The 57,671-nt window shown below is 65.5% G+C and carries 52 protein-coding genes and 1 tRNA gene (2 of these 53 running past the window's edge); 27 read left to right on the forward strand and 26 right to left on the reverse strand.

The genetic code is table 11. From position 1 onward, the window contains the following. Positions 1 to 1,125 carry the 5' portion of a threonine--tRNA ligase gene (gene thrS, locus IP68_RS14485; RefSeq protein WP_054135701.1) on the reverse strand. The gene continues 873 nt to the left of window position 1, outside the view, so 1,125 of the gene's 1,998 nt are visible here — the first part of the coding sequence; it begins with the start codon at positions 1,123 to 1,125; its stop codon lies off the left edge, out of view. 507 nt (positions 1,126 to 1,632) lie between these two features. On the opposite strand from thrS, the gene IP68_RS20280 reads away from it, so the two are divergent. The 4 genes from IP68_RS20280 (at position 1,633) to IP68_RS14500 (ending at position 3,320) form a co-directional block, all read left to right on the forward strand. After that, positions 1,633 to 1,809: a hypothetical protein gene (locus tag IP68_RS20280; RefSeq protein ID WP_156318163.1), complete on the forward strand. Its 177-nt coding sequence runs from the start codon at positions 1,633 to 1,635 to the stop codon at positions 1,807 to 1,809. Between the two features lie 3 nt (positions 1,810 to 1,812). Then, on the forward strand, positions 1,813 to 2,232 hold the full coding sequence (locus tag IP68_RS14490; RefSeq protein ID WP_054135702.1) for a hypothetical protein: 420 nt from the start codon (positions 1,813 to 1,815) through the stop codon (positions 2,230 to 2,232). Continuing rightward, positions 2,232 to 2,423, forward strand: a complete 192-nt coding sequence (locus tag IP68_RS14495) for a helix-turn-helix transcriptional regulator (RefSeq protein ID WP_054135703.1) — start codon at positions 2,232 to 2,234, stop codon at positions 2,421 to 2,423. The genes IP68_RS14490 and IP68_RS14495 overlap by 1 nt, the downstream gene beginning before the upstream one ends. A gap of 129 nt (positions 2,424 to 2,552) precedes the next feature. Next, on the forward strand, positions 2,553 to 3,320 hold the full coding sequence (locus IP68_RS14500; protein WP_054135704.1) for a carboxylesterase: 768 nt from the start codon (positions 2,553 to 2,555) through the stop codon (positions 3,318 to 3,320). A gap of 15 nt (positions 3,321 to 3,335) precedes the next feature. Here the strand turns inward: IP68_RS14500 and IP68_RS14505 are convergent, their stop codons facing one another. Beyond that, a complete protein-coding gene (locus IP68_RS14505) occupies positions 3,336 to 4,412 on the reverse strand; it encodes a class I SAM-dependent methyltransferase (protein WP_054135705.1) in 1,077 nt (358 codons plus the stop codon). Positions 4,413 to 4,416: 4 nt separating this feature from the next. Further along, the gene (gene lgt / locus IP68_RS14510; protein WP_082382381.1) at positions 4,417 to 5,295 is read right to left on the reverse strand and encodes a prolipoprotein diacylglyceryl transferase; all 879 of its coding nucleotides are present in this window, start codon (positions 5,293 to 5,295) and stop codon (positions 4,417 to 4,419) included. 93 nt (positions 5,296 to 5,388) lie between these two features. On the opposite strand from lgt, the gene IP68_RS14515 reads away from it, so the two are divergent. Both IP68_RS14515 and IP68_RS14520 read left to right on the forward strand, forming a co-directional pair. Next, a complete protein-coding gene (locus IP68_RS14515) occupies positions 5,389 to 7,101 on the forward strand; it encodes a class I adenylate-forming enzyme family protein (RefSeq protein WP_054135706.1) in 1,713 nt (570 codons plus the stop codon). A gap of 37 nt (positions 7,102 to 7,138) precedes the next feature. Continuing rightward, positions 7,139 to 9,886: a [protein-PII] uridylyltransferase gene (locus IP68_RS14520; RefSeq protein ID WP_054135707.1), complete on the forward strand. Its 2,748-nt coding sequence runs from the start codon at positions 7,139 to 7,141 to the stop codon at positions 9,884 to 9,886. 10 nt (positions 9,887 to 9,896) lie between these two features. Here the strand turns inward: IP68_RS14520 and IP68_RS14525 are convergent, their stop codons facing one another. Continuing rightward, a complete protein-coding gene (locus IP68_RS14525; protein ID WP_054135708.1) occupies positions 9,897 to 10,166 on the reverse strand; it encodes a hypothetical protein in 270 nt (89 codons plus the stop codon). 104 nt (positions 10,167 to 10,270) lie between these two features. Then, entirely contained in the window at positions 10,271 to 11,578 is a 1,308-nt protein-coding gene (locus tag IP68_RS14530) for an adenylate/guanylate cyclase domain-containing protein (protein WP_054135709.1), read from the reverse strand. 110 nt (positions 11,579 to 11,688) lie between these two features. On the opposite strand from IP68_RS14530, the gene IP68_RS14535 reads away from it, so the two are divergent. From IP68_RS14535 to IP68_RS14560, 6 genes are all read left to right on the forward strand, one after another. Then, positions 11,689 to 12,861 (forward strand): acyl-CoA dehydrogenase family protein, encoded by a 1,173-nt coding sequence (locus tag IP68_RS14535; protein WP_054135710.1) that lies wholly within the window; start codon positions 11,689 to 11,691, stop codon positions 12,859 to 12,861. 111 nt (positions 12,862 to 12,972) lie between these two features. Then, positions 12,973 to 14,265 carry a hypothetical protein gene (locus IP68_RS14540; protein WP_054135711.1) on the forward strand — a complete coding sequence of 431 codons (1,293 nt, stop codon included), beginning with the start codon at positions 12,973 to 12,975 and terminating at the stop codon, positions 14,263 to 14,265. Positions 14,266 to 14,358: 93 nt separating this feature from the next. Then, entirely contained in the window at positions 14,359 to 15,594 is a 1,236-nt protein-coding gene (locus IP68_RS14545; RefSeq protein WP_054135712.1) for a hypothetical protein, read from the forward strand. A gap of 68 nt (positions 15,595 to 15,662) precedes the next feature. Beyond that, the gene (locus IP68_RS14550) at positions 15,663 to 16,307 is read left to right on the forward strand and encodes a glutathione S-transferase family protein (RefSeq protein ID WP_054135713.1); all 645 of its coding nucleotides are present in this window, start codon (positions 15,663 to 15,665) and stop codon (positions 16,305 to 16,307) included. After that, positions 16,304 to 16,723 (forward strand): GFA family protein, encoded by a 420-nt coding sequence (locus IP68_RS14555; RefSeq protein ID WP_054135714.1) that lies wholly within the window; start codon positions 16,304 to 16,306, stop codon positions 16,721 to 16,723. Before IP68_RS14550 ends, IP68_RS14555 begins: the two co-directional genes overlap by 4 nt. A gap of 196 nt (positions 16,724 to 16,919) precedes the next feature. Further along, entirely contained in the window at positions 16,920 to 18,953 is a 2,034-nt protein-coding gene (locus IP68_RS14560) for a DUF3857 domain-containing protein (RefSeq protein WP_231684027.1), read from the forward strand. A gap of 31 nt (positions 18,954 to 18,984) precedes the next feature. On the opposite strand, the gene IP68_RS14565 is transcribed toward IP68_RS14560, so the two are convergent. Further along, complete coding sequence (locus tag IP68_RS14565) at positions 18,985 to 19,626, reverse strand: ankyrin repeat domain-containing protein (RefSeq protein ID WP_054135715.1); 642 nt, start codon at positions 19,624 to 19,626, stop codon at positions 18,985 to 18,987. Between the two features lie 98 nt (positions 19,627 to 19,724). Between IP68_RS14565 and IP68_RS14570 the strand changes: the two genes are divergently transcribed. From IP68_RS14570 to IP68_RS14580, 3 genes are read left to right on the forward strand one after another with little or no spacing between them, the layout of a single operon-like run. Next, positions 19,725 to 20,348, forward strand: a complete 624-nt coding sequence (locus IP68_RS14570; RefSeq protein ID WP_054135716.1) for an SCO family protein — start codon at positions 19,725 to 19,727, stop codon at positions 20,346 to 20,348. Then, complete coding sequence (locus tag IP68_RS14575) at positions 20,348 to 20,806, forward strand: YcgN family cysteine cluster protein (protein ID WP_054135815.1); 459 nt, start codon at positions 20,348 to 20,350, stop codon at positions 20,804 to 20,806. The genes IP68_RS14570 and IP68_RS14575 overlap by 1 nt, the downstream gene beginning before the upstream one ends. Then, entirely contained in the window at positions 20,803 to 21,579 is a 777-nt protein-coding gene (locus IP68_RS14580; protein ID WP_231684028.1) for a M48 family metallopeptidase, read from the forward strand. The genes IP68_RS14575 and IP68_RS14580 overlap by 4 nt, the downstream gene beginning before the upstream one ends. Before the next feature lie 33 nt (positions 21,580 to 21,612). On the opposite strand, the gene IP68_RS14585 is transcribed toward IP68_RS14580, so the two are convergent. The 12 genes from IP68_RS14585 to IP68_RS14640 all read right to left on the reverse strand — a co-directional run bounded on the left by IP68_RS14585 (position 21,613) and on the right by IP68_RS14640 (position 40,279). Then, on the reverse strand, positions 21,613 to 21,900 hold the full coding sequence (locus IP68_RS14585) for a type II toxin-antitoxin system RelE/ParE family toxin (RefSeq protein ID WP_054135717.1): 288 nt from the start codon (positions 21,898 to 21,900) through the stop codon (positions 21,613 to 21,615). Further along, positions 21,897 to 22,145, reverse strand: coding sequence for a type II toxin-antitoxin system ParD family antitoxin (locus tag IP68_RS14590; protein ID WP_054135718.1), 249 nt, complete (start codon positions 22,143 to 22,145; stop codon positions 21,897 to 21,899). The genes IP68_RS14585 and IP68_RS14590 overlap by 4 nt, the downstream gene beginning before the upstream one ends. Positions 22,146 to 22,205: 60 nt before the next feature. Next, a complete protein-coding gene (locus tag IP68_RS14595) occupies positions 22,206 to 25,880 on the reverse strand; it encodes an SDR family oxidoreductase (protein WP_054135719.1) in 3,675 nt (1,224 codons plus the stop codon). A gap of 43 nt (positions 25,881 to 25,923) precedes the next feature. After that, positions 25,924 to 31,380 carry an AMP-binding protein gene (locus IP68_RS14600; protein WP_304438731.1) on the reverse strand — a complete coding sequence of 1,819 codons (5,457 nt, stop codon included), beginning with the start codon at positions 31,378 to 31,380 and terminating at the stop codon, positions 25,924 to 25,926. A gap of 238 nt (positions 31,381 to 31,618) precedes the next feature. Further along, positions 31,619 to 32,698, reverse strand: a complete 1,080-nt coding sequence (locus IP68_RS14605; protein ID WP_054135721.1) for a class A beta-lactamase — start codon at positions 32,696 to 32,698, stop codon at positions 31,619 to 31,621. Between the two features lie 177 nt (positions 32,699 to 32,875). After that, entirely contained in the window at positions 32,876 to 34,468 is a 1,593-nt protein-coding gene (nadB, locus tag IP68_RS14610) for an L-aspartate oxidase (RefSeq protein WP_069050943.1), read from the reverse strand. Continuing rightward, positions 34,468 to 35,025, reverse strand: a complete 558-nt coding sequence (locus tag IP68_RS14615; protein ID WP_156318165.1) for a hypothetical protein — start codon at positions 35,023 to 35,025, stop codon at positions 34,468 to 34,470. The genes nadB and IP68_RS14615 overlap by 1 nt, the downstream gene beginning before the upstream one ends. Then, entirely contained in the window at positions 35,022 to 35,957 is a 936-nt protein-coding gene (locus IP68_RS14620; protein WP_054135724.1) for an ABC transporter ATP-binding protein, read from the reverse strand. The genes IP68_RS14615 and IP68_RS14620 overlap by 4 nt, the downstream gene beginning before the upstream one ends. A gap of 141 nt (positions 35,958 to 36,098) precedes the next feature. After that, a complete protein-coding gene (locus tag IP68_RS14625; protein ID WP_054135725.1) occupies positions 36,099 to 36,626 on the reverse strand; it encodes a CarD family transcriptional regulator in 528 nt (175 codons plus the stop codon). A 318-nt stretch (positions 36,627 to 36,944) separates the two neighbouring features. After that, positions 36,945 to 37,283 carry a ferredoxin FdxA gene (fdxA, locus tag IP68_RS14630; RefSeq protein WP_054135726.1) on the reverse strand — a complete coding sequence of 113 codons (339 nt, stop codon included), beginning with the start codon at positions 37,281 to 37,283 and terminating at the stop codon, positions 36,945 to 36,947. 133 nt (positions 37,284 to 37,416) lie between these two features. Further along, positions 37,417 to 37,725: an RNA-binding S4 domain-containing protein gene (locus tag IP68_RS14635; RefSeq protein ID WP_082382384.1), complete on the reverse strand. Its 309-nt coding sequence runs from the start codon at positions 37,723 to 37,725 to the stop codon at positions 37,417 to 37,419. Further along, positions 37,718 to 40,279 (reverse strand): helicase-related protein, encoded by a 2,562-nt coding sequence (locus IP68_RS14640; RefSeq protein ID WP_054135727.1) that lies wholly within the window; start codon positions 40,277 to 40,279, stop codon positions 37,718 to 37,720. The genes IP68_RS14635 and IP68_RS14640 overlap by 8 nt, the downstream gene beginning before the upstream one ends. 257 nt (positions 40,280 to 40,536) lie before the next feature. Here IP68_RS14640 and IP68_RS14645 point away from each other — a divergent pair, with 257 nt between their 5' ends. Continuing rightward, entirely contained in the window at positions 40,537 to 42,126 is a 1,590-nt protein-coding gene (locus IP68_RS14645) for a M23 family metallopeptidase (protein ID WP_054135728.1), read from the forward strand. A 19-nt stretch (positions 42,127 to 42,145) separates the two neighbouring features. Here IP68_RS14645 and IP68_RS14650 read toward each other — a convergent pair whose 3' ends face one another. Further along, a complete protein-coding gene (locus IP68_RS14650) occupies positions 42,146 to 42,583 on the reverse strand; it encodes an Rrf2 family transcriptional regulator (protein WP_054135818.1) in 438 nt (145 codons plus the stop codon). 86 nt (positions 42,584 to 42,669) lie between these two features. Here IP68_RS14650 and IP68_RS14655 point away from each other — a divergent pair, with 86 nt between their 5' ends. Beyond that, positions 42,670 to 43,449 (forward strand): class I SAM-dependent methyltransferase, encoded by a 780-nt coding sequence (locus tag IP68_RS14655; protein ID WP_054135729.1) that lies wholly within the window; start codon positions 42,670 to 42,672, stop codon positions 43,447 to 43,449. Positions 43,450 to 43,458: 9 nt separating this feature from the next. Here the strand turns inward: IP68_RS14655 and xth are convergent, their stop codons facing one another. Then, on the reverse strand, positions 43,459 to 44,232 hold the full coding sequence (gene xth / locus IP68_RS14660) for an exodeoxyribonuclease III (protein WP_054135819.1): 774 nt from the start codon (positions 44,230 to 44,232) through the stop codon (positions 43,459 to 43,461). Between the two features lie 107 nt (positions 44,233 to 44,339). Here xth and IP68_RS14665 point away from each other — a divergent pair, with 107 nt between their 5' ends. Further along, positions 44,340 to 45,749 carry a DUF4139 domain-containing protein gene (locus IP68_RS14665; protein ID WP_082382385.1) on the forward strand — a complete coding sequence of 470 codons (1,410 nt, stop codon included), beginning with the start codon at positions 44,340 to 44,342 and terminating at the stop codon, positions 45,747 to 45,749. Between the two features lie 237 nt (positions 45,750 to 45,986). Further along, positions 45,987 to 47,540: a DUF4139 domain-containing protein gene (locus IP68_RS14670; protein WP_197275812.1), complete on the forward strand. Its 1,554-nt coding sequence runs from the start codon at positions 45,987 to 45,989 to the stop codon at positions 47,538 to 47,540. 6 nt (positions 47,541 to 47,546) lie between these two features. On the opposite strand, the gene infC is transcribed toward IP68_RS14670, so the two are convergent. Further along, entirely contained in the window at positions 47,547 to 48,059 is a 513-nt protein-coding gene (infC, locus tag IP68_RS14675) for a translation initiation factor IF-3 (protein ID WP_054135732.1), read from the reverse strand. A 286-nt stretch (positions 48,060 to 48,345) separates the two neighbouring features. Between infC and IP68_RS14680 the strand changes: the two genes are divergently transcribed. Further along, complete coding sequence (locus tag IP68_RS14680) at positions 48,346 to 48,666, forward strand: GNAT family N-acetyltransferase (RefSeq protein WP_054135733.1); 321 nt, start codon at positions 48,346 to 48,348, stop codon at positions 48,664 to 48,666. Positions 48,667 to 48,701: 35 nt separating this feature from the next. Here IP68_RS14680 and IP68_RS14685 read toward each other — a convergent pair. Next, positions 48,702 to 48,776: transfer RNA gene (locus tag IP68_RS14685), tRNA-Thr, on the reverse strand. A gap of 140 nt (positions 48,777 to 48,916) precedes the next feature. On the opposite strand from IP68_RS14685, the gene IP68_RS20495 reads away from it, so the two are divergent. Continuing rightward, positions 48,917 to 49,072, forward strand: coding sequence for a hypothetical protein (locus IP68_RS20495; RefSeq protein ID WP_197275813.1), 156 nt, complete (start codon positions 48,917 to 48,919; stop codon positions 49,070 to 49,072). A 9-nt stretch (positions 49,073 to 49,081) separates the two neighbouring features. Here IP68_RS20495 and IP68_RS14690 read toward each other — a convergent pair whose 3' ends face one another. Then, entirely contained in the window at positions 49,082 to 49,687 is a 606-nt protein-coding gene (locus IP68_RS14690) for a DUF6445 family protein (RefSeq protein ID WP_054135734.1), read from the reverse strand. 103 nt (positions 49,688 to 49,790) lie between these two features. Between IP68_RS14690 and IP68_RS14695 the strand changes: the two genes are divergently transcribed. The 6 genes from IP68_RS14695 (at position 49,791) to IP68_RS14720 (ending at position 55,899) form a co-directional block, all read left to right on the forward strand. Further along, positions 49,791 to 50,981, forward strand: a complete 1,191-nt coding sequence (locus tag IP68_RS14695; protein ID WP_054135735.1) for an FAD-dependent oxidoreductase — start codon at positions 49,791 to 49,793, stop codon at positions 50,979 to 50,981. A gap of 81 nt (positions 50,982 to 51,062) precedes the next feature. Further along, positions 51,063 to 51,503, forward strand: a complete 441-nt coding sequence (gene aroQ, locus IP68_RS14700; RefSeq protein WP_054135820.1) for a type II 3-dehydroquinate dehydratase — start codon at positions 51,063 to 51,065, stop codon at positions 51,501 to 51,503. Between the two features lie 167 nt (positions 51,504 to 51,670). After that, the gene (accB, locus tag IP68_RS14705; RefSeq protein WP_231684029.1) at positions 51,671 to 52,135 is read left to right on the forward strand and encodes an acetyl-CoA carboxylase biotin carboxyl carrier protein; all 465 of its coding nucleotides are present in this window, start codon (positions 51,671 to 51,673) and stop codon (positions 52,133 to 52,135) included. Positions 52,136 to 52,142: 7 nt separating this feature from the next. Further along, a complete protein-coding gene (gene accC / locus IP68_RS14710) occupies positions 52,143 to 53,510 on the forward strand; it encodes an acetyl-CoA carboxylase biotin carboxylase subunit (protein ID WP_054135737.1) in 1,368 nt (455 codons plus the stop codon). A gap of 35 nt (positions 53,511 to 53,545) precedes the next feature. Further along, on the forward strand, positions 53,546 to 55,486 hold the full coding sequence (locus tag IP68_RS14715) for a S9 family peptidase (RefSeq protein WP_231684030.1): 1,941 nt from the start codon (positions 53,546 to 53,548) through the stop codon (positions 55,484 to 55,486). Between the two features lie 107 nt (positions 55,487 to 55,593). Beyond that, positions 55,594 to 55,899, forward strand: a complete 306-nt coding sequence (locus IP68_RS14720; RefSeq protein WP_054135738.1) for a hypothetical protein — start codon at positions 55,594 to 55,596, stop codon at positions 55,897 to 55,899. Between the two features lie 3 nt (positions 55,900 to 55,902). Here the strand turns inward: IP68_RS14720 and IP68_RS14725 are convergent, their stop codons facing one another. The 3 genes from IP68_RS14725 to IP68_RS14735 all read right to left on the reverse strand — a co-directional run. Next, complete coding sequence (locus IP68_RS14725) at positions 55,903 to 56,283, reverse strand: hypothetical protein (protein ID WP_117351627.1); 381 nt, start codon at positions 56,281 to 56,283, stop codon at positions 55,903 to 55,905. A gap of 71 nt (positions 56,284 to 56,354) precedes the next feature. Continuing rightward, entirely contained in the window at positions 56,355 to 57,545 is a 1,191-nt protein-coding gene (locus IP68_RS14730; protein ID WP_054135740.1) for a dipeptidase, read from the reverse strand. A gap of 8 nt (positions 57,546 to 57,553) precedes the next feature. Further along, positions 57,554 to 57,671: the 3' portion of an MOSC domain-containing protein gene (locus IP68_RS14735; protein WP_054135741.1), read on the reverse strand. Its footprint extends 548 nt past the window's final position; the window shows 118 of its 666 coding nt (coding positions 549-666); its start codon lies off the right edge, out of view; its stop codon occupies positions 57,554 to 57,556.

Genomic DNA, 57,671 nt, shown 5'->3' on the forward strand with positions numbered 1-57,671 from the left:
CCTGAGCGGCAGGTCGCGATAGCTCTTGATGCCCTGGCGAAAAATCAGCACGTGCGCAGGGCAGTTCATCGGCTTCAGCGCCATCCAGGCAGCATCATTCGACACCACCGGGCCTTCGTCCTCGGTGTTGGGCACCTCGTCGGGGATGACGAACATGTTCTCGCGATATTTGCCCCAGTGCCCGGACTGCTCCCACTGGCGCGCATCCATCACCTGCGGGGTCTTGACCTCGAGATAGCCCGCGGCATCGAGACGGCGGCGCATATACGCTTCGAGCGCCCGGTAGATCACGAAGCCGCGCGGGTGCCAGAACACCGATCCATGCGCCTCGGCCTGCAAATGGAACAGGTCCATCTCCGCGCCGATCTTGCGGTGGTCGCGCTTGGCGGCCTCCTCCAGCCGGACCAGATGCGCATCGAGCTGCTTCTTGTTGAGCCAGCCGGTGCCATAGATGCGCGAGAGTTGCGGGTTGCGCTGGTCGCCGCGCCAGTACGCCCCCGACACGCGCGTCAGCTTGAACGCAGCAGGATCGAGCCTGCCGGTCGAGGCGAGATGCGGCCCGCGACACATGTCCATCCACTCGCCGCCCGACCAGTAGACGGTGATCTCGTCGCCCTGCGGCAATTCGGCGGCCCATTCGGCCTTGAAGGTCTCGCCCTGCTCGGTCCAGCGCGCGATCAGCGCGTCGCGCTCCCATACTTCGCGGCGCAGCGGCTTGTTGGCGGCGATGATGCGGCGCATCTCCGCCTCGATCACCGGCAGGTCCTCGTCGGTGAACGGGCGTTCCTTTGGCGCAAAGTCGTAATAGAAGCCATCGTCGGTCGAAGGCCCGAAGGTGATCTGCGTTCCCGGGAACAGGCTCTGCACCGCTTCGGCCAGGATATGCGCGAAATCGTGCCGCGCCAGCTCCAGCGCATCGGCCTCGTCGCGTGCGGTAACCAGCGCCAGCTGCGCATCCCCCTCGAACGGCCGCATGATATCGCGCAGCTCGCCATCGACCCGCGCGGCGATTGCCGCCTTGGCAAGGCCGGGGCCGATCGCGGCCGCGACATCCGCCGGAGTCGACCCTTGCGGCATCTCGCGCACCGAACCATCGGGCAGGCTGATCTTCAGAAGCTCGGACATATTGCGTGTCTTTCCTGTCGCTTGTTCCTGCGCCATGGCACAATCCGGCGCAGCCCAAAAGGGGCCAAGTTTCAGCGCCTGGGATGAAAAGGAAGTGCGAGGAGCCGACGCCAGAGCCACCCGCACCGGGCGGCTGGAACGTCGCAGCAATCAGCCCGCGACGAACCGCCCCCGGTTGCCCGGAGTGGTGGTAGTCGCAAGGGTTGTGCGGATGCTCGCCATGGGCGGGGTATAGCGGGGATTGGCAGGCGAGTCACTAGGGCGGGTGCGATCCCTTTCCCCTCCCGCATGCGGGAGGGGTGGCTGAGCCGCAGGCGAAGCCGGGGTGGGCGTGACCCGCAGCGAATTCCAGGCCCACCCCGGCCCGGAAAGCCGGGCCTGCCCCTCCCGCTTGCGGGAGGGGAGAGCAGTTGCACGACAAGCTCCCCAAACCTTTTATCAAGGACACTTGACATTCGCCCTGAAAAAAGACAATGTTCCTTTACATCGAATCAAGGGAGCTTGACCATGAATGCTTATTTCCATGCGCTGTGCTGGGCGCTTGCCATGATGGGGCTGGCGGTGCTGAACACCTTTGACGTGATCACCGACGGCACGGCGCAGGCGCTGTTCACCACGCTGCCGATCCTCGCGGTGATCTCGATCAACGCCAAGGGCCGCTGCGTGCGGCGCAAGGCCGCCTGACCGATGCGCGCCAACGATCATCCGGCGATGCGCCGCTACATGAAGCGCATCATCCCGATCACGATTGCCTATATCGCCGCCATTGCGCTCGCCACCGCGCTGGTGCCCGACAACGCCCCGGCGAGCGCGCTGACCATCGGGCTGGCGCTGCTTCCCGGGATGGCTGCGCTGGGCTGGCTGTGGGCGATGGGGCGGCTGCTGATCGAGCTCGACGACGAATATCTGCGGATGCTCGAGGTGCGCAAGTTCCTCGTCGCCACCGGCGCCACGCTCGCCATCACCAGCGTGTGGGGTGTGCTCGAACTCTATTCGCCCGAGGTGCCCAAGCTGGGGGTGTTCTTCGTCTTCCCGATCTGGTGCATCGGGCTGGCACTGGGCCAGCTGGTCAATCGCTTCGGCTTTGGCGATCCGGGGCCCTGCTGATGAAGAACCGGCTGAAAGTGCTGCGCGCCGAGCGTGACTGGACCCAGGGCGACCTTGCCGACGCACTTGCGATCTCGCGTCAGAGCATCAACGCGATCGAGACCGGCAAATACGACCCCTCTCTGCCGCTGGCCTTCCGCATCGCCGACCTGTTCGAGCTGCCGATCGAGGCGATCTTCCTGCGCGATTGACGGGCGCCAGTTATAGCCCTCGCGCGAGATCTGTGTGCCCACGCCTCTCCCCTCCTGCCTGCGGGAAGGGAGAGGCAGGTGCCAGACACCCCTCTGGCCTCTCCCGGTCGGGTCGGTTAAGGCGGCGGCATGAACCATCCCAGCACCAGCTTCCTCGACCGCGGCGATCGCCCGCGGCTCGTTTATCACCACCGCCGCGCCGCGCCGGACAAAGCCGCGCTGCCCACTTTGGTGTTCCTGCCCGGCTATGCCAGCGACATGACCGGCACCAAGGCGCTCGCGCTCGATGGCTGGGCGCAGGCCGTGGGGCTGGCGATGCTGCGTTTCGATTATGCCGGATGCGGATCGAGCGGCGGGGACTTCGAGAGCCAGTCGCTGGCCGACTGGCGCGATGATGTGCTGGCGCTGATCGACACCGTGGTCAGCGGCCCGGTGGTGCTGATCGGCTCCTCGATGGGCGGCTGGCTGGCGCTGCTGGTTGCGCTGGCACGGCCGGCGCGGGTGGCAGGGATCGTCGGCATCGCTGCGGCGCCCGATTTCACCATGTGGGGCTTCAGCCAGGAAGAGAAGATGACCATCCTCACCGAGGGACGGCTTGAAAAACCCAGCGAATATGGCCCCGAGCCGATGGTGACCACGCGCACCTTCTGGCAGTCGGGCGAAGGCAACCGGGTGCTGATCGGCGAAATCGGCATCGACTGCCCGGTGCGGCTGATCCAGGGGCAGAACGACCCCGATGTGCCGTGGCAATATGCGCTGGAAACGCAGAAGCAGCTGCGCAGCCAAGACGTGCAGCTGTTGCTGATCAAGGACGGCGACCACCGGCTGTCGCGCGATGGCGACATTGCGCTGCTGATCCAGACCGTGGGCAATCTGCTGGGCAGCCTTGACGGCTGACCACCTGGCAGAACCTTATCCGGCAAACCCTTCGCCCTGCGGCCAGCCGGGGCCGCGATAGGCCAGCACCTTGAACAGCGCGCCCATCTGGTCGGGCGAGACCAGCCGGTCGAGCGCATCCATCAAAGCCTGCGCCTGCGATGGCTGGGTGCGGGCCAGCGTCGCCGCGCGCTCGCCGATGCCCAGCGCCATCAGCCAGTCGCCCTGCCCCACCGGCCCCAGGCAATCGACATCGCCGGCCAGCGCGATCTGCTTGAGTTGTGCGAAATCGACCAGAGCGGTGAGATCGGCGAGGCCCGGATCGGCAAACGGATCGACCTTCTGGTGCGCGCGCACCGCCTGCAGCGTGCTGCCGGTCTGCGGCGTGCTGTATCCGTAATCGATGAACAGCGCGGTGCCGCTCTGCGCCTTCAGCCGCACCGCGATCTCATAGGCCATGCCGCTGGCCGCCGGGCAGGTTTCCAGGATCGTCCCCACCGGGCTGTCGGCCAGCGCGGCAGGGACCGCGGTGTCCATCGGCCGCGCACCCGCCACGGGCAGGAACCGCTCGCCATTGTGCAGCACCACACGCTCGCGCCAGCCCTGCTCGGCGCGGACGATCTGGCGGACCGGAAGCGCATCGAGAAATTCGTTGGCGACGATCAGCAGCGGCCCTTCGCGCGGCACGCTGTCCAGCCCGTCGTGCCAAGTCGCCTGCGGGATCAAAGTCTGCTGCGCCTGGCGCAACCGGCTGCTGCCCTCGATCAGATGCACCGCCGGGCGCAAACCGAAGCGTTCGGCCACGCGCAGCGCATCGCTTGCCAGCGTGCCGCGACCGGGGCCGAATTCGACATAATGGCACAGCGCAGGCTTGCCCGCGCGCTGCCACTGGTCGGCGAGCCACAGCCCGATCATCTCGCCGAACATCTGGCTGATCTCGGGCGCGGTGATGAAATCGCCCGCGCTGCCCAGCGGATCGGCGCGGTTGTAGTAATGCGCGTTGGCCTCGGCCATGTAGTGCGCGACGCTGATCGGCCCGGTCGCGCCGATCAGCCGCCGGAAGATCGCCTCAAGACCGGTGTCTTCAGGGCCGATGTCCTCTCGCGCGTCCACGTCGTCACGCCGTAACGGGCAGCGGCTTGGCGACGCGGTTGCGCGAGCTGATCATCAGATACAGGCCGATAAGGATCATCGGCACGGTGAGCCACTGGCCCATGCTCATGCCCGTGCGCTCGGCAAATTCGATCAGATGCGCATCGGGATTGCGGAAATACTCGACGATGAAGCGGCTGGCGCCATAGCCTGCCAGGAACACGCCGCCCAGGAAGCCGGGGCGATGGCGCACATCGGTCTTCCAGAACAGCACCGCCAGGATGATCGCCAGCAGCGCGCCTTCGAGTCCGGCCTCGTAGAGCTGGCTGGGGTGGCGCGGCAGGCCTGACGGATCGGTGGGGAAGATCACCGCCCAGGGCACATCGGTGGGGCGGCCCCAGAGCTCTGCGTTGACGAAATTGGCGAGCCTGCCGAACAGCAGCCCGAACGGCACCACGCAAGCGACATAATCGCCGACGCGCAGATAGCTCAGGCCGTTGCGCCAGACGAGATAACCGATCGCGACCAGCACCCCGATCAGTCCGCCGTGGAACGACATGCCGCCCTCCCACACCTTGAACACCGCAAGCGGGGTTTCAAACAGATCGGGCCGGTAGAACAGGACATAGCCCAAGCGCCCGCCCAGGATGATACCCAGCGTCGAATAGAGCATCAGGTCATCGGCATGACGCTGCGCCATCGGCGCGCCGGGCGGCCGGAGCATGCGGCCCATGTACCAATAGCCCAGCAGGATGCCGAACAGATAGGCAAGGCTGTACCATTTGAGCTGGAACGATCCGATGCTCAGCGCGACCGGCGAGAGACCCAGCTCCTCGAAGCGGATCGGAGCGGACGTTACGGCAGCGGCAATGTTGGCGGCAAGCGCTGAAATTGGCAGGATCAAGGCTTTTCCCCACGGGTTTTACTGTCCATAAGGCCAGTAGGTTAGAAAACGCCATAAGGGCTGTGGGCCTGAAGCGAAAGAGGAGAGATTTTGATGGCAACCGAGCTGGACCAGATGATGGACGAGGCGATCCAGGCGCTGACCGGCGAAGGCGGCATGCTGCCTTTGACGCATTTCGAGAAATACGGCCAGCAGCTGCCCATGATCGCGTCGGCCCCGCCCGCGCTGTCGCATTTCTTCGCCTATTTCTGCATGCAGCATGCCGACACCGAATTTCTGGTCGACGGCGACACCCGCCTGACCTTCGGCCAGAGCTATGCCGCCGCGCGCCATGTCGCCGCCGCGCTGATCGCGGGCCATGGCATCGCCAAGGGTGACCGCGTCGGCATTGCCGCGCGCAATTCGGCCAACTGGATCATCGCCTATATGGGCATCTTGATGGCGGGCGGCGTCGCGACGCTGCTCAACGGCTGGTGGCAGGGGCCCGAGCTGTGTGCCGGGATCACCGATGTCGGCTGCAAGCTCGTGCTCGCCGATGACCGCTGCGCCAAGCGGATCACCGAATGCGGCAATATCGGCGATGCCCGCGTCGTCGTCTTCGGCCATGACGGCCCGCCCGAAGCCGGCCTTGCATCGGTGCTGGCGGCCGGCGGGGATGCATCGACCGAACTGCCTGAACTGACCGGCGATGACCTTGCCACCATCCTGTTCACCTCGGGTTCGACCGGCCAGTCCAAGGGCGCCTTTTCCGACCATCGCGGCGTGGTCCAGGGAACGTTCAGCTATGTCGCGCAGACGCTGATGGCGCTCAACATCGTCACCCGCCAGGGCAAGCCTCCCGAAGGCCAGCCCGCCACGCTGCTCAACGTGCCGCTGTTCCACGTCACTGCCGAGGTGCCCGTGCTGCTGCAGAGCTTCGTCATCGGACGCAAACTGGTCCTGATGCCCAAATGGGATGCCGAAGAGGCGATGCGGCTGATCGAGCGCGAGAAGATCAGCTATTTCGTCGGCGTGCCGCTGATGAGCTATGAGATCGCGCAGCACCCCAATCGCGACAAATACAACCTCAAGAGCTGCGTCACCTTTGCCGCAGGCGGCGCGCCGCGTCCGGTCGAGCACGTCAAGCGGATCAAGGAGACGATGGACTGGGCCTTCCCGATCCTGGGCTATGGCCTGACCGAAACCAACGGCATCGGCTGCGGCAACTTCAACGAGAACTACATGGCCAAGCCCGACAGCACCGGCCAGGCCTCGCGCCCGCTGGTCGACCTTGCGATCCTCGACGATACCGGCCATCCGCTGCCCACCGGCGAAGTCGGTGAGGTCTCGATCCGCTCGATCGCCAATTTCCTGGGCTATTGGGACAACCAGGCCGCGACCAATGCCGCGATCATGCCCGACGGCTATTTCCGCACCGGGGACCTGGGCTATCTGGATGCCGACGGCTATCTGTTCATCGTCGACCGCAAGAAGGACATCATCATCCGCGGCGGCGAGAACATCAGCTGTGTCGAGGTTGAGGCAGCAATCTATGCCCATCCCGACATCGCCGAGGCGAGCGTGTTCGGCATCCCCGACGAGCGGTTCGGCGAGATCGTCGGCGCGGTCTATGTCGTGCGCGATGGAGCGAGCCTGACCGATGCGCAGCTGACCGAGTTCCTCTCGAGCCAGCTGGCCGCGTTCAAGGTTCCCGCCAAGCTCTGGCAAACCGCCGATGCACTCCCCAGATTGGGAACGGCGAAGATCGACAAGGTCGGCCTGCGCAAGACGTACCAGGCCATGGCCAAGGCAGGAGCCAGCAGCTGACCCTATTTCCGCCCTTCCCCCGTTTACGCCAACGCCCATGCCTGTGACCACCGTCGCCAACCAGCGCGCGATCATCGATCGACGCGCGCTCGATGCAAGCATCTGCGCGCTTGCCGAAGAGCGTGGCGACAAGGCGCGGATGGATGTGGTGGGGCTGCTGCGCGATGCGCTGGCGGACGGGCGGGCGGAGATCGCCAGCCGGCTGGTGGCCAACCCTGCGGGCGGGCATGAATGCGCGGCGGCGCAGTCCTTCCTGATCGACCAGATCGTCCGGCTGATCCACGATTATGTCGTTCGCTATCAATATCCGGTCGCCAACCAGAGCATGGGTGAGCATTTCTGCATCGCGGCGGTGGGCGGCTATGGCCGCGGCGAAATGGCGCCGCACAGCGATGTCGACATCGCCTTCCTCACCCCGATGAAGAAGAACAGCTGGACCGAGCAGGCGATCGAGGCGGTGCTCTACATCCTGTGGGACCTGGGGCTCAAGGTCGGCCATTCGAGCCGCTCGATCGACGAGATGGTCCGCCAGGCCAAGGGCGACCTCACCATCCGCACCGCCTTGCTCGAAGGCCGCTATGTCTGGGGCGACCAGGATATCTATCGCGAGGCATCGGTGCGCTTCTGGAAGGAAGTCGTCACCGGCACCGCGCGCGATTTCGTCTCGCAGAAGCTGGAAGAGCGCGACGCCCGGCACAAGAAGATGGGCGACAGCCGCTATGTCGTCGAGCCCAATGTCAAGGACGGCAAGGGCGGCCTGCGCGATCTGCACACGCTCTACTGGATCGGCAAGTACATCCACCAGGTTCGCTCTGCTGCCGAGCTGGTCGATGCAGGGTTGCTCACCATGACCGAGTTCCGCGGCTTCCGCCGCTCGGCCAACTTCCTGTGGGCGGTGCGCTGCCATCTGCACGACATCACCGGGCGCGCCGAGGACCGGCTGACCTTCGACCTGCAGCGCGAGGTGGCCGCCCGCATGCGCTTTGCCGACCGGCCGGGCAAGTCGGCGGTCGAGCGGTTCATGCAGTATTTCTTCCTCAACGCCAAACGCGTCGGCGACCTCACCGGCGTGTTCCTTGCGCAGCTCGACGACCAGTTCGCCGCGCGTGACCGGCGCTTCATTCCTGCGATCCTGCGCCGCCGACCGCGCAAGCTTTCCGGCTTCATCCTCGATCGCGGGCGGCTGGCGCTGCCCCGCCCCGATTTCTACCGCGAGGACCCGGTGCGGCTGATCGAGATCTTCCAGCTGGCCGACAAGCACAAGGTCGAGATCCACCCCAGCGCGATGCGCCAGGCGAGCATGGACGCAGGCCTGATCGACAAGCACGTGCGTGCCGATCCGCGCGCCAATGCGCTGTTCATGGATGTGCTGTGCAGCCCGCGCGATCCCGAACTGGTGCTGCGCTGGATGAACGAGGCGATGGTGTTCGGTCGTTTCGTTCCCGATTTCGGCCGCGTCGTCGCGCAGATGCAGTTCGACATGTACCACCATTATACGGTGGACGAGCATTCGATCCGTGCGATCGGCCTGCTCGCGCGGATCGAATCGGGCGAGCTCAAGGACGATCATCCGCTCGCCTATGACGTGATGCAGAAACTGATCAGTCGGCGGGTGCTGTTCGTCGCCACGCTGCTGCACGATATCGCCAAGGGCCGCCGCGGCGACCACAGCGTGCTGGGTGCGGACGTGGCGATGAAGCTGTGCCCGCGGCTTGGCCTTACCGAGGCGGAGACCGAGCAGGTCGCCTGGCTGGTGCGCTATCACCTCTTGATGTCGGCCACCGCCTTCAAGCGCGACCTCACCGATTACAAGACCATCGCCGATTTCGCCGCGATGGTGCAGAGCCCCGAACGGTTGAAGCTGCTGCTGGTACTGACCGTGGTCGATATCCGCGCGGTGGGCCCGGGCATCTGGAACAGCTGGAAGCGCCAGCTGCTGGGCAATCTGTTCGAATCGACCGAAGAGCTGCTGCGGCTGGGCCACAAGCAGCATGGGCGGCGCGAGCGGGTGCTGGCCAAGCAGGACGCGGTGCGCAGCATGGCGGGGATCGACGAGGGCCGATTCACCCAGATCGCGCGCAAGCTGGACGACGCCTATTGGATCGCCGAGCCCGAGGACATCATCGTCCAGAACATGCGGCTGATCGATGAGCACGACACCGAGCCGCTGACGGTCACGGCCGAATTCTACCCCGCGCGTGGCGCGACCTTGGTGACGGTGAGCGCCGCCGACCATCCCGGATTGTTCTATCGCATCGCAGGCGGCATCCATCTGGCGGGCGGCAACATCATCGACGCGCGCATCCACACCCGGCGCGACGGCATGGCGCTGGACAATTTCCTGGTGCAGGACCCGCTGGGCCGGCCGTTCATGGAAGAAAGCCAGATCACCCGGCTCAAGAACGCGATCGCCGATGCGCTGGCCAACCGGGTCGCGCTGACGCCGCGGCTGATCGCCCGGCCCACCGCGCGCCCGCGCACCGAGGCGTTCAACATCGCACCCGTGGTGCTGGTCGACAACAAGGCCTCCAACCGGTTCACGGTGATTGAGGTCAACGCGCTCGATCGGCCCGCTCTGCTCAACCGGCTGGCGTTCGCGCTGTTCGACCTCAAGTGCATCGTCCACTCGGCGCATGTCGCCACCTATGGCGAGCGCGCGGTCGATACCTTCTACGTCACCGATCTGCTGGGCGACAAGATCGACAGCAAGTCACGGCTGAAGACGCTGGAAAAGCGGCTGCTGGCCGCGGCATCCGAACAGGTGCCACAGGCGGTCGCCGCATGACTTTTCGGGCCTAGATCTTGCCGGTGAGAATGGCCCAGCCGGCCAGCGCGTTCATTCCGGTATAGACCAGATACGAGGGCAGCGCGATCGTGTAGCCCAGCGCGGCAAAGCTCAGCGCCGAAAGCAGGATCAGGAATTCGAGCAGATAGCTGCCATAGCCGCCCATGAATCGGCCGAACGCCGCGCGCATCTGCAGTGCCATCGGATGGTCCGATTCCATCGTCGCCTTGTGCAGCGCGAAATTGGCGATGCCACACAGGAAGATGATGAAGGTTGGCATAACGCCTTGTTAGCCAGCTTTTGGGAGGCTGCCAATTGTCGTAATGGCCGCGCCACATCCTGTCGCCGCTGCCGTCTTTGCGGTAAGCACGCACAGCGAGGACATCATCCCACCAGCCGGATGATCTCCGCGCTGGGCTTTTCCGCCAGCCGATAAACCGGCATCTCGCCGACGCCCTTGAGGGTCAGCATCTGCGGCAGCTCGAAATGCCGGTCGCCGCGGCCGCGCATCCAGGTGGTTTCGGAAACCGCGATGCCGTCCGGGTTGGCGGCGCCTTCGATCCGGCTGGCGATGTTCATCGTCTCACCCCAGTAATCATAGGCCATGCGCGTCTCGCCGATCACCCCGCCGACCACGGGGCCTGTGTGGATGCCGACGCGGATGTGCAGATCGATACCGGTGGCCGCGCGCAACTCGGGCAGCCCCGCGATCACCGCCTCGCCGAAGCGGATCGCGGCATCGGCGCTGTTGTGCGACGGGTTGTTGCCGCCGCTGATCGCGAGATACGCATCGCCGATGGTCTTGACCTTCTCCACCCCGGTATCGGCGGCGCATTTGTCCGCGAGCAGGAAGAAGCCGTTGAGCAGATCGACCAGATGCCCCGGCGAGATGCGCCGCGACAGATCGGAAAAGCCGCAGATGTCGATGAACACCACCGAGACATCGGGATAGCTGTCGGCGACCACCTGCCCCGCCTTCAGCCGCGCCGCGACCGCAGGCGGCAGCACGTTGAACAGCAGTTCCTCGGTCTTGGCGCGCTCGGCCTCCAATGCGTCGGAGAGCAGGAAGGTCTGCCGGTGTGCCTGCCCCACCGACCAGTTGAGCAGCACCATCACCGCCGCGCTGGTGCCATAGGCGAGCGTTGCATAGATGAACGGGATCATGTCTGCCTCGGTCACCAGCATGATGCCGAAATAGACCACGGCATGGCAACCGAGCCAGGCGGCGAACCAGCGCACCTGCCCGGCAAAGGCAATGGCGGCAAAGGCCATCACGATCAGCCCGTTGATCGCGATCGACGCGTGCAACTGCACCTGCGCGCGCTGCATCTCCTCGAACAGCAGCGCGTTTTCCGCCATGATCAGGAAGGCAACGCCGAGCAGGCTGGCAAAATCGATCATCGGGCGGCTGGCATAGCCGCGCCATGCGGTCGCGGCGGCATAGCCTGCCAGGATCACCAGCGCGGGCAGCAGCATCAGCGTGAAGCGCAGCTCGTCCTGGCGGCTGAAATAAAGCGGATTGACCAGCGCGTAGCCGACCAGCATCGCAGCAAGAAAGCCCGCAAACAGCCGCATGTGCACCACGCGCGCAGTACGCTCGCCGGTGACGAAGCGGTGTTCGAGCGCGGTATCGAGGAAACGTCCGCTCAACGTGTGTGCCATATCGGGCGCGGTCTGGTCCTGCTGCATCATGCCCCCTCATAGGACGGTTCGGCCATCCGCATAGCGCAATAACACGGGAGAATTGACAAACCGGTAACGGCGTCCCAGCCCTTGGGGCAAAGACCACGAGAGGATGTCCGATGACCGACTTCGACGACTGGCGCGCGCGCTCGCCCTTTTACGACGACAGCCACGAGGCCCTGGCGCAATCGGTGCGCCGCTTTGTCGAGCGCGAGATCGCGCCGCATATCGACCAGTGGGAGGCCGACGGCGAGCTGCCGCGCGACCTGCATCGCAAGGCCGCCGAAGCCGGTATCCTGGGTCTGCGCTACCCGGAAGCCTATGGCGGCCACAGCGAGGGCTTCGACATCTTCCACGGGATGACCCAGACCGAGGAGCTGGCCGCGGTGGGTGCGGGCGGATTGACCGCATCTCTGATGACCCATGGCATCGGCCTGCCCCCGGTGCTGGCGCTGGGCAGCGAGGAGCTCAAGCAGCGGATCGCGCCGCCGGTGCTGGCGGGCGAGAAGATCATTGCGCTCGGCATCACCGAGCCTTCGGGAGGATCCGACGTCGCCAACCTCAAGACCCGCGCCGAACGGGTGGGCGACCATTACGTCGTCAACGGCTCGAAGATGTTCATCACCTCCGGCATGCGCGCCGACTGGCTGACCTGCGCGGTGCGCACCGGGGCCGCGGGCGCAGGCGGCATTTCGCTGCTGCTGATCGACATGACCGCGCCCGGCGTCACCCGTACCCGGCTCGACAAGATGGGCTGGCGCTGTTCGGACACCGCGGCGATCTATCTGCAGGACGTGCACGTGCCTGCCGAGAACCTGATCGGCCCAGAGAACGGCGGCTTCATCGGCATCATGCGCAATTTCAACAGCGAGCGACTGGGCATGGCGATGGGCTGCTGCGCCTATGCGCGGGTGTGCCTCAAGGAAGCGGTGGAATGGGCGCAGACCCGCGAAACCTTCGGCAAGGCGCTGGTCAAGCACCAGTCGATCCGCATCAAGCTTGCCGACATGGCACGACGCATCGCCGCCACCCAGGCGTGGGTCGATCAGTGCGCGTGGGCGGTGGAAAATGGTCGCGATCAACCGGCGGATTTCGCGATGCTGAAAGTGCAGGCGACGCAGATGCTCGAGATCGTCGCGCGCGAGGCGGCACAGGTGCTGGGCGGGGCGAGCTACATTACCGGTTCCAAGGTCGAGCGCATCTACCGCGAGGTCCGGGTCAACGCGATCGGCGGCGGATCGGAGGAGATCATGCTCGATCTGGCGGGAAGGCAGCTGTTCGGCGGCAAATGATCCGGAATGGATGGTGCTTCGCCTTCAGTCGCTCCGATTTGGTCCCGCTTGAACTGGCGCAGGGCATGAGAACCAAGGCCTAATACTTCCTGAAGCCCGGGGAGAGCCGCCATGCGTCTGTTGCAAGAAGAACAGTATATCTCGCGCATCTATTATGAATCGATGCGCGACAATTTCGAAGGCTATGCCTGGAAAGCCGAAGACGCCGAAATTGCAGACGGAGCAGACTTGAGCGAAAGCAACGCTATGAAGCGGGCGATGCTGGCGGACCTGAAAACCGAGTTTGCCGCGCTCGATCCACTGCAGGGAAACAACCCGACGCTCGGGCAGCTGTTCAAGATCGAGCTGGCGCTGGTCTGGCTGGTGCCCAAGACCGCGCTGCAAGCGCGGTTCTGGACGATCGAAGACCGGTTCCGGCGGGTCGTGCCGACCAGCGTCATCGCCTCCTACGAGGCAAGCTTTGCTCCCGGATGGATCGATGCGCTGCCGGACGAAGTGCTGCGCCAGCGCGCGCGCAATCTGCTCGATGTGATCCACGCCAATTACCTGATCAACTTGGCGCGCGAAAACTCGATCCGCCGCCTGATGGTCATTGTGGGGGCATCGGCGGTTCTGGTCATGCTGCTGGGCACCATTTTCATTTCGTTGGAAGCCGAGATGGCGCAGCACGGGCTGGTTGCGATCATCGCGGCCGGCATGCTCGGCGCGATGATCTCTATTCTCCAGCGGTTGCAAAAGGCGACATCGCGCGATGCGATGGTCGAGGATGGCATTTTCGAGCTTATCGGTCTCAGGATCGGTTGGGTCAGCGTGCTGAGCTCGATCGGCATCGGCGGAGTGTTCGCACTGTTTCTGTATATTCTGGCAGCCGCCAATCTGCTGGAGGCGCTTTTGCCCGATTTCAGCGCGCCCGATACGCCCACCGGCACCGGTGGCAGCGACGAGCTGGCAACGGAAGGAAAGTCAGCAAGCGACCCCATCGGAAGCGCGAGCGATCAGACAGCCAATGGCGCAGTAATTAGCGGCTCCGATGCCTCGTCGGCGGAGGGTGCCTCCGACTCCCAACCCGCAGCGTCCGGAGACCCTGCGCCCACTGGCGAAGCCAGCCTCGCTCCGCAAACCGAGAGGGAAGGAAACAACCCGACCGGAGCCGCCATATGCAAGGATTCGAAGGACGCCTGTCGCACCTGGGTTGAGCGGGTGACCCGATCGCTCGGGATGCATGACACGGCACAGTTCTACAAGATGGTGGCGCTTGCCTTTGTTTCAGGATTTGCCGAGCGTTTCGTTCCGGACATCATCAACAAGCTGGCCAAGCAGAATCCGGCCGCCGAGACAGGCCCGGCGAGCCTCGCAGCATCTCCCGGAAACGCAAAAAGCGACAACACCGCCGCCACTGGATGATCTGACTCACAGCAAGGAGGACTCCCTGAAATTACAGGACAATGCTATCAGGCGAGTCGCCTGCATGTCCCTCCATGTTTCGGGAGCCTGTCCATGCCCAGTTTCACGTTTCGCAAAGCCGCGCTGTGTCTTTCTGCAGCCACCATCGCCGCTCTGGTCGCGAGCCCGGTCAGCAGCCAGCAGGCGGCCAGTCCCATTGCCCGCTACGATATGGATGTCGGCACCGTCACCGGGCTCGCCGCGATGGGCAGCGGCATGGGGGCCGGCCTGTCGATGATGTTCGGCGGCGGCGGCAACAAGCAGATGCACGAGCTGATCCTGCGGCTCGGATCTTCCCGCGCCCCTGCTGCGGGCGCGCCCAAGGCGGATCACTTCATGCCGCCCGTCGCCAGGCTTGGTGCATCGGTGCCGCTGCTCAGCCCCAAGCCCGGCACCCGCACCGACGATGTTCCGCAAGATCTCCCCAAGGATTTCCAGCGTCCCAAGGGGCGGCTGCTGATCTATTGGGGCTGCGGCGCCAAGGCAGGACCGGGGCAGCCGGTGGTGATCGATTTCGCCAGGCTGTCCGCAGGCCAGGTGCCGCCCGACCTGTTCGCAGGCGCGATGCCGATCGATCGGTCGGTCAGCCCGGGCAATTCGAAGACCTTTGGCGAATGGCCCAATGCCGACACGCGCAAGCTGGTGAGCGCGGACAGCTCGCTGCTCGGCGAACACCGCATCGCGGGCAATTATGCGCCCGAGATCAAGTTCGCGCTGGCGCAGGACTTCATGCCCGCGATCACCGGCAAGGCCAGCCCGATCGCGGGCGGGGCAACCCAGATCAGCTGGAACCCGGTCACAAGCGCCACCGGCTATTACGCCTGGGTGATGAGCGCCAAGGCCAACAACAAGGGCGAGTTCCAGGACATGGTGTGGTGGTCGTCCTCGGCCTCGCGGCAGTTCGGCGGGGCCTTGTGGGACTGGATCGCCCCGGCGCAGGTGGCAAAGCTCATCCAGCAGCAGGTGGTGATGCCGCCATCGCAGACCAATTGCACCGTGCCGGCCGAGGTCACCGCAGCAGGCGGAGATTTCTCGCTGGGCAATCTCTATGCTTATGGCCCGGAAGCGAACTTTGCCTATCCGCCGCGTCCAGCCAATGCCAAAACGCCGTGGAAACCCGAATGGACCGCGCGGGTGCGCTATCGCTCCAACTCGACCTGGCTGCTCAACGGCCCGGACATGGATGCGATGATGCGCGGCGGCGAGGAAGCCGAGCAGCCGCGCAAGAAGAAGAAATGCAAGGGCGGGCTGGGCGGCCTGCTCGGCGCGGTCACCGGGGACGGCTGCTGACGGATTGGCGCGGCCCGTTGTTCGTGTTATGTTCCGCATACAGCCGATTCGGAACAAGGGGATGAACGATGAGCAGCCTGATTTTCTATACCAACCCATGGTCGCGCGGACAGATCGCGCGGTGGATGCTCGAGGAAGCAGGGGCGGCGTACGAGCAGCACATCGTCGAATACGGGCCTCAGATAAAGGGTGCGGCGTATCGCGCCATCAACCCGATGGGCAAGGTTCCCGCGATCGTCCATAATGGCAAGGTCGTCACCGAGTGCGCCGCGATCTGTGCGTATCTGGCAGAGGCCTTTCCCGAAGCAGGGCTCGCCCCGCTGCCGGACGAACGCGCCGATTATTATCGCTGGATGTTCTTTGGCGCCGGTCCGCTCGAACAGGCGATCATCAACCATTCGATGGGCTGGGAAAGTCCCGAGGACAAGCAGGCGATGCTGGGTTACGGCACCTATCAGCTGGCGGCGGACACGCTGGCAGACTGGCTGGAAGACCGCGATTACATCTGCGGCGAGCGCTTCACTGCGGCGGATGTCTATGTAGGAGCGCAGGTCGACTGGGGCCAGGCCTTTGGCACGCTGCCTGCTCTGCCTGCGTTTGCCGCTTATGCCGACCGGCTGCGGGCCCGCCCGGCCTATCAGCGCGCCAAGGCGGTCGACAATGCGCTGATCGAGGCGGCCAAGGCGGCCGTGAGCGAAGGCGCTTCGGCATGAGCCGCGCGGAAGGCGGATGCCATTGCGGCGCGGTGCGCTTTGCGGTCGATAGCGCTGGCGACACCGAGCCATCGCCCCGCACCGCCCTGTGCCATTGCGCGGATTGCCGCCGCTGCGCGGGCGCGCCTGCGGTCGGATGGACCGCGGTAGCCAGCGCGACCTTTACCGTGTTGCAGGGCACGCCTGCGGTCTACCGGTCGTCCGAGCTTGCCGAGCGTAGCTTCTGCCCACAGTGCGGCACCGGCCTGTTCTATATCAACGAAACCGTGCTGCCCGGGCTGGTCGACATCCAGACCGCGACATTCGATGACCCGGATGCTTTTCCGGCGATGGCGCACATCCAGATGGCGGACGCGATCGGCTGGATGAAGACTGCGCACGAGCTTCCGAAGTTCGATCGGTTCCCGGAATTTTAGCGACGGCTATTTACCTTCAATCCGGGGCAATGATCGAACTAAAACGCGCAGGCCGTGCACTATCGGCATGCGCAACCGCGCACGTCTGAGCCAACCGGATGTTGCCTTCGGGCGACACCGTCTGACAGAACGCTCTATCGACTTGTAATCGATCGCACCGTGGCTTCTTATACGGCCTGGCAACGATGGAGCAGCTGTGCGTAATTCGGTTTTTGTCGGTTGTGTTCTGCTGGCTGCGGCTCAGCCGGCGCTGGCGCAAAAGGATCAGGTCAAGCGTGGTCCCGAACCCGACTGGGTCCGTCAGTCCGAGCTCGCCGCGGTTCCCGAAGACGCTGCCGGTGCCGTTTTCGTTCGCCGGCAGGATGTGTGGGTGCACCTCGACACCAAGGGGCAGCAGCAATATCTGGGCTACCGGATCAAGCTGCTGCATTCCAACGCGCTGCAGCTTGGCAATCTGGCCATCTCGTGGAATCCGCAGGCCGGCGCGCCCGTCGTGCACACCATCAAGGTGCACCGCGACGGCGAAGTCATCGACGCGCTGAAGTCCGGAACCTTCGAGATCCTGCGCCGCGAAGATCAGCTCGAAGCCGCCAGCCTCGATGGCGTGCTGACCGCGGTCCTGCGGGTTGCAGATTTGCGGGTGGGCGACGAGCTCGAGTTCGCAACGACGATCCCGGTCGCCGATCCCACGCTGGGTTCGGCGACCTCAGGCCTGTTGACGCTGGCGCCCAGCCTGCCATCGGGTCGCTATCGCATGGGTCTGAGCTGGATCGACGGGCAGGAGCCCCGGATCAGCATGACCAAAGACTTCAAGGCGGTCGCGCGGATTTCCGAAAGCGGGGTCGAACTCGATTTCGACGATCCGCCGGTCATGACCGAGATCAAGGACGCGCCATGGCGCTACCAGTGGCAGCGGGTGCTCGAATTCAGCGATTATCCCGACTGGAACGCCATCTCGCAACATTTCGCGCCGCTGTACGCCGCCGCCGCCAAGCTGCCTGCGGACTCACCGATCCGCCAGGAGGCTGCGCGCATTGCCGCTGCTCATGCCAGCCCGGGCGACAGGGCGCAGGCAGCGCTGCGGCTGGTGCAGAAGGACGTGCGGTACATCTATGTCGGACTCGACGGCGGCAACCTGACCCCGGCGACCGCAGAGGATACCTGGAAGCGCCGCTATGGCGATTGCAAGGGCAAGACCGCGCTGCTGCTGGCGCTGCTGAACGAGCTGGGCATTCAGGCCGAACCGGTTCTCGCCAACAATACGGGCCTGGATGACGGCATCGACCAGCGGCTGCCCAGCCCGGGCCTGTTCGACCATGTGCTGGTGCGCGCAACGATCGGTGAAGAGCAGCTTTATCTCGATGGGACCCTGCCCGACGTGATCGCCGCCGACACGCAGCCGTTCCTGCCCTATCGCTGGGTGCTGCCGCTGACGACTGCGGGCGCCTCGATCGAGCCGCTGGCTTGGAAACCGGCAAACCGTCCGCAGGAAATCTCGCTGTACGAAATCGACGCAACCGAGGGGTTTGATGCACCCGCGCAGATACACAACACGATCATCACCCGCGGGCTGGATGGCCTCAAGCAGCATTTCCAGTATTCCGCGATTGCCCCGGCCCAGCTTCAGGCGGCGCTCAGCCAGCAGCTTGTCGGAGAGACGTGGCAGTCCATCGACAAGGTCGCGTGGCGCTATGATCGCAAGGCGCAGGCCAGCATCCTGACGATCAGCGGCAAGGGCATAGTCGACTGGAGAAACGACGGTGACGGCGCGCGTTCGACACCCCTGCCCGGCGGCGGTTTCAACCCGCCCGATCGCCGCATCCGACCCGCCGGACAGGACCAGGGCCTGCCCTACGCCAATTCTCCGGGGTACACCTGCCATGTCACGACGGTCCGTTTGCCCAGGACCGCGTCGGAAAAGCACTGGTCATTCAAATCAGGCTTCGACACCCGGATCTTCGGCAGGAACTACTATCGCGTGTTCGGTATCGGCGATGGCGCCATCCGGATGATCCGCAGTTCACGCACCGAACGGATCGAGATCGATGCCGAGACGGCGCGCACCGACAATGACCGCATCGCCAAGTTCGACAACTCGATGGGCTATGTCTTCTACGATCCGGCGGGCGTCGACATGCCGCCGTCGCGGGCAAAGCCGGTGCCTGCGACCTACCACATCGACTGGACGGCAGACAATGTTCCCTGCCTGCCTGCAGACACGGCGCCGTGACTGCCGAAGCAGTGGCAATGCAACCCCGCCATCACCCCGTCGGGCCGAACACCTTGGGGGTTTCGGCGCCTTGCTTGCGCTCCTTGTCGCTGGAGGTGATCGCCTCCAGAATTTGCGGGTTGCGGAAGTCGCCCTTGGCATAATCGCGCGCCGATTGGCCCGCGATCGTGTCCTGCTTGTCAGGGTTGGCGCCGTTCTTGAGCAGCAGCCGCACCATCGCCAGATCGCGCAACTGCACCGCGCGGATCAGCGCGGTCTCGCCCGAATTGTTGGGGTCATCCACCTTGGCCTTGCGGCTGAGCAGCGTTTCGGCGCCGTCGACAAAGCGCAGCGTGGTCGCCACCATCAGCGGGGTCACGCCGTTCTTGTCGCGCGCATTGGGGTTGGCGCCGCGTTGCAGTAGAAAGCCCATCCAGGTGAGGTCGCGCCGCGCGGTGACGATATGCAGCGCGGTCTCGCCGGTGCTGAGGTCCTTGGTGTTGACGACGGTGCTGCCCGGATCGTTGAGCGCCTTGGTGGCCTTGTCGCCATCACGGTCGCGCACTGCCTTGAGGAAATTGTAGCTGTCGGAAAACTGGGCGCTGGCCGCGGCCGGTACCAGCAGGGCCAGCGCCGCGAGGGCGGCGATCCACAGGCGGGAAAGGCTATTGAATCGGGCTGTCACAGGTTGCATCGTCCTTGAAAACTTGCGCCGGGGATGCGGCCAATGGACCCACGGACCGCCAAGCCCCCTTGAAAGCGGCTGCATAGCAGAGCACAGACAAACCTGTCATGAACAAAACCCCCAACTTCGCTCCCGCCCTCAGCCCCGCAATCGCCATCGCGCTTGCCCTGTCCGCCGCGCTTGGCGGCTGTTCGGGAGCGGCGCCCAAGCCCGAGGCGCCGCTGGAAGGCGCACGCATCGGCGGCGCCTTCACGCTGACCAATCAGAATGGCAAGACGGTCAAGGACACCGATTTTGCCGGCCAGCACCGCATCGTCTATTTCGGCTACAGCTATTGCCCCGATGTCTGCCCGGTCGACCTGCAGAAGATCGCGGCGGGCTTTGCGCTGTTCGAAAAGCAGCAGCCCGAGCGCGCGGCAAAGATTCAGCCGCTCTTCATCACCATCGACCCCGAGCGCGACACGCCCGCGGTGCTCAAGCAATATGTCGGCGCGTTTCACCCACGGCTGATCGGGCTCACGGGCACGCCCGCGCAGATCAAGAGCGTCGCCGATGCGTATCTGGTGATGTACAAGGCGCAAAAGCCAGTCGGCGCCGATGCCAAAGGCTATCTGGTCGATCACAGCCGCCAGGCCTATCTGATGGGGCCCAAGGGCGAGCCGATCGCGCTGCTGCCCTATGACGGCAGCCCCGAGCAGATCGCTGCCGAAATCGACAAATGGACGGCCTGATGGCGGCTGGCCGCCAGACCTCCCAAAACGACGCGCCCTTTTGGGAACAGCCGCTGGCGAGCCTCGACCGCGCCCAATGGGAAGCCTTGTGCGATGGCTGCGGCAAGTGCTGCCTGCACAAGGTGGAGGATGAGGACACGGGCCGCATCCACCCCACTAACGTCGCCTGCCGCCTGCTCGACACCCGCACCGCGCGCTGCTCCGATTACCGCCACCGCCGCGCGCTGGTGCCCGATTGCCTGAGGCTGACGCGCGGCAATGTCGGATCGATCAGCTGGCTGCCCTCGACCTGCGCCTACAATCTGCGCGCGCAGGGCCTGCCGCTGCCCGACTGGCACCATCTGCTGACCGGCAGCCAGGCCGCAATGCATGCTGGCGGGCATTCGGTGGTCGGCAAGGTCATCTCGGAAGTGCACGCCGGGCCGATCGAGAACCACATCATCGAGACGGAGCTGTGAGCGCGACCCGCAGGATGGCGGCCCCGATCGCGCGGTTGTTTGCCCGCAAGCCTGCGCCCGCATCGCCCGAGGCGCCCGGGCGGCTGACGATCGGCGAACGCGAGTATGCGCTGGTCATCCGCCGTCATGCGCGCGCGCACAACATCCGGCTGCGCACCGATCCTGCCAGGGGCGCGCTGCTGATCACGCTGCCCGGCCATGCCCGGCTGGGCGAGGCGATCGCCTTTGCCCGCGCGCAGGCCGACTGGATCGAGGCGAGCTTCGCCAAGGCCGGCGCGCATGTCGCGATCGAGCAGGGCGCGCTGATCCCCTATCGCGGCACCGAGCACCGAATCGACTGGGATGCACGCCATGGCCGCAGGGTAAGCATCGCCGATGGCACGATCCGGCTGGGCGGCGCAGCGGACCTGATCGACACCCGCCTCACCCGCTGGCTCAAGGCCGAGGCCAAGCGCCTGTGCGCTGCGGACCTCGCCGATTACTGCGCCCGCGCGGGCGTCCCTGCCCCGTCGCTTGCGATCAGCAACGCGGCGCGCCGCTGGGGGAGCTGCTCGGCTAACGGCACGATCCGTATCAACTGGCGGCTGGTGATGGCGCCCGACGAGGTTCGCCGCTCGGTCGTCGCGCACGAAGTCGCGCACTTGCGGCACATGAACCACAGCGCGGATTTCTACGCCTGGCTCGATGCGCTGTTCGAAGGCGACCGCAAGAGCGCCGACCACTGGCTGAAAGCACACGGCCGCGGGCTGTATCTGGTGGGCGGGAGCGGATAGCACGAACGGCTGCGGACGCGCCGCAGCGTGGCATTAGAGGTTTCGTTCAACGTCCTGCGCGCCATGCAGCACCCGGATGACGAGGATTCTGTCTGCGGTATTGCGAAAATAGATGACGTGGGAGGAGACTCGACATTTGAACAGACCGGGTCGCACATCCACTGGCCTGCTTGACTTGCTGCCGCTAGCAAGTGCCTCGCAAGCGTGAACGATTTCATCGGTGTAGAGGTCTGCCTGGCTCTCACCCCATTTGTCGGCGCTGTAGTCCCAGATGGCTTCGATATCGGCTTCTGCGGCAGGCAGGAAGACGAACGTTTTCACCTGGCCGCCCGCTCAGCCCGCTTGCGCGCCTTCAATGCTTCAAAATCTATGGCACGCGGTTCGCCGGATTGTTCCCCGGCGATCAACGCTTCCTGCAATGCGCGGACCTTCGCCTCGTGCTCTTCAAGCAGCCGCAAGCCGGCACGCACGACATCGCTGGCTGAACCGTAACGCCCCGCTTGAACCTGTTCAGCGATGAATCCGGAGAAGTGGTCTCCGATTGTAACCGATGTATTGCGTGCCATGGCCTGTGCCTGTCAGGTTTCGATGCATACCTTGTTATACCAAAAAGTATTACAGCACAATCACACCGTCATCGAAGTCCCCCGATAGATCCGCGCGCGATACCGTGAATCCTGCGCGTCGGGCAGCGGGGCGCCGACCAGCAGCACGGCGCGGGCGAAGCGCTTGAGCTCTTCCTGATGCTCCACCGCGTTGCGCGGTTCTTCGGAGCGGATGCGACGGGTGAGGTTGATCTGGTTGGTGGGCACATCGTGCACCAGCCGCTCGTTTTCGACCGCCAGCGTTGCGGTGAACGCGTGCAGCGTCGTCTTGACGAAGTTGGCGAGCGCGAATGCCGGCCCGCTCTGGCCGAAGGGCACATCGGGCGAGACCAGCACCAGCTGGCACCCATCATAGAGCGAGGCCTTGCGGGCGATGCGGAAATGGTGGGTCAGGTTCTCCTCGCACAGGTCCCTGAACTCTGCAGGGTCGAGCATCGCGCCGTCATCGAACAACCGGTCGGGCAGGCCCGCCATCGGGGTAGACACGACCGTGGTGGGCCGCCCGAAATCGGTCAGCGCCGTATCCATCGCGCCTTCGATGTCCGCGCCGCATACGCGCACCGTCACCTTGTCGGCGACCTCCGCGTCCAGCATGGCGAGCACGCCTGCGCCGCCGGCCTCGGTCCGGGTCAGCAGCACCATCCGCGCCACGCCCAGGCCGCCGATCAGATGGTTGGCCGTCTCGGCGATGTAATCGGCCAGATGCTCGCCGATGACCCACACCGTGGTGCCCTTCATCCGGTCGAGCCGCTCCTGCTTGGGGCTGCCGAACATCTCGCGCTCGGTATAGGAGCGTTCGACGCTGAGCCCGCCCGAGGGCATGAACGTCTCGCCGCTGACCGCGCGGTCCGCGAGATAGAACACGGTGGCCTGGGCCACTTCGCTTTCCTTGGGCATCGCGCCCAGATGCAGCTGCGAGAGCACGCCGCGCCCGACCTTGTCGGCTTCCTTGCCGATCCGGTCCTGCGGAAGGTACGGCATGTCATCGGGCGGCGTGACCATCAGCCAGCCGGTGAGGCCATCGGCGGTGCCGCTGCGCTCCTGCCAGTCGGCATTCTGCAACAGATATCCCGCCGAGCGCAGCCGCGCGAGCAGCCGTCCGGCAATCTCGGGGGTGAGCAGATAGCGGTCCCAGGTGCAGATGCCGTCGCCCTCGCGCGCGAGTTCGAGACACAGCAGCCGCAGCGGGTCGGGGGTCGAACGGTCGTGGCTGAGATAGCCGGTATCGTTGCGCGCCAGACGCCCGAGCACATGCGTCACCTCCGCGCCCTCGCGGATCGATTCGATGACGGCGGCATAGATCGCGTTCAGCCGCTTGTTCTCGAGGATCAGGCGCGCGCGGCGCAGGAAGAGGCCTGGCTTGCCGCCGGTGCCCGAGAGACGGTCGCCATCGACCGGGCCGGGCGCGATCGCGTTGACCTGGATTTCGGGACCGAGAAAGCGCGAGAAGCTTTCGACCATCGCGCGCTGACCCGCCTTGGACACCGCATAATCGGCGCGGTTGGGATAGGCGACCGCAAGGAACTTCTCGCCGCCGAAATAGCTCGAGACATTGAGGATATAACCCGATCCCTGGCGTTTCATGATCGGCACGACATAGTGCATCAGCAGATAGTTGCTGATGAGGTTCGCATCGAGCGTCCAGCGCCAGGTGTCGAGCGGCATGTCGATGACCATGTCCTCGGCGCCCGCGACACCGGCGTTGTTGATCAGATAATCGATCCGGCCGAACTCTTCCATCGTGGCATCGGCGGCGCGGCGCAGCGAATCGAAATCGCTGACATCGACATTGGCGATGAACTTGATCCGTCGTTCGACGCCCGAGAAACCGACATCCTGCAATTCGCCGACGATGCGCTCGCGCGCGGCCTCGAGCTCGCTCTCGCGCCGGGCGACCATCATCACCTTGGCGCCCGCCAGCGCGAGCAGCCGCGCGACCTGGCCGCCGATCCCGGCTGACCCGCCGGTGATAAGCGCGACCTTGCCCAGATGCAGCCCGGTGATGTTCTCGGCAAAGCCCAGCATCGCCTTGCGCGCGCCGGTTTCCTCACCGATGTTGGCGGGCAGGTACAGCGAGGTTTCGGTGATCTTCTGTTCCTTGAACACGATCCGCGTGGCGTGCCCGGCGGCAAAGCGGATATTGTCTTCCTCCGCGTTGGTATAGCGGATGATCTGGTTGCCCCAGACCGCGCGCTGCTGGCGGCCGTGCAGCGCCTCGACCCGCGATTCGTCGCGCCAGATGGTGATCAACTGCGCGATCGCAGCGGTCATGATCCGCCCGAAGCGGTCGCCGTTGCCATCGGTGGGCGACGACATGAAGACGTAGCGCGGATCCTGCAGCAAATCGGTGCGCTGCTTCCAGTAGCGCGCCAGTGTACGGGCAAGCGCGATCGCGCCCGACAGCTCGATATCGAGCAGCAGATCGACATCGGCGTCGGTCGCGCCCGCCAGCGTGGCGGAGAACAGGTTGGATGCCTTGACCGGCAGGATGATCGCGCTGTTGATCGGGCCGTGCGCATCGGAAAAGGCGCGCAGTACCGCCTCCATGCCATCGGGTTCGGCGCGGTTGAAGCGCATGATGTCGATGCCATCGCCCAGATTCTGCGCGCGCACCCTTGCCTCGGCCTGCGCGACATCGACCTGCCGCGTCAGCCCCAGCAGCACGCGCGCGCCCTGCAGCAACTGAATCCGCGCGATCTCGAGCGCGTCTTCCCATTGTTCGCCCGCCGCGATCAGCACGCTTAGCCCGGTGCCGTCGAGCGATCGCATCGACGGGCGGGTCATATAGGTCGATCGCGAATCCTTGCGCACTTCCATGCCATGGGTGACGTCGATCTCGTTGCCGTTGAGCGCGGAGGATTCGTCGCTGGCAAGGAACAGGCAGGCATCGGCGATATCGCCGGGCACCGGCAGCGTCTTGGCGGGCTTGGCGCCGCCCATTGCGCGCTTCAGCGACATGCGGCCCATGAAATAGTCCGCGGTGGCGCCATCGCCCTCGCCCTGCAATTTGTCCATCGAGGCGAAGACGGTGCGGATGCGCTCGCTCTCGATCGGGCCGGGGAACACGGTGTTGACGCGGATGCCCTCTGCTCCGAGCTCCTTGGCGAGCTCCTGGCTGAGCGCGTTCAGTGCCGCCTTGGGCACCACATAGGCCGTGCGGCCATGATAGCGGGTGTGCGCGAAGATGGTCGAAATGTTGATCACCGATCCGCCCGCCGGCATGATCGGGGCCGCGGCCCGGGTCAGGTTCCAGCTCACGCCGAGCAGATTGCGCATCGCGTCGGCGACGGTTTCGGTGTCGCCATTGGCCTCCATCTCGGCCTTGGTCAGCGGCACGTTCTCGAGCGTTTGGCGAGGCCCTGCAGAGCCCGCGTTGTTGACCAGCACGTCGATCCGGCCCAGCGCCGCCTTGACCTCGCCCATCGCCGCGCGGACCGAATCGGGATCGCCGCCATCAAGGATGACGGTGAACACGCGCGCCTCGTCGACCCCGGTCTCGGCGAGCAGTGCCGCCTTGGCCGCATCGAGCCGTTCAGCGGTGCGCCCGGTCATCACCAGGGTCGCGCCCTCGCCGATGAAGCGGCGGATGATCGCGCCGCCCAGATTGCCCGCAGCCCCGGTGACCAGGGCCACCTTGCTTGCCAGCCTGCCGTCAGTTGCGCCTGCTTTGGTCGCTTTGCTCTTGCTGCTTGTCATGTCGGTATTCCTCTGCCGCGCCGTGTCCGGCGGCTTATGTCTTTCAGATGTCGCCCAAAATGTCCTGAGACGCGGCCCAGTATTCGAGCAGCTCATCGCGGCTGCGCAGGCCCATCGCGGGCAGCGCGTGGTTGACCACATAGGTCGCGCCGGTGTGGCGGTTGTCCCACATCGCCTGATGCGCCTCCGGCAGCCCGTCCCAGTCGACCACCTGTGGCTCGGTGACACTGAGCAGCCCGCCTGCGATCATGTTGTTCATCATCGTCACCTCGTGCGCGTTGCACAGATGGGTGCCGAAGATGTTGGCTGTGGGCATGATGATCCGGCGCTGCCGGGTCCACACCTGCGGCGCGTAGAAGGTGTAGCGGCGGCCCGCCATCTCCTCGGCATAGACCACGCGCCCGCCGAACGGCTTGACCAAAGAGGTTGAGACACCGAGCGAATCCTGCCCTGCGCGCTCGATCACCAGATCGGGCACCCCGCGCGGGTTGCCGGGCGAACTCAGGATGCGCCCCACGGCGGTGCCGAACGGCTTCATCGTATGCTGCTGATAGCTGCGCACGCCCTCCTTGAACCGTTCGATATCCGTGCGGGCATCGGGCAGGCGTGGCAGGCTGTCGGGCCAGAGGAATTCGCTGTCGCGGCGCTTCAGCCCTTCAAGGCTGATGATGCCCTCGACCGATTCCTCGAGCCCCAAGGATTGCAGGAACTCGCGCTGGCCATCGGTGGTTGTGACGATGACGGTGCGCGCCTTGTACAACCGCGCCGCCTCGATCATCTCGAGCCCCAAGGGATCGGCAAGATCGCGGCTGCCCGGGCCGTAGTACAACAGCACCGATTCGCCGCCGCGCAATTGTGCACGGGCCAGCATCTCCGAGGGCGAGGCGCTGCCGGTCTTGCCCATGAAGGCGAAGTGATAGCCCGACGATGCGCCGTAGAACGCCAGTGTGCCGTTTTCCTCGAGCAGCTGGAAGCTGCGCGGGAAGGCGGTCTCGCCGGCATGGCTGACCACGAAATCGGCAAGCGCGCCGTCGTTGATCGCCCGGTATTCGTCGAGCAGCACCGACCCGTCGGCCTCCCACCGGCGCGCGGCATCGGGATCGTCGGGGACCGCGGTGAACAATGCGGCAAAACGCGGGTCCTTGCGGTTGAGCGCGCCGACCGCACCCTGTTCCTTGACGAAGTCCGCGCGGTCCTCGCTCGAGACAAGCCCGGTTGCCTTGAGCCCCGACTTGATGCTGCTCTTGAGCGCATCGAGCCCGGTGCCGGTGGCCGACCCTTCGACGAAGATCGTCTTGCCGGGCACGATCTGCAGTGTGGTGAACAGGCAGCGGGTGATCGTGCCGAGGTTGAGCACATAGGACCCCGCCTGTTCCAGCGTCAGATCGGGCGGTACGCGGTGAAGCTGCGGCCCCTGGACGTTGAGGAACTGCGCGTGGCTGCCGGTCTTGGTCTCGTAGCCCTGGATCGCGAAGCCTGCGAACATCGGATCGTCGCCCGCCTGCGGTGACAAGAGGTCCGAGGTGCCCGAATAGACGACGACCATGTCGCCGACCCGCAACCGACCCTCGCCCTTGACCTCGCTGCCCAATGCGGCGACCAGCGCCAGCCCGCCCGATCCGGTGATCTGGACGTCTTCGTCATGACTGTCGAAGGGCGAGACCGGGATGCCGGTGAGCGCCCAGATGTCGTTGAAGTTGACCTCGCTGGTCAGCATGTAGACCAGCGCCTCGTTGGGCTCGGGCGCCACGACCGCCACGATATGCTCGCGCTCATGGGACGCCGGAGGCCCGAAGCGTGGGCTCCCGGTATCGGGGTCGCGGCTGATGCCGAAGGCGAGCTGCTTGTGCGGGATCGCGGTGACGCCCGGATAGAAGGGCGCGCCGACGGGCAGCAATTGGCCAGATGCGATCATCTCGGCCTTGTTCGCCTCATGCTCGCTGTCGATCCACACCCCGTTGCGCCGCACCGGCAAAGGCGGACTCTGCTTGTCCATGAACTGGCGGATGCCGGTCTTGCCGCCATCGGGATCGATGATCGCTTCGGCGAAATGTTCGCCCTCGCGCTTGAGGCCCGCGGCCATGCCCTGCGTCCAGCCGGTGCGCACCGCGTCGAGCGCACGGCGCCCCGCTTCGCCGCGTCCGGCCCATTCGAGCTGCTTGAGGATGCGCTGGAGGAACGGGTCCTCGAGCACGGCATCGAGATCGATATGCGCGGGGTTGGCCCAGCGCTTGGTCATCGCCTTGCGGTCGGCAAACGCCTTGCCCAGCGGGCTTTCGGGCCCGTGCCGCGCAAATTCGCGCACCATGCCATGCGCGAGCGACAACACATCGTTCGAGGCATCCGCCACCTGTTCGATCGCGCCGATCTCGAGCGCCTCTTCGGCACTGATCGCCCGCCCGCCGAGGATCAGATCGAGCGCATCGCGCAGGCCCTCGCCCGCGCGGCGTTCGGCGAGCAGCCGCGGCAGACGCTGCGTGCCGCCATAGCCGGGGAGCAATCTGAGGTTGATCTCGGGCTGACCGAAGCGCGCGACGGGCTCGGCAATGCGGTAATGACAGGCGAGCGCGAACTCCATCCCGCCGCCCAAAGCCACGCCCTGGATCGCCGCGATGCACGGCTTGCCCATCATCTCGATCCTGGAAAACGCGAGCTGCGCATTATTGGGCAGCACGCCGGCTTCCTCGACGGTGTTCACCTCCTCGAGCATCTGGCGGATATCCGCGCCCGCGACGAACGAGGCGGTGCCCTGGCCTGTAAACACCACCGCGATGACATCGTCCTTGCGCGCAAGGTGCTCGACCACGATCACGAGTTCGTCGATCGCGCGTTCGTTGAGCGCGTTGACCGGGGCATTGGTGACGGTGACCGTCGCGACCCGCTTGCCGTCTCCCAGCTGGTTGTACTGGATCAGGAAATAGCGGTAGCGCTCAAACAGCGCCTGTTCCTCCGACAATTGCTGTTTACGCCGCCAGGTGGCGACCGCGGTTTGCAGCGCGTCGATGCTATCCGGGTTGCGCAGCGTCGAGGTGTCGCCGATCTCGCCTCCCTCGACGATCGCGCGCACCATCCGGCGCATGTACTTGCCCGAGCGGGTTTCGGGAAATTCCGAGACCTCCAGGAAATCCGACGGCACCGCGACCGCGCCCTTTTCGGTGCGGACCAGATCGGTGAGTCGGCGGCGGTCGTCCTGGGTCAGCCTGCGGCCCGCAACAGCGGTGACGAACGCGATCGGCGTCGCGCCCTTTTCGCGGTGCGGCGCGCCGACGACGAGCACATTGCCCACCGGCGAATTGGGATCGAGCGTCTTGTCGCGCAGGATCGCGCCCTCGATTTCCTCGGTGCCGATGCGGTGGCCCGAGACATTGATGACATCGTCCGAGCGGCCATGCAGCGAGAACGATCCGTCCTCGTGGCGGATGGCGAAATCGCCCTGGGTATAGGCCCAGGTGCCGCGCCAGCGCTCCCAATAGGTGCTCGAATAGCGGCCCGAATCACCCCGCCAATCGGGATTGACCCGGACACCGCCCGACGTCGATTCCAGCGTGAACCTGTCGGTATCGCCCCAGATGGTGCGGGTGAGATACGGGTACGGTAGCGCGATGACGATCTCGCCCTTCTCGCCGTTCTTGGCGCGACGCCATGGCACGCCGCCGCTGCCTTCGCGCACCAGCCCGAAATCGGCCTCGGGCGCGTCCGCGTCCTCGACCCACACATCGCCGACGATCCACGGCAGCGGATAGGTGTGCGCGTCAGCGCGCAGCGGGAAATCGGTATTGCCGTAGAAATGCGTCCAGGCGATGCCGCCATGCTCGGTCGCCCAATAGCTGTTGATGTACCATGGGGTGACATGCTCCATCGCGAACGCCTGCACCGATGGCGAGGTAGGTTCTGCGCAGAAGGTCGCGACCTTGAGCGACGACATGTCGTAATTCTGGATGTCCTTGAGGTTCTCGGGATCCTGCATCACGCTCTTGAGGAACGTGACGCCTGCCTTGAAGATCTGCACCTTGTGCCGCTCGATGATCGAGGCGAAGCGCCCCGCATGCGGGAACACCGGCGACCCTTCGGTGATGATCGTGGTCACGCGGCACAGCAGCGATCCTGCGATGAGATAGCTTTGGCCGGTGATCCAGCCCGGATCGGCCACGACGAACATGACATCGCCAGGCGACGCATCGAACGCCACCGGCATCGTCGCGGCAACGCCCGCGCAATAGCCGCCATGCACGTGCACCACGCCCTTGGGCTTTCCGGTCGATCCCGAGGTATAAATGATGAAATTGGGGTATTCCGAATCGACCGGCAGCGGCCGCGATGCAGCCCAGATCGCGCGAACGAAATCCGCATCATCCAGCTCCAGCAGCGCGGCCTCGTCGGCGACATCGATCCCAAGCGCGCGCGCGGCATCGAGGATTTGCCCGCTCGCCTGGGTGGTGAGATCATGGCTCCAGTGATCGCGGCCTGCGTTCCACACCAGATCGGGCTGCGCAGTGTGGCGCACCACCACCACCGCATCGACACGCGGCGGCGAATCCACCAGCGCCGAAGCAATCGCCATCCGCAGGTTCGCGGCCTGCGCAGCCGACATGCCCGAGCCCTGCGCCAGATCATCGAGCGCACGGCCCACGCCGCGCATGACATCGGAACGCTCGACGGTCACCTCGCCATCGAGCAGCTCGGTCACCGCATCGGTGATCCGCTCGCGCGCAGCCATATCGGCTCCTGAAGCGGGATCATCCAGCGCGGCTGCGAGCAGCTGCATCGCGGTGCCGACACCGATGAAATTGTCGAGTGCCGGGTCGGTATAGCTCGTCTTGAACGGCACCATCTGCGCGTTGCGATAGCTGCCATCGGCGGTGATCACTATGCGGGCACCGGCGTCGGCGATGCGGTCGGACAATGTCTTGTCGCTGAACCCGCCGAACACCGGCGTGTAGATGATCCCGGCGCGCTTGGCGCCCTCGGTCCAGTAGATCTGCGCGGGGATGCTCGGCATGTTGAGCGCGATGCGGTCACCCGCCTTGAGGCCCAGCGCGGCCAGCGCCAGCGAACACTTGGCGCTTTCCAGCATCAGCAGCTTGCGGCTGACCGGGTAGCAATCGACCGGGCCGCCGCGACCGTTGTCGCTCGACATGTTCCAGCGATCGCCCTCGAAGATCAGGGCAGTCTCGGCACCATGGCCTGCGAGCACATGCCGGTCGACCTCGTTGAACCCGCTGTTGGTGAACGCGCCTTCGAACCAGCGCCAGTTGGGCGCATCATCGGCGTTGAGGCCGCGCGCCCAGGGCATGTAATCCTGGCCGAGGTCGAGGCTGCGCGCCGCGCCGGTCGCGGCATCCCAGCCTGTCCACGCGTTGGCCTCGCGGTCGAAATACCCCCAGGCGCCAAGCTCGGGCAGGTACCAGCAGATCGCCGATCGCGCCTGATCGCCATGGAAGGCGCCCGGATCTGCGACACAGGCATTGCGCATGGCATTCCAGCTGGCCGAGTCGGTCAACGGGTTGCTGCGCGGAGGAATGGCGGGGGCGGCCACGGGAACCAGAGCCGTCAGCGGACGGGCCTGAACAGGCGGAAAACGGGAATAGAAGGCATGAGTTCGCAGCTCTCCTGCCGGTCCGGTCCCTAGCGATTCCCAAATCGCATGAGGTCGGCTTCGGCGAACGAAACAAATGTCTCCCGCCGTTTAGATAACATATTGTTTCAAGAAGCGGTAGGGGCCGTATGCCCCATCACGATCAGCGCTGGTGCCAGCGCCCCACTGCGCGGCTCACCGCCTGCATCAGCTGCATCCGCGCAGGGATGCCTGCAGTGGTTTCCCCCAGCATGACCGCTACGGCATAGCGGGTTCCGTCGGGCGCGGTCATGATGCCGACGTCGTTGTATCCGGTGGAAACCGGCGGCAGATCCTGCCCCGTCCCGGTCTTGTGCAGGAACTGCCAGCCCGCAGGAACGCCCGCTTTCAGCCGATTGGGCCCGCTGCGGGTGCGACCAAGCGTGTCGAGCATCAGACGGGTCGAGCTCTGCGAGAGCAATTCGCCACGCGCCAGCCGGGCCAGCGCATCGACGATGCCTTCCGGGCTCGCGCCATCGATCGGATCGGCGACATAGGCGGACAACAGGTTGCGGCGCCGGTCGAGCGGCACGCGTTCGCGCGCAGCCTGGAAGGCGCGTCCGGCCGAAAGGCTCTGCCGCCATTCGACGCCCGCGATCCCGCTCTGCAGCAGTCGCTCGCCGGGGCCGAAGCGGATGCTCGACAGGCCCTTGCGGCGCAGGAAATCGTTGACCACGCCGGGCCCGCCCGCGGTGCGCAGCAGCGCATCGTTCGCGCTGTTATCGCTCGCGGTCAGCGCTTCGTTGATCAGCGTGCGCACGCTCTCGCGCACGGTGCCTTCGCGCGCCACGCGGGCCGCCAGCGGCTGGTGGAACAGGGTGAGGTCTTCCGGGGTGATCGTCACCTCGGTATCGAGCGAAAGCTCGCCGCGATCGACCTTTTCGAGCACCGCCATGGTAACCCACAGCTTCGAGACGCTCTGCTGCGGAAACAGCTCGCCGCCGCGCTGGCCGACCACCCAGTCGCCATCGATCCGCCGCACCGCGATCCCCGTCTTGCCCGGAAAGCTGCGCCACAACTGCGCCAGCTCGTCGCGCAAGCCCTGCGGAACGACGTTGGTGGCGCGCGGCGCGAGCGGCGGCGGCACCGGCTGGACGCGCGCGGGCGCAGGCGCCGGACGCGGCTGCGCGACCTGCCGTGGCGTGGAGACGCAGGCAGCAAGCGCGGCTGTAGCGAGGAACAGGGACAGCGTGCGGGCGAACATGCGGCGGCTTTCTGATCGGAATTCGTGTTGGCATCAGGCTTGCACACCCCCGATGTACCGCCCGTGAAGCGATCTAGCCGCAGGTTCCCGCGCACAGGCACGTTTTGCGGTGAACGAGTCGCTGGGCGCGGTGAATGGCCTGGTTATCGCCCCTCCCGCGTGTGGGAGGGGAGGGTGTCAGGGCACCAGCACCGTGTCTACCGCCACCGGCAGCGTGTCAGGAAAATCGCTGTTGAAGTGGAGTCCCCGGCTTTCCTTGCGCTCGAGCGCGCAGCGGACGATCAGGTCGGCGACCTCGATCAGGTTGCGCAACTCGACCAGGTCGGGGGTGACACGGAAGTTGCCGTAATATTCCTCGACCTCGCTGCGCAGCAGCTCGATGCGGTGGCGCGCGCGTTCCAGCCTTTTGGTGGTGCGCACGATGCCGACATAGTCCCACATGAAGCGGCGGATCTCGCGCCAGTTGTGCTGGACGACGACCTCTTCGTCCGAATCGGTCACCCGGCTTTCATCCCAGGGCAGGATCGCAGGCGGCGGGCCCAGCTCGTCCCAGTGCTCGATGATGTCGGTGGCGGCAGCATCGCCGAAGACGAAGCATTCGAGCAGGCTGTTGGAAGCAAGCCGGTTGGCGCCGTGCAGCCCCGACTGGCTGACCTCGCCCGCCGCATACAGCCCGGGCAGATCGGTGCGGCCCTGAAGGTCGATCAGCACTCCGCCACAGGTGTAATGCTGCGCGGGCACCACCGGGATCGGATCGCGGGTGATGTCGATGCCAAGCCCCAGCAGCTTTTCGTAGATCGTCGGGAAATGCCCCTTCACGAAGTCGGCGGGCTGGTGGCTGATGTCGAGATGGACGTAGTCGAGCCCCAGCCGCTTGATCTCGTGGTCGATCGCGCGCGCGACGACATCGCGCGGGGCAAGCTCCAGCCTGGGGTCGAAATCGCCCATAAATCGATAGCCGGTCTCTGGGATCAGCAGATGCCCACCCTCTCCGCGCACCGCCTCGGTGATCAGGAAGTTCTTGACCTCCAGATTGTACAGGCAGGTCGGGTGGAACTGCATGAATTCCATGTTGGAGACGCGCGCGCCTGCGCGCCAGGCCATGGCGATGCCATCGCCGGTGGCGCCCCTGGGGGCGGTCGAAAACAGGTACGTCCGCCCTGCTCCGCCGCTCGCCAGCAAGGTGGCGCGCGCGGTCAGCGCCTCGACATGGCCGGTCGCGCGGTTGAGCGCATAACAGCCCCAGATGCGCTTGTCGCCGGTGGGGCTGGCGCAGTGCCGGTCGGCGATCAGGTCGATCGCGACCATGTCGGGCATCAGCGTGATGTTGGGGTTGGCCAGCGCCGCGCGTTCGAGCGCCTGCTGCACCGCCCAGCCGGTGGCGTCATCGACATGCACGATCCGCCGGTGGCTGTGCCCGCCCTCGCGGGTGAGATGCAGGTCATCGGCATGGTCGCCGCCGCCGCCGTTGCGGTTGAACGGCACGCCCAGGTCGACGAGGTGCTGGATAGCGGCAGGTGCATTCTCGACCACGAATTCGACCGTCTCGCGGCTGTTGAGCCCTGCGCCTGCCACCATCGTGTCGTCGATATGGTTGTCGAACGAATCGCCCTCTTCGAGCACCGCGGCGATGCCGCCCTGCGCCCAGGCGGTCGATCCACCCGAAATGTCGCCCTTGGCCAGCACCAGCACCCGGCAATGCCGCGCGAGGCTCAAGGCAGCGGTCAGTCCCGCCGCGCCCGAGCCGATGATCAGGACGTCATGTTGCATCAGCGATAACCACATGTGAGGAGGGAGCGATCCGGGGCGTCAGGGCTGGCCTGCAGATTGACGAACAATTCATACCCGTCCGGAGGACCAAGCGATACATCCTGGTTGATTTCGACCGGGAAGCCGCCCCTTCGCAGCGCGGACAATGCGGCGGGCGGCGGAACGGCAAATTCGAAACTGAGGTCGCCCGGATCGCCGCCTTCTGGAAATGTCTGATGAATGGCGTGGAGCGGCAGCCCGAGCATCGTGCCGGATACGCGAACGCTGAACGCCGTCCAGCCATCGTGCCGTGTCATTTCGATCTGTCCAAAATGAGCAGCCAGCGAGGATGGCGCATCTATTCTACCCGGCCGCAAATGCTTGTCGGGGTCGATAACGGCTTGAGGATCGACCACCACCATGGCTTGAAGAAATCGCGCCGTTTCAGGCCCGGGCCGGCACATTGCAGGGTCTTCAAAAGCAAGCAGGCCATCCAGAACCGCCGGACCCGCCATCTGCCGATCGGCGCAGCCGGAGAGAAGCGCAGCACCCATTGCGATCGCCGCAATCCGTTTCACGCCACCGCCTTGGTGAGGTTGAGGAACACGTCCTCGAGATCGGGCTCGCGGGTCGAGACGTCGACGATGCCATAGCCTGCCTCGCGCACCCGGCTCATCACCTGGCCTGCGTTGAGCCGGTCCTTGCTGTAGCCGATCTCGACCATCCGGTCGGTGAGCTTGCTGACCTTGTCGAACGCCGGGTCTGCGGGAAGCGCGGCGATATCCTGGTCAAGCGTCAGCACGATGAGCTTGTCGCGCGCCATGCCGACCATTTCGGCGGTGGGTTTGTTGGCGATCAGCCTGCCGTGGTTGATGATCGCGATCCGGTCGCACAGCTCCTCGGCCTCTTCGAGGTAATGCGTTGTGAGCACGATGGTGACGCCTGCGCGGTTCAATTCGCGCACATAGTCCCACAGTTGCTGGCGCAGATCGATGTCGACGCCCGCGGTGGGTTCGTCGAGCACCAGGATCGGCGGGGAATGCACCATCGCCTTGGCCACCAGCAGCCGCCGCTTCATGCCGCCGGACAGCGTGCGGGCATAGGCATCGGCCTTGTCCTCCAGCCGCACCGCGCGCAGCAGCTCTGCCGTACGCCGGTGCGCCTTGGGCACGCCGAACAGCCCGGCTTGAAGCTCGAGCGCTTCGGCAGGGGTGAAGAACGGATCGAACACGATTTCCTGCGGCACGATACCGATCGACGCCTTGGCGTTGCGCGGATTGGCGTCGATGTCGAAGCCCCAGATGCTGGCAGAGCCCGAGGTCTTGCGGACCATGCCCGACAGGATGTTGATGAGGGTGGACTTGCCCGCGCCGTTGGGCCCCAGCAGGCCGAAGATCTGGCCGCGCGGGACATCGAAGCTCACACCGTCCAGCGCCAGCTTGTCGGGGGCCTTGCCTGCGCCTTTGTAGATCTTGCGCAGATTGTCGATCGAGATGGCAGCCTGGGTCACGGCAAGCGGATTAGCCGCTCGGGTTACGTTGCGCAAAGGGAAAGGTGGAAGCGCGGCAGCCGAAACGAAATATGCAGGCCGCACGCAGCCTGCATATTTCGAAAACCGGTCACCAGCCGATCAGGCCGGTGCGAAACCGCCTTATTCGGCGACTTCGTAGTATTGCGGCGCTGCCTCGTTGAGGATCTCGAGGATCTTCTTCAGAGCGGCAGGCTCGTCGGTCTTTTCCATCGCGGCCAGTTCGCGTGCGAGGCGGCTGGAGGCCGCTTCGAAGATCTGGCGCTCGGAATAGCTCTGCTCGGGCTGGTCGTCCGGGCGGAACAGGTCGCGGGTCACTTCGGCAATCGACACGAGGTCGCCCGAATTGATCTTCGCTTCATATTCCTGGGCACGGCGCGACCACATGGTGCGCTTGACCTTGGGCTTGCTTTTCAGCGTTTCCATCGCCTCGCGCAGCGTCTTGTCAGACGACAGCTTGCGCATGCCGATGCTTTCAACCTTGTTGACCGGAACGCGAAGGGTCATGCGTTCCTTTTCGAAGCGCAGCACGTACAGCTCGAGCTGCATGCCGGCAATTTCTTCCTTCTGAAGCTCCACAACACGGCCGACACCGTGCTTGGGATACACCACATAATCGCCTACATCAAAAGACAGCGCTTTGGCGGCCATTCAAAAACCTTTCTCAATTCAGGGGAAGCGGGAGCCTTTTCGAACCTGCGATCCTGCCGTCCGAACGGAATCTCCTCGAATATGTGCCGAAAGCGGGACACCAACACAGTGCCGCACTGCAGCACTGATGGGCGCTGCTTAACAGATTCGTCACAAAATAGCCACCCTGTAATGGCCATTCCGGACCCAAATGGGGTCTCGCAGGCCCAAAAAGAAGCGGCGCCGGACGCGAGGACGCGCCCGACGCTACGGAATGTGAGAACGATTGCAGGGGATCAGGCCGCCCAAAGGCTCCCCACCGACCGAGTGTCTACGTGCTCAGTCGCCCTCGCCGGGTTCGGGTGAGAAGAAAGCCTCGTACTTGCCGTCCTTGCCCTTGTACTCATCGGCGTCAGCGGGCGATTCCCGCTTGACGGTGATGTTGGGCCATTCAGCGCTGAACTTGGTGTTGAGCTCGAGCCACTTTTCCAGGCCGTCCTCGGTATCGGGAAGGATCGCTTCGGCCGGGCATTCGGGTTCGCACACGCCGCAGTCGATGCACTCGCTGGGGTTGATCACCAGCATGTTCTCGCCTTCATAGAAGCAGTCCACGGGGCATACTTCCACGCAGTCCATGTATTTGCACTTGATGCAGGCGTCGGTGACTACATAGGTCATCGGCTGTGATCGCTCCCCTGAGTGGCTTGCCGGGCATCTCTCGCCCGTCTGGCATGGTGATTCTGCTGGCCTTGCTATTGCGATAGGCAGGTGGCGTCAATATCGCGCTGCCTCGGGAGGACAAAGCCTAGCTTTATCCGGCGGCGCACCGGTCCTCGGGCTCGCGATAGCAGGCGATCGCCTCTTCGGCAGGGCCACGACGCCAGGGCAGATGGTCTATCTGCAGCACGAGCACGCGCGAACCCTGGGGGACGGTAAGGATGTCGCCGCAGCGCACCGCGTGATGCGCCTTGACCACCCGGGTGCCATTGGCCCGGATCACGCCCTGTTCGGCGAGCGACTTGCCCTGGGACCTGCTGCGCACCAACCGCAGATACCACAACAGCACATCCATCCGCATATGCCCGCCCGCACCCGAGCCCGATCCACCCGTTTCAGCCAATCGCCACCTTCCATTGTGCCAGTGCCGCAAAATGTCCGTCGGGCCTTGGCGGGGGTGCCGCCTCGACCGCCTTTTTCCGCCCCAGCCCGCGCCAGCGCCACAGCGCCGCAGCATCATCCCCGCTCGCCGCCGCGCCATCGCGGCGAAAGCCTGCCGCGCGCATCAGCCGCTCGGTGTTGGCGGCGGTCAGCCCCATCGAGATCGCCAGCGCAGGATCGATGACAAAGCTCGCCGCCTGGCCGCGCCGGTCGTGCGCGGCGCGGATCAGCTTTTCGGCCATGTCGACGCGCAGCGCCTGATCGCCCACCAGCCGATAGGCCGGGTGACCGCCTGCCGGCAGCGAGCCCGCCGGGACCACCGTGCGCAGCGCGGCGACCTGCGCGTCTGCCGGCGGCGGCAGGGGGTCGCCCGCCTGCACCGCGCGCACCAGGCCGAGCTGCCGCTGGCAATCGGGTCGGATCATCGCGGCGCAGAACACGTCGAGGCTGCCCAGCCGCACCCCCAGCCGCTGCAGCACCTGCCGCGCGGCAGGATCCAGCGCGCTGATCAGCCCATCGGCCTGCACTCGCGGCATCGCGCCGCCTGCATCGATCAGCTGCACCAGCAGCGCGCGCAGCGGCCCGGAGCAGCGCTTGTCCTCTGCTGCGCGGGCCAGCGCGCGCACCGGCGCCAGCGGCGTTCCCAGTTGCGCCTCGAGCCAGGCCGCGACGTGTGCCAGCAGCGCCTCGTGATCGGCACGCGGCAGCGCCTCGAGCGCACGGTCGGGCTGGAACTTCGGCTGGGCGAGCGAGGCACCGCGCACGATCTGCCCGATCCGCTGCCCGCGCCACAGCAATGCGGGGCGCGCCTTGTCATCGGCTGCGATGACCAGGCTGCCGGGCACATCGCCGTTCAGCTCGCGCGCGCGCTTGGCCAGCAGCCCCGGCAGATGCCGGTCGGCCGCAGCGAGTAGCAGCTTGCGGTCCGCCAGCCGCGCCTGTGCGTCGACGACAAAGGCAAAGCCGTTCAACTTGCCGATCGGCTCGCCATCGACGCAGATCGCATCGCCCTCTTCCAGCGTCACCGGCAGCAGCGAGGCATCGCCGCCAAGGCCACGCAACAGCACGGCGGTGCGCCGGTCGACGAACCTTTGCGCCAGCGCCTTGTGCAGCGCATCGGACAGGCGCTCCTCTACCGCACGGGTGCGGCCTGCCATTTCCGCCGGATCGGCAAGCCAGTCGCGGCGCTGCGCGACATAGGCCCAGGTGCGGATCGCCGCGATGCGCGCGCCCAATTTTTCGACATCGCCCTGCACCTGATCGAGATCGGCGATACGCCGGGCGATGAAGTCCGCCGGGATATGCCCTTTTCCCTGCCCCAGATGCTGCCAGAGCTGGGCGACGAAATTGGCGTGATGCTCCGCCCCGCGATGCTGGAAATCGGGCAGGCTGCACACCGACCAGAAGCGCCGCACCGCGGCTGTCCCGCGCACGCTGGCGCCGACATTAGGATCATCGGCAAGCCGCCGCAGCACCGCAAGATCGATCGCCTCGGGCGCGGGTTTGAGCACCGGGCTGGAGGGCAAGCGTTCCAGATCGGCGATCAGGTGCCCCAGGCTGTCAAAGCGCGGCGCAGAATCGCGCCAGAACAAAGATTTGAGCGGCGGGAACTGGTGCTGCTCGATCCGCTCGATCTCTTCGTCGCTGAACTGCGCATCGGCGCGGCCCGCGACCGATCCGAAGGTGCCGTCGCGCTGATGTCGCCCGGCGCGCCCGGCGATCTGCGCCATTTCGGGCAGCGTCAGCCGCCGCCGCCGCGCGCCGTCATATTTGTACAGCGAGGCGAACGCGACATGCTCGACATCCATGTTGAGCCCCATGCCGATCGCATCAGTGGCGACGAGATAATCGACCTCGCCCGCCTGATACATCGCCACCTGCGCGTTGCGCGTCGCGGGGCTGAGCGCGCCCATCACCACCGCAGCGCCGCCGCGGAAACGGCGTAGCATCTCGGCAACCGCATAGACCTCCTCGGCGGAGAACGCGACGATCGCGCTGCGCGGTGGCAGCCGCGAGAGCTTCTTGATCCCGGCATAGCTCAACGTCGAAAAGCGCGGACGGGTGATGATCTCTGCATCGGGCACCAGCGTGCGCACCATGGGAGCCAGCGCTTCGGATCCCAGGATCATCGTCTCGTCGCGGCCACGCGCGTTGAGGATACGGTCGGTGAAGACGTGCCCGCGCTCGGGATGTGCGCCAAGCTGTGCCTCGTCGATCGCGACGAAGGCGAAATCGCGCCCGTCCTGCAGCGGCATGCTTTCGGCGGTGGAGAGGAACCAGCGCGCGCCCGGCGGGACGATGCGCTCTTCCCCGGTGACCAATGCGACCTCCTTGGGCCCCTTGATCGCGACCACCCGGTCATAGACCTCGCGCGCCAGCAGGCGGAGCGGAAAGCCGATCAGGCCGCTGGAGTGCGCGCTCATCCGCTCGATGGCAAGATGGGTCTTGCCGGTATTGGTCGGTCCCAGCACGGCAGTCACGGAGCCCTGCGCAGATCGGGACGAAAATCGGGTCATGGGAGCAGCCTCCACGCCTTACATCATGGCCGCCTCGCCAAGTTGCAAGTCCCATTCGGCAAGCCGTGCAATCGGCTGTGGACAGGTTCCGCCATTGGCCCGGCTTAATGCACCGCTCGTCCCGGCGAACGGGTTTTGTCGCGCGGGTTAATTTGACTTTAACCGGCATTCTCCACAAGATTTGCGGGCGAGGAAAAATCGCCATCGTGCCCGCCTGAAAGGTGCAGCACGGGAGGAATGGCGAAAAAGGGTCGGACTTGTTTCAGCAACGCGAACAGCTTTTGGGGGCAGGGGCCGCCACCGCCAGACTGTCGATGGCCGATGCGCTTCCGGCGCCGGCCATGGGCGTGCCCGGGCTTGGCCTCGGCTCGATCCGTGAGCGCTGGTCGCGGCTTGCAACCTTCATCCACGAGACCAACTGGACCCCGGATCTGGGCCAGAACATCGGCAGCCTTGAATGGTTTCGCGGACTGGCAACGCTCTGCCTGCTGTGCACCGGCGCCTATGCGGTGTGGCCGGGCATCCATCCGCTGGGCGCGGCGGCGATGGCCCCGGCCCCTGTTGCGCTCGAAGAATTGCGCAGCCAGATGATCATGCCGATGGCATTCGGCAGCGATACCGGACGCGCGATGGCGGCAACCGATGCGGTGGTCGCTTTGCGCCAGGCACCCGAGCGCCCGACGATCGAACTTGCCGCCGTCATCGGCCGCGGCGACAGCTTCATGCGCGTGATGCAGCGCGCAGGCGTGGGCAGCGGCGATGCGCAATCGGTCGCCAATCTCGTCTCCTCGGTGGTTCCGCTCGAGGACATTCGCGACGGCACCCGCATCGACATCACTTTGGGCCGCCGTTTTGCACGCAACCAGCCGCGCCCGGTCGAGACCATCGCGTTCCGTGCGCGCTTCGACATGAACGTCGAGATCGTGCGGGCAGGATCCGAGCTCGATCTGGTGCGCAAGCCCATTCTGGTCGACGCCACCCCCTTGCGAATTCGCGGCACGGTGGGCTCAAGCCTCTATCGTTCGGCGCGCGCGGCAGGCGCGCCGCCGGGTGCGATCCAGGCCTATCTGCGCACGCTGGGCACCCAGCTTTCGATCGGCAACGATATCCGCGCGACCGACGAGTTCGACATCATCGTCGATTACAAGCGCGCCGCGACCGGCGAGGTCGAGATGGGCGACCTGCTCTATGCGGGTCTCGAACGCAGCGGCAAGCCGCGCGCGCAGATGCTGCGCTGGAAGGCCGGCAACGGCATGCAGTGGTTCGAGGCTTCGGGCGTGGGCGAGGAACGCGGCGAATTCGCCCGTCCCGTCAACGGCGCGATCACATCGGGCTATGGCTATCGCCGCCACCCGATCCTGGGTTTCCGCCGGATGCACAGCGGCATCGATTTTCGCGCCCGCAGCGGCACGCCGATCTATGCCACCGCCGACGGCGTGGTGAACTATGCCGGACGCAAGGGCGGGTACGGCAACTTCGTGCGCATCGCCCATGGCGGCAACATCGCCAGCGGCTATGGCCATATGAGCCGGATCGCGGTGAGCAGCGGCACCCGCGTGCGCCGCGGCCAGGTGATCGGCTATGTCGGATCGACCGGCCTTTCGACCGGCCCGCACCTGCACTACGAACTCTATCGCGGCGGCCGCGCGGTCGATCCCGGATCGGTCCGCTTCACCACCCGCGCCCAGCTTTCGGGCAGCGAACTGGCGAACTTCCGCGCGAGGCTGAAGCAATTGCAGGCCGTGGCACCTGGCGCCGCGCTGCAATCGCTGGCCCCGCCGCCCACCGCCCAGACCGCCGAGCCCAAGCGCGAGATCGAACGGATCGCAGGCACGAAGATCGCGTAAATCTCGTTCCGGCTAGCTGCTAGCGCGGGACAAGATCGCCGCAACGCGCGTCGAACGTCCGGGCAAGCTCGGCCAGGCTGATGGAGCTGAGCCGCGCGATCAGCAGCTGTTCTGCCTCCTGCAGCGCACTGTCCAGCGCCTCGTTGACGACGCTCGCGACCTGACAGCCGGGATTGGCGTTCTCAACCCCGATGGCGAACAGCCGAGGTCCGCCGACCGCACGGTGGACGTCCAGCAGCGTCACCGCGTTCAGATCAGTGGCGATCGCCCAGCCGCCGCCATGTCCCTTTTCCGATCTGACATAGCCCGCTTCGCGCAGGCCCGACATCGTGCGCCGGATCAGCACCGGGTTGGTATCGAGCATCCGCGCGATCGTCTCCGACGTCATCGGACCATCGTGCCGCGCCAGATGGATCAGCACATGCAACATCCGGGAGAGGCGACCGTCATTCCGCATGAAAACCACCTTGGTCGCTCGCAACGACTTGGCAAGCACCGAATTTCACGATACCTATCAGGTTACATGATTCGGAGATATCAGCAATGCAGGCCTTCAACAGGATCGATCACTGGGACAGCGCGGCGGAACGCTATGAACGCACGGCGCATCCCTATACCGCCAGCTATGTCGAGGCCGGGTTGGCGCAGGTGCCGCTGACCCCGAGGTCGCGCGTTCTGGATGTCGCGGCCGGCACCGGCGCGCTGGCGTTCGCCGCCGCAAGAAGCGGTGCCCAGGTGCTCGCCACCGACTTTTCCCCCGGCATGGTCGCCCGGATTGCCGCCAAGGCAGTGCCGAACGTCGAGGCGCAGGTAATGGATGGCCAGGCACTCGATCTGCCCGACGCCAGTTTCGACGCGGTCTTCTCGTTCTTCGGCGTGTTCATGTTCCCGGACTGGCGCAAGGGATTGGCCGAGATGGCGCGGGTCACCCGGCCCGGCGGATACGGCGTCGTGGCGGTCTGGCAGGACCGTGGCGCCGGTGCCTTCATGCTGCTCGGCCAGCTTATCCGGCGCCTGTTTCCCGAAACACCGCTGGCTCCGATGCCCGAGTCGATGACGATCCTCAACACCGCCGAAGGGTTTGCCGCCGAACTGATCGGTGCAGGCTATCGCGATCCGCAGATCGAGTTTGTGACCCGCGATTTCGGTCTCGACATGACGGCGATGGATGAACTCGATGCCGCGTTCGACCCATCGCCCGACTGGGCGAATCTGGATCGAGCGCAAAAGGACATGATCATCTCGGAACTGCGCCGTATCGCAGGCGACCGGGCGGTGCTTCCAATACCCTCGACCGCGCTGATCGGCGTGGCGCGGCGGTGAGGGGCAGGGTCAGGCCTTCAGTTCCACCCAGGTCGGCGCGTGGTCGCTGGCCTTTTCGCGACCGCGATGGTCCTTGTCGACGCCGATCGCGCTCAGCCGGTCGGCGGCCTGGGGGCTGAGCAACAGGTGGTCGATGCGGAAGCCATGGTCGCGCTGCCAGGCGCCGGCCTGGTAGTCCCAATAGGTCCACACCCCGCCGGCCGGGCGCAGGGTGCCGATCGGGTCGGTCCAGCCATCGGCGAGAATGCGGCGATAGGCGGCGCGGCTTTCGGGCTGCATCAGCGCATCGGATGCCATCGCGCGCACCGAATAGGTGTCGTTGTCGCGCGGGATGACGTTGTAGTCGCCCGCCAGCACCGCGGGCACCTCTTCGGCCATGATCTGGGCCGCGCGTTTGCGCAGGCGATCCATCCAGCGCAATTTGTAGTCGAACTTGGGCCCCGGCTGCGGATTGCCATTGGGAAGATAGATGCATGCGACGCGCAGGCCGTGGACATCGGCCTCCAGATAGCGCGAATGCTCGTCCTCGGGTTCGCCCTCCAGCCCGCGCTGCACCTCGACCGGCTGCGCGTCGCGCGCCAGGATCGCAACGCCGTTGAACCCCTTCTGCCCGTGCCAGATCGCACCATAGCCGAGCTTCTCGAACTCGGCCGCAGGGAAGCCTTCGTCCTGCGTCTTGATCTCCTGCAGGCAGGCGACGGCAGGCCGGGTCTCGTCCAGCCACTCGAGCAGACGCGGCAGGCGTGCCTTGATTCCGTTGATGTTGTAAGAGGCGATACGCAGCATGACCGCCTTCTTATCGGCGTGGCAGGCGCTTGCCCAGCGATTTAGCCCCTGTTCATTTTGCCCCGCCTAAGCCACCATGAACAGACAAGTCTGGGGAGGTCCATATGCGCCGTTCGTCACGTTTCTGGATGGGGCTCGGCGCTGCCAGCCTGTTCGCGCTCGCTCCGGCGCTGGCCCAGGACGCCGCCGATCCCGACGCCCCCAGCGCGCAAGGCAACGTTTCGGTCACCGTGTACAACGGCAGTACCTCGCTGGTGCAGGATATCCGCAAGCTCAACATCGCCAGCGGTACCAGCCGGATCGAATTCCCCGATGTCTCCGCGCAGATCCAGCCCGAGACGGTGAGCTTCGCCGCCGACGGCGCGACCATCGTCGAGCAGAATTTCGACTATGACCTGCTCACCCCCGGCAAATTGATGGAAAAGGCGGTGGGCGAAACGATCACCCTGGTGCGCACCAACCCGGCGACAGGCGCGGAGACGCGCGAGCGCGCCAAGGTGCTCTCGGTCAACCAGGGCGTGGTCGTCCAGATTGGCACCCGAATAGAGGTGCTGCGCGACGACGGGCTGCCGGTGCGGGCGATCTTCGACAAGGTGCCCGAAAATCTGCGCGCGCGCCCGACGCTCTCGATCACGCTCGACAGCCAGCGCGCCGGGGTACGCGATGCGGCGATCCGCTATCTCACCGGCGGCATGGGCTGGTCGGCGGACTATGTCGCCTTGTTCGACGAGGCCAAGGGCAGCATCGACGTGCAGGGCTGGGTGACGCTGTCGAACAGTTCGGGCACCACCTATCGCAATGCCGACACGCTGCTGGTCGCAGGCAACCCGCAGGGCGCATCGGGCTTCGGCGGAGGGCGTGGCAGAAATATCCGCAGCGCCGGCACCGAAACCGCAGACCGCGAGCGGCTGGGTGATTTCTATCTCTACCCCGTCGGTCGCACGACGATCGCCGACAGGCAGACCAAGCAGATCAACTTCCTCGATGTTCAAGGCGTGCCTGCGTCACGCGCGTATGAATATCGCGTCGGCTGGCTCGCCAGCATCAGCGAACCGCGCAGCGCGGACACCGTGGTCAAGTTCAGCTCAAGCAAATCGGGTGGCCTTGGCGATGCCCTGCCCGCAGGCTCGGTGCGCTTCTACCAGCGCGACCAGCGCGGATCGCCGCAGTTCATCGGCGAGAACGCGATCGACCACACCCCGATGGGCAGCGCGCTGGCGCTCAAGACCGGCGAGGCGTTCGACGTCAAGGTCAAGACCACGGTGGTCGAGCGCAAGCGGCTGTCGAGCACCCGCTGGCAGACCAGCATGCGCTATGAACTGACCAACGCGCGCGATGGGGCCGTCACCGTCGACCTGATGCAATCGGGGCTCGATTTCGGCTGGACCGACACGCGGATCGTCACCGAAAGCGCCAAGAGCGAGCGGCGCAGCAGCAATGCGGTGGTGTGGGCGGTGCCGGTGCCTGCCAATGGCAGCGCTGAGGTCACGGCGACCTTCGAGACGGGGTATTGAGAGTGGCTAGCGAGTAGTATCATGCGCTCCCCTCATCCGTTTGTCCCGAGCCCTTCGGCGCCGCCTTTCGGCTTCGCTCAGGATAAACTTCAGCCTTTGGTTGAAGTCGAGGGAAGCGCTCGCTCCCGGTTGCATGAGGTCTCTCGACTTCCCGGCAAAGCCGGGAAGTTTATCCCGAGCGGCTGGCTTGCCAGCCAGCCAAGGGGCTCGGGAACACGGACTGTTATGCTTGGGGCATTGATAGCACTGGCCACCCTCCTCTCCCCCGCCCAAGCCCAGACCCGCCCCGAGATCATCTCGCCCAGGCCCGATTCGGTCGCGGTCACCATCTACCGCGACCCTGCGCGCGGCGATGGCGGGGGGATGAACCTCAATTTCCTCAACGGCTTCGCGGTTGTGACCGAGACCCGGCGGATCACCGTCCCCGCAGGCCCTGCGACCATCCGCTTTGCCGGTGTCGCCGAGGGCATGGTCGCGGTGTCCTCGGTGGTCCGCGGGCTGCCCGGCGGGATCATCGAGCAGAACCGCGACAAGAAATTGCTCTCCCCCGGCGCGCTGGTCGATGGCACTTTGGGCAACCGCGTGACGCTGCGCCGCACCGATCCTGCCACCGGCGCAGTGAGCGAGCGCGATGCGGTGATTCGCAGCGGATCTTCGGGTGCCTTGGTGGTCGAGACCGAAAGCGGCATCGAGGCGCTGCAATGCTCGGGGCTGCCGGAAAAGGTGATTTATGAAAAACTGCCCGGCGGGCTGTTCGCAACGCCGGTGCTGTCGGTCGATACCGTTTCGCCTGAAGCGGCAACGGTCGAGGTGACGCTGACATACCTTGCCGCCGGGTTCGACTGGAACGCCGATTATGTCGTCAAATTGGCCGACGACGGCACGTCGCTCGACCTGTTCTCCTGGCTGACGCTGGCCAACGGCAATGCCGAGAGCTTTGCCGATTCCGAGCTGCTGGTGATCGCGGGCACGCTCAACATCCGCCAGCCGATGCAAGCGATCGCCGACAAGCCACAGGCAACGCCGCTGTACATCCGCTGCTGGCCGCGCGGCAGCACCGCTGCGGGCGTCTTTGACATCCCGCCGCCACCACCGCCCCCGCCACCGATGATGATGGCTCCCTCCGCAATGCGCACCGGTGCGGTGCGCGCCGAGGCGATGGAGGAGGTGATCGTGACCGGTTCGCGCGTCACGATGGCCGAACTCGAAGCGCTGGGCGACTTGAAACTCTACCGCGTGCCTTTCCGCTCGACCGTGGCGGCCAAGGGGCAAAAACAGGTCAAGCTGCTCGCCAAACAGAATGTGCCTGCACGGATGGTCTATCGCGGCAATGCGAATGGTTCTGACGAAACGCCCGAGCCGCTGGAGATCGAGGTCCGCATGGACAACAAGACTGCGACGGGCCTCGGCCTGCCGCTGCCATCGGGGCGTATTTCGGTGTTCGATGGCGCATCGGACAACGGCCTGCTGATCGGCCAGGGCCGGATGCGCGATTATGCGGTGGGACAGGAGGTGAAGTTCACCATCGGGACGAGCAGCGCGGTGCGGCTGGCGACCACGACACTGGCGGGATCAGGCCCCGAGGGGAGTGAAAACCGCAAGCTGGTGCTGACCAACGCCAACCCCAAGCCTGTGACCGCCGAGATCGATCTGGCCGAGATCGCAGAGGCCGATCTGCGCAAGGCTACGGCCAAGGTGGTGCGCAAGGACGGCAAGCACGTCTGGCAGGTGACCGTGCCTGCCAACGACAGTGCAACGATCAGCTACCAGCTGCGCTTTGTCGACGGTTGAGCGCGGTTACTTGGGTGCCAGCACCATCAGCATCTGGCGGCCTTCCATGCGCGGATAGGCTTCGACCTTGGCGACTTCCTTGACGTCTTCCTGGACCCGCTGGAGCAGTGCCATGCCGAGCTGCTGGTGCGAAAGTTCGCGGCCACGGAACCGCAGCGTCATCTTGACCTTGTCGCCCTCGTCGATGAACGAGTGAACCTTCTTCATCTTGACCATATAGTCATGGTCATCGATGTTCGGACGCATCTTGATCTCCTTGATCTCCTGCGTCTTCTGGTTCTTGCGCGCGGCATTGGCCTTTTTCTGGGCCTCGTACTTGTACTTGCCCACGTCCAGGAACTTGGCGACCGGCGGCTCTGCGTTCGGGGACACCTCGACGAGGTCGAGCCCCACGGCTGCTGCGCGCTCTATCGCATCATCGGTACGCAATACGCCCAGATTTTCGCCATTTTCATCGATCACCCGAACCTGGGGCGACTGGATAAACTGATTGAAGCGCGGGCCGGATTTAAGGGGCATGGCAAGGCCGCGACGGGGGGCTGGCGGACGTATAGCGAAATCTCCTGATGGTTTCTTGAGCGCGCCATATAAGCCAACTTGCCCGATAGATAAAGGCCCTCCTGCGCTGTTTGTGCCCCCCAGGCCGCATGAATCCGTGCCACAGTTGCAACCATGCCACGATCGGGCGCACATTTGGTGCCTGATGGCGTCGGCTGCGGCAGGCTGCGACTCGCAGCCATGGTTGCCGCGCGCGGCCCCCTTCCCCATATTGATGACCTGATCGGGGGGCGAAACGGAGACTGGAATGACACAGACACACGCCGATGCCGCGACCGCCATCACCCATGAAACCACCGTATCGGGCGGACGCTTTGTCTATCGCGCCGATGGTGCCGAGGCAGAACTCACATATGCCAACACCGGTGCCAGCGCGGGCGCGACGCGGGTCATCGCCGATCACACCTTCGTTCCCGATGCGATGCGCGGCCAGGGTGTTGCCGCACGGCTGGTCGACGCGCTGATCGCCAAGGCCCGCAGCGACCATTGGACGGTATTGCCGCGCTGCAGCTATGTCGTCACGGCGTTCAGGCGCCACCCCGAATGGAGCGACGTGCTGGCGGACTGAGCGTTGATGGGGGCGGAAATCCGTCGCCTGCGAAATGGTGCTGCTGGGGAGGATTGAACTCCCGACCTCAGCCTTACCAAGGATGCGCTCTACCACTGAGCTACAGCAGCACACCATTTCGCGGACGGCTGCGAGGCGGAACAGATGCCTGCCCGCTCGCAAGGCCTGCGCCTATGCGCAGACGCCAAAGCTTTGTCAACCCTCGCAAGCCTTGCCAAATCGCAGACTGTCGCGTTAAGCCGACAAGGCCATGTCCGACACCCCGATCGAGCCCAAATCCCAGTCCAAAGCCCAGCCGCTTCCGCGCGCCGATGAAGCGCGCAAGGCGCGGCTGGCGGCGAATCTGCGCGCAAACCTGAAACGCCGCAAGGCGCAGGCGCGTGCGATGGATGGCTCCGAGGACTGATCCGGCGCGTCAGCCGCGCGCGAAAAACTGCAGGTGCACCAGCCGCCCGGTCTCTTGCGCCGTGCCGAATCCATCCGCCGAATTGTGAAAAAGCCACGGGCTGAACAGAATCAGCCGGTTGAAGCGCATCGGTACCCGCATCACCCGCTCCCAGCGCGCGGGCAGCAGCGTATCGCGGTTGACGACATCCTCGACCAGCGCATTGATGTCCGCATAGCCGCTCTGCGCCAGCCCCAGCGGATCGGCGGGCACCTTTTCGAGGCCCGTGCGCTTGTGGCGAAAGAAATCGGTGCCGCCGCGCGCATCCTCGTTGCGGCTGAGATAGAGGATGCCGGAATAGAAGCACGGGTCGATGTGCACGCCGCTGACCCCGCGATCGCCCTTGAGCGTCAGTCGGCAATGGCCATGGGTGGTGCCGGGCTGGGGCTTGAGCGGCACGCCGATGATTCGCGATACCGCCTCTTCCAGCCCCGCTATCGGCAAGGGCGCGCCCGACAGCGTTCCGGGATAGTTGCCGATCCGCGTCGCCGGATCATAGTCCAGCGCCAGCGCCGCGGCGCGCGCGGCGAATGGATCGGCCAGGAAATCGTCAACGATCAGGAGCGAAGGCAGCATGAGGGGGTGCATAGCCGTTCAGGCGCCATCCCGGAAGGGAGCATGGTTGCGCGCGCCGTAAGCTGCGTTACACAGCGATCATGCGAGCCACGAACAGCCCTTCATGCGCATCCTGATCATCGGCGCGGGCATATCCGGGCTTGCCGCCGCGCTGGCGCTGGCGCGCAAGGGGCACGAGGTCCGCGTGGCCGAGCGCGCCGATGGGCTGCACGAGGTCGGCGCAGGCCTGCAGCTCGGCCCCAACGCGATGCGCGCGCTCGGCGAGCTTGGGGTCGCAGAGGCTGTGGCGGGGGCAGGCGAGGCTCCGCAGGCAATCACGCTGCGCGATGGCCGCAGCGCGCGCGAGATTCTCAAGATTCCGCTGGGCGATGCCGCGCTGCGCCGCTGGGGCGCGCGCTATGTGGCGGTGCACCGTGCCGATCTGGTCGCGATCCTGCACGCCGCTCTCGAGGCACTACAGCCCGGCGCGCTGGTCACCGGCTGCGCGATCGAGCGGATCGATGCCGATCGCGCCGAGGCGATGAGCGCAGACGGGCAGACGCTGCGCGCCGATCTGATCATCGGTGCAGACGGTATCCGCTCGCAGGTACGCGCGCAGCTGTTCGGCGCCGATGCCGCGCGCTTTACCGGACACGTCGCCTGGCGCGCGCTGGTAGCCGTCGCGAAGGACGATCCGGCTGCGCCCCCTGCAGGGGTGGGCGCCTGGCTGGGCCCGCGCCGCCATGCGGTCACCTATCGGGTGCGTCCGGGTCTGGTCAATTTCGTCGGGGTGACCGAACAGGCCGACTGGCGCGAGGAAGGCTGGAACCTGCCCGGCGACCCCGACCGGCTGCGTGCCGCGTTTGCCGGGTGGGGCGCGATCACCCGGCTGCTCGCGCGGGTGGATCAACCGCTGCGCTGGGGCCTGCACGACCGCAAGCCGATGCGCCCCTGGCACCGCGGCCGCGCGGTGCTGATCGGCGATGCCTGCCACCCGATGCTGCCGTTCCTGGCGCAGGGCGCGGCGATGGGGATCGAGGATGCTGTGACGCTGGCCGAACTGCTGCCGATGGCAGACGATGCGTCAGTGCTTGAGACGGCGCTTGGCCGCTTCTTTGCAGTGCGCCAGCCACGCACCGCCCGGGTGCAGGCAGGCGCGCACGCCAACGGCGTGGATTTTCACGAAGGCAATCCGCTGGCGACGCTTGCGATGCGGCTGCCACTGGGCCGCGCAGCCTCCGCCCGGCCCGATGCGGTGATGGCGCGCTGGGACTGGCTATATGGCGGCGGGCCGGTGCCGCCGCCGCGCGGCTGAATGCCCCCACCTTGCCTAGCGAGTCGCTTTCCCGCATAAGCGCGGCGCACCCAGGCGATGGGGCGGCACAACGGAAGCAGCATGGCCGATCAACCGATGATATTCGTCCTCAACGGACCCAATCTCAACCTGCTCGGCCTGCGCGAGCCCGAAATCTATGGCTCCGATACGCTCGACGATATCGCCGACCGGCTGGACGACCGCGCACAGGCACTGGGCCTTGCGATCGACATGCGGCAGTCGAACCATGAGGGCCATCTGATCGACTGGCTGCACGAGGCGCAGGCGAGCGGGGCCAAAGCGGTGCTGCTCAACGCGGGCGCGTTCACGCACACGTCGGTCGCGCTGTATGACGCGATCCGATCGATCACCACGCCGGTGATCGAGGTGCACCTGTCCAACCCGCATGCGCGCGAGGAATTCCGCCATCTGTCATGGGTTGGCCGGGCGGCGAAGGGCACGATCTGTGGGTTTGGCGCAGCGTCTTATCTATTGGCGCTGGAGGCCGCCGCGCTGCTATGACCAGTTAACGGTTGTCTTTGCCGCCTCTGCGCGGGCATAGCTCAACCCAGGATATTCCAGCGCGGTCGCCGCAAACAAGGCACCCGCGAACAAGAACCATAAGGGCGCAGGAACAGACAATGGCATCACCAAGCAGCAAAAGCGGCAATGCAAAACAGGGAGGCGGCATGAACATTGACAGCAAACTGGTACGCGAACTGGCAGAATTGCTGGGCGAAACCGGGCTGAGCGAAATCGAGGTCGAAGATGGCGATCGCAAGATCCGCGTTGCGCGCATGATCAGCGCCGCACCGGTGGCCAGCGTGGCCGTGGCCGCCGCACCCGCCGCTGTCCCCGCGCCCGCCGCCGCCCCGGCAGCCGCCGCTGCTGCGCCCGAAGCGCCCGCCGCACCGTCGATGGCCAATGCGGTCAAGTCGCCGATGGTCGGCACCACCTATCTCGCACCCGAGCCGGGTGCAGCGCCCTTCATCAGCATCGGCGCCGCAGTGAAGATCGGCGATCCGCTGCTGATCATCGAGGCGATGAAGGTCATGAACCCGATCACCGCCGAGCGCGCAGGGAAAGTCACCGCGATCCTGGTGGAAGACGGGCAGCCGGTCGAGTTCGACCAGCCGCTGGTCGTCATCGAGTAACCAGCCCATGGCCATCAAGAAAATCCTGATCGCCAATCGCGGCGAAATCGCGCTGCGCATCCACCGCGCCGCGCACGAGATGGGCATCAAGACGGTGGCAGTGCACTCCACCGCCGATGCCGACGCGATGCACGTGCGGCTGGCGGATGAGGCGGTGTGCATCGGCCCGCCGCCCGCCGGGCAGAGCTATCTCAACATCGCCAACATCATTTCGGCCGCCGAGATCAGCCAGGCCGATGCGATCCATCCGGGCTATGGCTTCCTCTCGGAAAACGCCAAGTTCGCCGAGATCGTCGAGGCGCACAAGATCATCTGGATCGGCCCCAAGCCCGAGCATATCCGCACGATGGGCGACAAGGTCGAGGCCAAGCGCACCGCAGGTGCCCTCGGCATGCCTCTGGTCCCCGGATCCGACGGCGCGATCAAGGACATCCACGAGGCCAAGATCATCGCGGCCTCGATCGGCTATCCGGTGCTGATCAAGGCGGCATCGGGCGGCGGCGGACGCGGCATGAAGGTGGTTCCGTCCGAGGATCAGCTCGAGACGCTGATGCAGCAGGCGGGCAGCGAGGCCAAGTCGGCGTTCGGCGACGACACCGTCTATATGGAAAAATACCTCGGCAACCCGCGGCATATCGAGTTCCAGGTGTTCGGCGACGGCAAGGGCAACGCGATCCATCTGGGTGAGCGCGACTGTTCGCTGCAGCGCCGCCACCAGAAGGTGCTGGAAGAAGCCCCCTCGCCGGTCATCACCGCAGAAGAGCGCGAGCGCATGGGCGGCGTGGTGTGCAAGGCGATGGCCGACATGGGCTATCGCGGCGCAGGCACCATCGAGTTCCTTTGGGAGAACGGCGAGTTCTACTTCATCGAGATGAACACCCGGCTGCAGGTCGAGCATCCGGTGACAGAGGCGATCACCGGGGTCGATCTGGTGCGCGAGCAGATCCGCATCGCCGAAGGCCATCCGCTTTCGGTCAAGCAGGACGAGATCGAGTTTCGCGGCCATGCGATCGAATGCCGGATCAACGCCGAGGATCCGCGCACCTTCGCCCCCTCGCCCGGCCTGGTGAGTTACTACCACCCGCCCGGCGGCATGCATGTCCGCGTCGACAGCGGGCTGTACGCCGGATACCGGATCCCGCCTTATTACGACAGCATGATCGCCAAGGTCATCGTCTATGGCCGCACCCGCCAGGGCTGCATCATGCGCCTCAAGCGCGCGCTCGAGGAGTTCGTGGTGCAGGGCGTCAAGACGACTATCCCGCTGCATCAGGAGCTGCTCAAGCAGGATGATTTCCTGTCGGGTGACTATACCATCAAATGGCTGGAAAACTGGCTGGCCGAGCTGGACGCACAGGAAGCGGAACAGGCATAAACGCCCCTGACAGGGTGACATGAGGAGAGACGGTGATGATGCGTTGGTCTGCAATGCTGTTGCTGGGAGTCACCGTCCCTCTTGCCGCGCAGGTGGCAACCCCCGACCGGCCGGTGACCGATCCGGCCAGCATCGCCTCGCCCGCCAATCCGCAGGCGCGGCCGGTGCCGATCGACGATATCGGCGCAACGCGTGGGCTTGCGGGCGTGACGTGGAGCGCGGACGGCAAGCAGATCTTCGTCTCGACCAACATCACCGGCAGGTTCAACATCTGGCGCACCGATGCCGCGGGCAGCTGGCCAGTGCAGATCACGCAATCGGACGAGGTGCAGTCCGGCCTGGTCGCCTCGCGCGATGGCCAATGGGTGTATTTCGAGGAGGATGTAGGCGGCAATGAATATGCCGATATCTACCGCGTGCCGACCGGCGGCGGCGCGGTCGAGCGGCTGACGCAAACCCCCGACATCGCCGAAAGCGACATGCTCACCAGCGGGCAGACCGATCTCATCGCGCTTTCGACCAAGCGCAAATCCGAAGGCCAGTCCAACCTTGCGGTGATGGGCCCCGATGGCAAGGTGCGCAACCTGACGGCGGAGAAGGACCCGCAGTTCAACTGGGGCCCGGTCGCGTTCGTCGACAACGGCAAGGCAATCATCGCCAACCGCGCGCGGGTCGACAGCCGCGAGGGCGAGGTTTGGAAGGTCAGCATCGCCGATGGCAAAGCGACCAAGCTGCTGGGCGCCAAGGACGTGCGCTACGAGGCGGCCGATGCCACCGCCGATGGCAGCCTGCTTGCCATCTCGACCAACGAGAAGACGGGGCAGGACCATGCCGGGGTCTACAGGGTCGCAGACAAGAGTTGGACCTGGCTCAAGCCTACGCCCTGGGAGCAGCTTGCTGGCGGCTTCATCGAGGACGGCAAGGCGCTGGTGGCGCGGACCAATGCCGATACGCGCTCGACGCTGACCCGCTTCGATCTGGCGAGCCGCACCGAGACGCCGTTGCCGCTCGACCCGGGCGTCAACAACCTCACCGGCGCGCAGCCGCTGTCGCCCGACGGCCGGATGCTGCTGACCACGCGTTCGGGCGCGGATTCGCCATCCAACCTGTATGTCGTCGATCTGGCCGCCAACACCGCGCGCCCCGCGACACAGCTCGCGATGGCCAGCCTGACGCCCGCGGTGCTGCCCAAATCGAGCGTCGTGACCTACAAGAGCTTTGACGGCACGCTGGTGAGCGCGGTGGTGACGATGCCGTTCAACCTCAAGCGCGACGGCTCCAACCCGGCCATCGTCATCCCGCATGGCGGCCCGACATCGGCGACGCAGGACGGCTTCAGCCAGTATGCCGCTGCCTTTGCCAGCCGCGGATATGTGGTGATCGCACCCAACTTCCGCGGATCGACCGGCTATGGCGATGCCTTCCAGAACGCCAACTACAAGGATCTGGGCGGCGGCGACCTCAAGGACACCGTCGCGGCCAAGCAGTTCCTGGTCAGCACCGGCTATGTCGACAAGGCCAGGGTCGGCATCTTTGGTGGATCCTATGGCGGGTTCATGACGCTGATGGCGATTGGCCGCACCCCCGACGAGTTCGCCGCCGCGGTGCAGTGGTTCGGGATCATCAACTGGAACACGATGTACCGCGATCAGGACGAGCGGCTCAAGGCCTATCAGCGCGGTCTGCTCGGCACGCCTGACGAGAACCCCGATGTCTACAAGGCGTCCTCGCCGCTGACCTATCTCAATGCCGCGAAGGCACCTTTGCTCACCATCCAGGGCGAAAACGACATCCGCGTGCCGCGCGGCCAGGCGCAGGAGGTCAACGATCTGCTCAAGGCCAAGGGCAACATCGTCGAGACCGTGTTCTACCCGCAGGAAGGCCATGGCTTCGACCGGCGCGAGAACCGACTGGATTCGTTGCGGCGGACGGTCGCCTGGTTCGATACCCATCTGAAGGGCAAGCCGGCGAAATAAGCGCGGTGCTTCCGGATTTCGAGCGATTGCCCGGTATCGGGGCAGGGAAATGCTGCACTGCACAAAAATCGATTGAAACCGGACGTGGCTTTGATCATATTGTGGGCATGGATATCAACAAGACCGTGCTTGAGGCGATCGCCCTGCGCAAATGTCTGGAAGCGACCTACAACCGCACCCGCATCCGGCTTGCGCCGCACATTCTCTATACGCGCCACGACCAGCTGTACCTGGATGGCGTGACGCTGGAGCGCGACGGCAAGCCCCCGCGCGAGATCAAGGTCGGCGCGTTCAAGCTCGACGGCCTGAACGATCTCGCGCTGACCGACCGTCTGTTCGATCCCCAGCCGGTGTTCAACCCTAGCGAAGATCGCTACCAGGGCAACACGCTGTTCGCGGTCGAGATGGCCTGAGGCCTACTGCCTCTCGACGCTCAGCGAGGCGTCGTCGATCGTCAGGCTGAGCCGGCGCGGATCGCGCGCGGTATCGATCAGGAAGACATGAGGCCCGCTGGCGGCGAGGATGGCATCCATCGCCTTTTCGAGCGGGATCTGCACCTTGGGGATGCGCGCACAGTCGCACGACACCTCGACCACGTTCTTGCCCGAGCGCACCACCGTGATCGTCACCCCCGATTTCGATGAGCCGCGCGCATCCGAGATGATGTCGCCTTCATAGGTGCCCGCGACCATATCGGCGAGATCAGGCTTGCGCTCGGGCGTTGCCGCGATGGCCGCCGACGCGGGCAGCAATGCCGCCAGCAATAGGGTCAGAACCCGGATCCAATATGCACGCATCGCCATGCCCTCCCTCGAACAGCGTTCACCAGCCATAGCCGCGATTGCGGCCCGCCGATTGGACAATCGCGTCACCTCTTCGACGCGACGCGCTCCACCTCGGCCATCACCCGCAGCACATTGCCGCTCCAGATCTTCTCGACCTCGGCGGGCGTCAACCCGCGCGCGAGCAGCGCCTCGGTGATCCGGGGGATCTCGCTGATCTGGTTGAGCCCGATCACCCCGCCACCGCCATCCCAGTCCGCACCGATCCCGACATGATCGACACCCAGCAGGTCGATGCAATGGAAGATCGCCTGCATGTAGCGGTTGAAATCGGTGTTCGATCGCGGCTCGGCAGCGTTCGCTGCGGCCCATCGCGCCATCAGCGCAGCGCGTGCCTCGGGCGCCAGGTCAGCTGCGGCTGCCATCTGCGGGAGCAGCGCCTCCACCGTCGGACGCGGCTTGTCGGGCGAAAGGAACAGGCTGTTGATCTGGATCACCCCGCCCTTCGCCGCGAGCGCCTTGAGCCGGGCGTCGTCGAGATTGCGCGGATGATCGTGCAGCGCCTTCGGGCCCGAATGCGACAGGATGATCGGCGCCCTTGAAAGCTCGAGCATCTGGTCGAAGCTGCTGTCGGCCGCGTGGCTGGCATCGATGATGATGCCCAGCCGGTTGGCCTCGCGCACCCACGCTTTGCCCAGTTCGCTGAGGCCGCCGTGCAGCGCCTCGCCATTGGTCGAATCGGCAAACTGGTTGGTGCCGTTGTGCACCGGCCCTGCCATGCGCAGGCCGAGCTGATGGAACGCCTCCAGATTGGCAAGATCGGTGCCCAGCGGGTAGCTGTTCTCCATCGAGACATAGACGATGCGCTTCCCGGTCGCGGCGATACGGCTGGCATCGGCGGCGGTGGTGGCGAGAGCGAAGCTCTGCGGATTGGCGGCGACGAAATCGTGGATCTGGTGCAGACGTTTGAGCGCATGCGCCAGCGCGCGGGCATAACCCTCCGCGTCATTGGGCCCCTGGTCGGTATAGATCACCCAGAAGCCGCCATCGAGCCCGCCCTCGATCATCCGCGGCAGATCGACCTGGGTGCTGTCGTGCAGCACATCGTGCCGGTCGGTGATCCGCCAGCCGGGCCGGTCCAGATTGGCGGGGCTGTCGAGATGGGTGTCGAGCGTCAGCACGCTGTCGTGCACGCGCGCCGCATCGGATGCGTCCTGCGCGGCAAGCGGCCCGGCCAGACAGGCCAGCGCCAGTAACGGGAGGGTTCGCAGCGTCATGGTCCCTTTCAATCCGCCAGCGCCGCGGCACGCTTGCGCCAGTCTGCCGCCAGCTGCGGCAGATCGGCGAGCGCGCGCACCGCTTCGGGCTCTGCCTTGTACTGCCCGCCGACGAGCAGCTTGAAC

It is taken from the genome of Blastomonas sp. AAP25, from assembly GCF_001295965.1.
In the GTDB taxonomy this organism is placed as follows: domain Bacteria; phylum Pseudomonadota; class Alphaproteobacteria; order Sphingomonadales; family Sphingomonadaceae; genus Blastomonas; species Blastomonas fulva.

Coding starts and splice junctions, on each gene's coding strand:
- IP68_RS20280 (WP_156318163.1), top strand. CDS start 1,633: ATGAATGCTTATTTCCATGCGCTGTGCTGGGCGCTTGCCATGATGGGG.
- IP68_RS14490 (WP_054135702.1), top strand. CDS start 1,813: ATGCGCGCCAACGATCATCCGGCGATGCGCCGCTACATGAAGCGCATC.
- IP68_RS14495 (WP_054135703.1), top strand. CDS start 2,232: ATGAAGAACCGGCTGAAAGTGCTGCGCGCCGAGCGTGACTGGACCCAG.
- IP68_RS14500 (WP_054135704.1), top strand. CDS start 2,553: ATGAACCATCCCAGCACCAGCTTCCTCGACCGCGGCGATCGCCCGCGG.
- IP68_RS14515 (WP_054135706.1), top strand. CDS start 5,389: ATGGCAACCGAGCTGGACCAGATGATGGACGAGGCGATCCAGGCGCTG.
- IP68_RS14520 (WP_054135707.1), top strand. CDS start 7,139: ATGCCTGTGACCACCGTCGCCAACCAGCGCGCGATCATCGATCGACGC.
- IP68_RS14525 (WP_054135708.1), bottom strand. CDS start 10,166: ATGCCAACCTTCATCATCTTCCTGTGTGGCATCGCCAATTTCGCGCTG.
- IP68_RS14530 (WP_054135709.1), bottom strand. CDS start 11,578: ATGATGCAGCAGGACCAGACCGCGCCCGATATGGCACACACGTTGAGC.
- IP68_RS14535 (WP_054135710.1), top strand. CDS start 11,689: ATGACCGACTTCGACGACTGGCGCGCGCGCTCGCCCTTTTACGACGAC.
- IP68_RS14540 (WP_054135711.1), top strand. CDS start 12,973: ATGCGTCTGTTGCAAGAAGAACAGTATATCTCGCGCATCTATTATGAA.
- IP68_RS14545 (WP_054135712.1), top strand. CDS start 14,359: ATGCCCAGTTTCACGTTTCGCAAAGCCGCGCTGTGTCTTTCTGCAGCC.
- IP68_RS14550 (WP_054135713.1), top strand. CDS start 15,663: ATGAGCAGCCTGATTTTCTATACCAACCCATGGTCGCGCGGACAGATC.
- IP68_RS14555 (WP_054135714.1), top strand. CDS start 16,304: ATGAGCCGCGCGGAAGGCGGATGCCATTGCGGCGCGGTGCGCTTTGCG.
- IP68_RS14565 (WP_054135715.1), bottom strand. CDS start 19,626: ATGCAACCTGTGACAGCCCGATTCAATAGCCTTTCCCGCCTGTGGATC.
- IP68_RS14570 (WP_054135716.1), top strand. CDS start 19,725: ATGAACAAAACCCCCAACTTCGCTCCCGCCCTCAGCCCCGCAATCGCC.
- IP68_RS14575 (WP_054135815.1), top strand. CDS start 20,348: ATGGCGGCTGGCCGCCAGACCTCCCAAAACGACGCGCCCTTTTGGGAA.
- IP68_RS14590 (WP_054135718.1), bottom strand. CDS start 22,145: ATGGCACGCAATACATCGGTTACAATCGGAGACCACTTCTCCGGATTC.
- IP68_RS14595 (WP_054135719.1), bottom strand. CDS start 25,880: ATGACAAGCAGCAAGAGCAAAGCGACCAAAGCAGGCGCAACTGACGGC.
- IP68_RS14605 (WP_054135721.1), bottom strand. CDS start 32,698: ATGTTCGCCCGCACGCTGTCCCTGTTCCTCGCTACAGCCGCGCTTGCT.
- nadB (WP_069050943.1), bottom strand. CDS start 34,468: ATGCAACATGACGTCCTGATCATCGGCTCGGGCGCGGCGGGACTGACC.
- IP68_RS14625 (WP_054135725.1), bottom strand. CDS start 36,626: ATGGCCGCCAAAGCGCTGTCTTTTGATGTAGGCGATTATGTGGTGTAT.
- fdxA (WP_054135726.1), bottom strand. CDS start 37,283: ATGACCTATGTAGTCACCGACGCCTGCATCAAGTGCAAATACATGGAC.
- IP68_RS14640 (WP_054135727.1), bottom strand. CDS start 40,279: ATGACCCGATTTTCGTCCCGATCTGCGCAGGGCTCCGTGACTGCCGTG.
- IP68_RS14650 (WP_054135818.1), bottom strand. CDS start 42,583: ATGCGGAATGACGGTCGCCTCTCCCGGATGTTGCATGTGCTGATCCAT.
- IP68_RS14655 (WP_054135729.1), top strand. CDS start 42,670: ATGCAGGCCTTCAACAGGATCGATCACTGGGACAGCGCGGCGGAACGC.
- IP68_RS14665 (WP_082382385.1), top strand. CDS start 44,340: ATGCGCCGTTCGTCACGTTTCTGGATGGGGCTCGGCGCTGCCAGCCTG.
- infC (WP_054135732.1), bottom strand. CDS start 48,059: ATGCCCCTTAAATCCGGCCCGCGCTTCAATCAGTTTATCCAGTCGCCC.
- IP68_RS14680 (WP_054135733.1), top strand. CDS start 48,346: ATGACACAGACACACGCCGATGCCGCGACCGCCATCACCCATGAAACC.
- IP68_RS20495 (WP_197275813.1), top strand. CDS start 48,917: ATGTCCGACACCCCGATCGAGCCCAAATCCCAGTCCAAAGCCCAGCCG.
- IP68_RS14690 (WP_054135734.1), bottom strand. CDS start 49,687: ATGCTGCCTTCGCTCCTGATCGTTGACGATTTCCTGGCCGATCCATTC.
- IP68_RS14695 (WP_054135735.1), top strand. CDS start 49,791: ATGCGCATCCTGATCATCGGCGCGGGCATATCCGGGCTTGCCGCCGCG.
- aroQ (WP_054135820.1), top strand. CDS start 51,063: ATGGCCGATCAACCGATGATATTCGTCCTCAACGGACCCAATCTCAAC.
- accB (WP_231684029.1), top strand. CDS start 51,671: ATGAACATTGACAGCAAACTGGTACGCGAACTGGCAGAATTGCTGGGC.
- accC (WP_054135737.1), top strand. CDS start 52,143: ATGGCCATCAAGAAAATCCTGATCGCCAATCGCGGCGAAATCGCGCTG.
- IP68_RS14715 (WP_231684030.1), top strand. CDS start 53,546: ATGATGCGTTGGTCTGCAATGCTGTTGCTGGGAGTCACCGTCCCTCTT.
- IP68_RS14720 (WP_054135738.1), top strand. CDS start 55,594: ATGGATATCAACAAGACCGTGCTTGAGGCGATCGCCCTGCGCAAATGT.
- IP68_RS14725 (WP_117351627.1), bottom strand. CDS start 56,283: ATGCGTGCATATTGGATCCGGGTTCTGACCCTATTGCTGGCGGCATTG.
- IP68_RS14730 (WP_054135740.1), bottom strand. CDS start 57,545: ATGACGCTGCGAACCCTCCCGTTACTGGCGCTGGCCTGTCTGGCCGGG.